Genomic DNA, 55,832 nt, shown 5'->3' with positions numbered 1-55,832 from the left:
CCCCGCGTCGAGGTCGAGCAGTTGGTGGCCACCCTGCCGTGAGCTCGTCGACCACCGGCGACGCCGAACGGTTCGAGGAGATCTACCGCGCCGATCAGACCGCCCGGGGATTGCCGGCCTCCACGCCGTGGGACATCGGCGGACCGCAGCCGGCGGTGCGGCGCCTGGTGGCGCTGGGTGCGATCCGGGGGGCGGTGCTCGACCCGGGGACCGGACCGGGCCATCACGCGATCCACTTCGCCCGGCACGGCTTCGACGCGACCGGCATCGACGTGTCCGAGACGGCCATCGAGCGCGCTCGTGCCAACGCGCAGGCGGCGGGGGTGACGGTTGATTTTCGGGTCGGCGACGCCAAGACTCTAGACGGTTTCACCGATCGTTTCGACACCGTGGTCGACACCGCTTTCTACAACACCTTCGGCGGTGATGCCCAGCACGATTACCTGCGGGCGCTACACCGGGCGACCAGGCCGGGCGCCCGGCTCTACATGGTCGAGGCCGCCGACTACAACATCAACGGGTTCTTCATGCCCCCGGCGATGTCGATCGACGAGCTGCGATCCGGGCTGCCGGCCGGTGGCTGGCGGATCGACTACCTGGGGCCGACCAGCTATCTGGTCAATGTCAGTGCGGCGGGGTTCGCCGCGCAGGTTGAGCGGAATCCGGATGCGCCGCCGCGGATCCGGGCGATCGCGCAACGGCTGGCGGTCATCGAGCCGCTGATGGACGGACAGCTGGCGCACGCTCCGTTCTGGGAAGTCCACGCCGCTCGTATCGACTGACTTCGCCCGATCGGCTCAGCTCAGGACGACGGCACCAGCCGCAGACAGATGCTGTTGATGCAATACCGCTGATCCGTCGGGGTGGGGTAGCCCTCACCTTCGAAAACGTGGCCCAGGTGGCTGTGGCAGGCCGCGCACAGCACCTCGGTGCGACGCATTCCCAGCGAGTCGTCCGGGCGCAGGATCACCGCATCGGAGTCCGCCGGGTCGAAGAACGACGGCCAACCACAGTGCGACGGGAATTTCTCGGTGCTGCGGAACAATTCGGCGCCGCAGGCCCTGCACTCGTAGACACCTTCGGTGGTGGTGTTGGTGTATTCGCCGATGTTCGGCGGCTCGGTACCGCCGCGGCGCAGTACGGCGAATTCCTCGGGGGTCAGTTTGGCGCGCCACTCATCATCGGTGAGCGCCACCTTGGGAGAGGTCATGCCTCCACGGTAGCCCTGTCGGGTTTATCTGCCAGCCACGCCGGGTCGATCCCGTCGTCGAGGCGGCCGGCCTCGCGGGCGTCCAAGTAGCGGTAGCACAGCACGGCGCACACCACGATCAGCAGCAGCGACCAGCCGTAGGTGATCTTGAGGTAGTCCAGCGGTCGCCCGACATTCATCCACCGGAAGATCAGCCATTTGTCCAGTGTCATGAACCCGTAAATACCCAGCCACGCCGGCCAGTTGCGCAGCACCGAGTTCGGCAGCACCACCGTCATCAGGAACGGGACCAGCACGATCGAGTAGTAGCCCTGGCCCAGCGACAGCACCAGAAACGAGGTGGTCAGAAGTACGCCCGAGGAGGTCAGCAGCCAGAACCGCGGGTCGCGGGTGCGGTAGTAGCGGTAGAGCAGCCACACGCTGACGGCCGCGATCGCGGTGAACAACACCCGCAGGAACAGAATCAGCGGAGACGGCAGGCCGAAAAACACGCCATTGCCCAGAATCGAGGAGTTGAAGTAGTCGCGGGTGCCCATGATGTAGGGCACGGTGTGGGTAAAGTAGCTGGTCGGGTCGCTGGCCAGCGGGAACGCCACCAGGTTGAACAGTACCGGCGCCACGACCGCGCCGATGAGCGGCCGCCACTGCCTGTTCAGCACCGGAAGTAGCAGCAGCGGCGCCAGCACCGGTTTGACCACCAGGGTCAGCCCGATGGCGACACCCGCCCACCACTGGCGGCTTTCCCGGCCGTCGAGCACCCAGCGCAAGAACAGCACCTCGGCGAGCAAGACGACGCCGTTGATGTTGGTGAATACCAGTGTGCTGGAGACGCTTTCGGTGAGAAACAGCGCCGCCAGCAGAGCCGGGGCGGCCACCGAGGTCATCGCGAAACCGAACATCCGCAGCAGCAGGTAGGCGGCGAGCAGGATGGCGATCGTATTGGTGGCGATGAAGGTGTACCGCGACAGAGTTTCGGGCAGATACCCGAACGGCGACATCAGCAAGGTGCCGCCGGGCGAGTAGAGGTAGTGCGGGTCGACGTAGTCGAAGTGCTCGTTGTAGATGTCCAGGCCGTGCCGGAAGTTGAGCACCGCGCGGTAGACCGGCTTGAAGTCGTCGGTGATGTTGCCGTTGAGCGGCAGTATCACCGCGCGGTGAATCAACGACATGATGGCCACCGGCCACAGCACCGACCGCAACACGGTCGCGGCGCTCGGCGCGCTGGTCGGCGGGCGGAAGGCGGTCAGCAGACTGCTGCGAAGTGAGTTAACTGCCGTCACCAGCGCACCGTACACCGAACGGGTGCGCCCGCTTCAGCTCAGGCCGGGCAGTAGACGTCGGTGTCGGGCAGCTTGCCGCTGTCGAGATAGCCGATCAGCGGGGGCAGGGTGCACGACGAGTACACGGTGGCCCCGTGACCGGTGCCCTGCCACATCACCCGCTTGCTGGCCGCGCCGGCGTTGATGACGGCCGCGGCGGTGGCCGCCACACCCTCCTCGCCGACGATCGGGTCGTTTTGCACCCCGAACAGCAGCACGTCGATCTTGATCTCCTTCGCCGCCTCCGGGGTGGCGCTGCTGGGCCAGCTCAGGCACTGCGCCATGTCGAGGGCGCCGACGGCGCCGAACTGCGGGTACTCCTTGCCCCAGGCGACCAACAGCTCACGGACCCGGTCGGGGGTGGGCCGGTTGAGCGCGTCGGCGCACGAGTTGATGAAGTGGCCGTCGCTGCCGACGGTGCCCTGGGCCCGGTTGATCAGGTTGTTCAGCAGGTTGGCGTCACCGGCGTGCGCGCTGGCCAGCGCCCTGGCCAATTCGTTAGTGCTGCTGACACGGTCACCGATGGGGTAGCCCAGCGTGGTGACGATGGCATGGGTCACCGCGGCAACCGAGGCGCCGCCCGGACCGTTCCCGGTACGGGCGGAGTCCAGCACCGCGTCCACGACACCCTTGGGGTCGGGCGCCAGGGCGCAGTTCACCGCGACGCACTGGGCGGCGAACGCCTCGAAGGCCGCCTCCTGGCCCTTGATCCGCTGCTCGGCGGCGGCCTCGGCGGCCACGCCGAGCGGGATGGGGGAGTCCAGCGCCAACCGGGCCACCTTGCCGGGATGGGAGCCGGCGTAGGCCAGGGCGACCTGGGCGCCGTTGCCGATCCCGATCAGGGCCAGCGCCGGAACGTCCCAGAGGCTGCGCAGCCGTTCGAGGTCGGTGGCGGCGTGGGTGTTGTCGTAGGAGGACTCCCCGGGCGAGATGGCGTCGGTGCAGTCGGTGGTGGCGTTCATCGCGACGGTGCCCAGGTTGGCCACCGGGTCGTCGCCGGGGGCGAACTGCGCCAGGTTCCACATCTCGTCGCGATCACCGCGGTCGCGGCAGTCCACCGGGCTCGACATCCCGGTGCCGCGCCGGTCCACGGCCACGACGGGGTGGCCGGCGAGCACGTCGGCGCCGCCGCGCGCCAGCCAGGTCGGCAGCTGCAGCGAGGACGGCAGGTCCCAGCCGGTGGTGAACACGACGGGCCCGGCGTCGGCGGGGGTCTGCACCGAGCGGGCCCGCACCACGCCGATGCTGATCGCCGTCGAGCTGCCGCCGAGCGGGTCGACGTCGGCGTCGTAGCTGGCGCAGTCCAGTCGCACCCCGGGGGTGGCGGGCACCGCGGCGTCGTTGAAGACCCGGGCCGTGCAGTCATGCCAGGGCAGGTCGTTCTTGGGGACTTCGACCGGCGGTGGGCCGGCGGTGTCGGGGGTGGACTCGGGTTGGCCCTGCGGGCCGGCCCCGGAGTCGGTGGCGAAGCGCGGGTTCGCGGCCAGCCCGGGCGCACAGCCGGACAGCACGACAACCACCGGCAGGGCGGCGGCGAGCGCGATCCTGGCAAGATTCATGCCTGTCACCTTATAGGCGGACGCCTTTGACGTAGCGGCCGTAGAGGTAGCCGGACTCGTCGGTCAGCAGATGCGCACAGTGCATCGGAATCGCCACCTCGCCGGGGCCGGTGGCGATCCGGCGCGCCAGCCCCCCGACCAGAAAAGGGGCGACGGTCAGACACAGCTCATCGAGCAGATCGCGTTCGATGAACGAACCCAGCAGCATCGGGCCGCCTTCGGTGAGCACCCGATAGTGTCCGCGGGTGCCCAGCGCGGCCAGCACCGCTGCCTCGTCGACCCGGTCTGGGTTGCCGGTCGAGCAGTCCTGGACCTCGGCATGGCCGGCCAGCCGCCGCCGGGTGTCCTCGGCTGCCGCCGTGCTGGTCAACACCAGCGGCGGCAGCTCGGTGTCGGTGAAGATCCGCAGGTCACGGTCCAGCTGCCCGGACGCGGTGACGATCGCGATCCGGGGGACCTCGGACTGTCCGCGGTCGCGGCGGCGCTGGCGCTGTGCGACGCTGAGGCGGGCTCCGCCGTAGTTCTCCACCCGGACCGTGCCCGCGCCGACCAGCACGACGTCGGCCAGTGCCCGCAGCAGCATGAACAGGGCGCGGTCGCCCGGGTTGCCCAGGCCGCCGGACCTGCCGGCCAGCGTTGCGCCGCCATCGATGCTGCCGATGAAGTTGGCGCGCACCCAGAGGCGCGGGTGCTCGGGTTCGGGGTAGGCGTACAGCCGGGCCAGCTCGGCGTCGTCGACGGGTAGTGCCGAGTCCAGCCGGGTGAAACCCGGTTCTGCGCTGAGGTCGGACATGGCCTCGATTGCACCATGTGGCTACAGTTCCTGCGTGCCTAATCCCGCCGTCGAGGGAATCGACCACCTGGTGGACCGGCATCCGGCCGTCTCACCGGAGCGGTTGATCGCGCAGCTCACGCCGCCGCCGACGTTTTCTCGCGCCAGCTTTGCCAGCTATCGTCCCGACCCCGGCGAGCCCACCCAGGCGGCGGCCGTGGCGGCCTGCACCGCGTTCTGTGCGCAGGCGGTTGAGCGGCGGGCCGGGCGGCGCAAGCTGTTCGGCAAGCGCGAAGTGCTGCCGGGCGTCGGGCTCTACCTCGACGGCGGGTTCGGTGTCGGCAAGACCCACCTGCTGGCTTCGGTCTACCGCGAGATCACCGAGACCGGCGATCTCGGGCAGCCGCATCGGACGGCGTTCGCCACCTTCATGGAACTCACCCAGCTGGCCGGGGTGTTCGGGTTCACCGAGTGCATCGAGTTGCTCGGCGGCTACACCATGGTGTGCATCGACGAGTTCGAACTCGACGACCCGGGCAACACCACGCTGGTGTCGCGGCTGCTGTCGGAGCTGGTGGCGCGCGGGGTCTCGGTGGCCGCCACGTCGAACACCCTGCCCGACCAACTCGGTGAGGGGCGGTTCGCCGTGCAGGACTTCCTGCGCGAAATCCAGGCGCTGGCAAGCATTTTCACACCGGTTCGGGTCGATGGCCCGGACTATCGGCATCGAGACCTGCCGCCTGCGCCCGAGCCGCCGTCGGCGCAGCAGGTCGCCGAGCGCGCCGCGGCGCTGCCCGGCTCCACCCTGGACGACTTCGACGCGCTGTGTGCGCACCTGGCCACCATGCACCCGTCGCGCTACCTGAGCCTGATCGAAGGCGTCACCGGAGTCTTTCTCACCGGCGCGCATCCCATCGACGATCAGAATGTGGCGCTGCGCCTGGTGGCACTGACCGACCGGCTCTACGACGCGGGCACTCCGGTGGTGGCGTCGGGGGCCAAGCTGGACGACATCTTCAGCGCCGAGATGCTGGCCGGTGGCTACCGCAAGAAATACTTGCGGGCCACCTCGCGGCTGCTGGCGTTGAGCAGCGGCGGTTAGTGAGGCTCGACGGAGGAGAGCCGAAGCTGGACCGCCGCCGTTAAACCCCGGCGGTTAGTGAGGCTCGACGGAGGAGAGCCGAAGCTGGACCTCCGCCATTAAACCCGGCGGTTAGTGAGGCTCGACGGAGGAGAGCCGAAGCTGGACCGCCGCCATTGAACCCGGCCGTTAGCTCACAGATTCCACTGCGCCAGGCGCAGGCCGGTGTTGCGGGACAGCATCGTGACGTGGGTGACCAGGCCGCGGTAGACGTCCCAGTACACCCCGCCGGTGACGGTGGAGCCCGCTGGCGCGTTGGTGAGCAGCGCGTCCAGGGTGGTCGGGTCGTCGGTGTGCTTGGCCACGTACGCGTCACCGCCGGGAGTGACTCCGTTGAAGGTGGTCGAGGCCGCCATGATGTAGGGGTTGGGCACCGCGATCGGATGGATGGTCACGTTCGCCCGCCAGGGACCGCCCTGCGCGCGCCAGCGCGGAGATCCGTTCTGGCCCCAGCCCGGTGGGATCTCGCTGGGCACCACGTCATGCACGGTCACGTCGGCGACGATCGGGCCGAAGGCCTCGTCCTGGTACTGGATGCGCAGAGTGTCGCCGAGCCGGCCGATCGGGGCTTCCGGCGTGGTCGTGGGCGTGGCGTAGCCGACGGCCGGCGCCGCCAGGGCCAGCAGGGTGACGACGGAAGTGACCAGGGCCAGAATCCAGCGATGCATCATGTCCTTCTTCGGTTGGTTGGAGGAATCTTGGCATATCGCTGTTGCGGGTGCACCAGCCTTGGCCAGGGGGATCAGTCCGTAGCGTCGGCGCCGCCGGCGGCTGCCGTGACGGTGATGGCCTCCAGGGCGGTGGCGAGGTCGGTCTCGAGGCGGTCCCGGTCTACTTTGGCGCGATGCAGCGGTCCGGTGTCGTCTTCGGCGTCGAACAGGGCCAGCAGCAGGTGTTCGGTGCCGATGTAGTTGTGGCCGAGGCGAAGTGCGATGCGGAAGGTCAACTCCAGTGCCTTGCGGGCCGGCCCGCTGAACGGGATCAGCGCGGGCGGTTCGCTGACGCCGGGGGCAAGGGCGACGGCTTCGGCGACGGTGCCCGGGTCGATGCGCTGTGCGGTGAGCAAGGCGCTGGCCAGGGCATCGGGGTCGTGCAGCAGGCCCAGCAGCAGATGGTCGGGGGTGATCTCGGTGTGGCGCGCCCGGTGGGCGGTGTTCTGGGCGGCCACCACCGCGCTGCGCGCTCGCGGCGTGAACCGGGCGAAGCCCTGCTCGGCGTCCAGCGTGGCGGCCTCGGCGCGCGGGACGAACCGCTTCTGCGCCGCCTGTTTGGTGACGCCCATGCACTTGCCGATCTCCGTCCACGACGCGCCGGAGCGGCGTGCCTGATCGACGAAGTGCCCGATCAGGTGATCGGCGACCTCGCTGAGGTGCTCGGCGGCCAGCACGGCGTCGGTCAACTGCTCCAGCGGATCGTCGTGCACGCCGGTGATGGCGTTGATCAGGTCATCGAGCCGGACGCGCGGGGTCGGGGGAATCGGTTCAGCCATGCGTCAACTGTAGGTTGACGATGCTGGCGCGTCAACCGCCGATTGACGAACGTCTGCGGGTCGGCTACGGGAGTGACCATTCCCCGAAGTCGTAAGCGAACCCCGAGGACGGGGCGTACTTGACCTTCGTCGGGGTCACCCCTTGCGGCAGCGCGAACACCACGCAACCGATCGCCGACTCGCCGGGGCTGAGGCGGAAGATGCCGGATTCGAAATTCGTGCACTCGCTGACGTTGTTCAGATCCGGGGTGTAGCGCTGCCCGTCGGAGCCGAACACCGAGACGTTGATGTTGACGTCGCCGTCGATGTCCACCGTTCCCGGGTCGGCAATCTTGAGCCGCGTGGCGATGTAGGTGGCGCCGGGGTCGCCGCCGGCGGGGGTAATCGTCGCGGGGTTGATGACCCCTTCCAGGGTGACCGCGATAGTGCTGCCGTCGGCGCGAGTCAAAGTCAGCGTGTCACCGATGTGCCCGGTGGCTTTCGGTGCGGCACTGGTGGTTTCGGTGGAGACGGGCACGTCGGTCGATGACGGCGCCGGCGGCGATTCGGTGTGGCCCGAACACGCCGCCGAGACGCCGGCGGACAGCAGTGCCACTACCGACAGGGCCACGACCGGTCTCATAGGGTCCACCTTTCGCTACTTTCCCAGCCTACGGGGGCGTTGCTACCGATTGTGCTGCTTAGTTGCCGAGGGGCGCGGAGCGACTCGCGATTCGGCCGGATCCCCGGCGACTGCGGCGCGCAGTTTGATTTACCACCGCCATAGGTACTGGGGGCATTGTCCGGCGACGACGGAGCGAATGTAGACGCGCGCATCGGCGTTGGAGGCGTCCGGGCCGAGCACCTGGTGGACGGTCACCGAGTTTTCCAGTCCCTCGGGTGTGTTGCCGGCGGCGAGCAGCCGACAGATCGCATTGCCGGCGGGATCGGCGTGCGCGGGCGGGGCGGCGAGGAACGCGAGGGCCGCCAGTGCGGCGAAGGTGAGGCGCTTCATGCGGGAACCGTATCGCTGGGCTCTGACAGGTGGCCCATGTCGGGCCGTCGCCGAGGCCGCAAAAATGCTCTGACCTGCATCGATCTTGGTGCGCGGTACTGGGATTGAACCAGCGACCTCTTCCGTGTCAGGGAAGCGCTCTCCCGCTGAGCTAACCGCGCTTAGAGCCAAGGAACGGAGGTGGAGACGGGAATCGAACCCGTGTGCACGGCTTTGCAGGCCGTTGCCTCACCACTCGGCCACTCCACCGCAAGGGCTTGATGCCACTTGACCACCCTCGAGCGGATGACGGGATTCGAACCCGCGACCCTCACCTTGGCAAGGTGATGCGCTACCAACTGCGCTACATCCGCGTGCTACGAGCGAGATCGTCGCCCGTCGCGAAGCTGAACATTAGTCCACTGATGTGAGACAACACAACTTGGCCTGTCAGACCGGCGAGTCGCGCGAAAAGCGTCCTGCGCATTGAAGCTACGGGGACCGGCCGTGCTAGTCTTCGACCTCGTTCATCCGGTCTCGTAGCTCAGGGGGAGAGCGTCCGCCTCACACGCGGAAGGTCGCTGGTTCGATCCCAGCCGGGACCACAAGAAAACCACCTCACGGCAGGTGGTTTTTCTGTTTCAGGCCGGACGGGGCAGTACTGCGCAGGGGTTAGGCGATCATCGGGTCGATCGCAGACCTGGGCACCAGCACGTGTAAAGCCCCGGCCGAGGCGGGCAACAACACGCCTTGGTCGAAAAAGAAAATCACCCCGTCGTTGACCACCGCGAAATTCTGATAGTTCGCGGGGTCATACAGCGCGGCTTGCGCGAACGGCAACGGTGATGGCGCCGTGGTGGACGTGGTCGCCGTCGACTGTTCTAATGGCGGGGGCGGCGGCGCCAGCTGCTGCTGCAGGTCGGCTTGGACGATCGGGGCGACGACCTTCAGCGGATCGTCCACCTGCCACAACGGCGCATGTTCTTTGTCGTCCGGTGCAGCCGCGTAGGTGATCGCCTTGCGGTAGGTCTGGTCCCAATTGAACGCCTTATACGTCGTCTGGGGCTGCCCCCCACCGACGTTCTGGTTCACCGTGAACACCACCGCTTGCGTGCCGCGCGGGGGAATCGACGAGGTGTATTCCGTCGGCTTGATGCTCAACTCATACGGTGTGCTGCGAGGCGCGCCAGGCTTGGCGGAGGTGAGGAACGCGTCGCGTGCCTGGGCGACGTACTCGGCGACCGACTTCTGGTCCGGGTAGTTCAGCGGAAAGCTGATGTCGACTTTGTACCCGGGGTCGGAGAGCTGGATCTCACAGGTGCGGCCGGTATTGCCACCTTTGAGCTCGGCGCAGTAATCCTTGGGGGCCGCAACAGCCACGGCGTCGCAACCGAACATGGCGGCAACCGTCATGACCACGGCCACGCTGAAAGCCCGCATGGGTGATACCTCCTAGCAAGGCGGCAACGCGCCGCGAGCAAAGGTTAACGCGCGGCCACGCCCGCCGCTTTGCCTCGCGTAAGCCGTTGCCACACCCGTGCGCGCCGAAGCGCACCCCAACTGGGGTTTTCGCTAGTACGGCTAGCGGCGCTCAGGCCATCTCGGGCACATTCAAATGCGCGATCGCCAGATCGAACTCGGCGACCTCGAGCACCTCGGCGCCGGCGTCGTTGACGGCCCTGGCCCAGATGGCCTGCTCACCGCTGCGGCTGGCCACCATCGCCGCACGGTCGTCGAAGCTGATCGATGAGACCGCACGCCCCGAGGCCCGGTCCACCAGCAGGGTGGTGCTGCAGAAGCCATCGAGGTCGGCCATTTCGGGCATCAGCGCCAGCTTGTAGGTGTCGATCATCCGCTCGCACCCGGCCGGGTCGGTCCGCAACCAGGTGACCCGCACCCCGGCGTGGCGCCGGGACCGGTAGTCGCGGCGTACCGCGGCGATCTCCCAGCGAGTGATCTCGGCGGTGGCGTGGAAGATCTCCCTGGCGCGGTCGCACAGCTGCTGGGCACTGTCCTCGCTGGCGCGCAGGGTGTCCTCGTCCAGCCAGGACGACGTCACGATGCACCGGCCGGCGTCGCGGTCGACCAGCATCGACATTCCCGCGCAGCCGTCCTCATCGGCCAGGGTCGGCATCACCACGCCGCGAACGTGAGTGATCCCCTCATCGAGGAATGACGGATGGGCGTGAATGGTGGTTGCGCGCGCGAACATATCGGCCTCCGGCTGATCGATCGGTGGCGACGCCCCGGCGGCGCCGCCGGTCTCCCTCCACCATGCTCCGCCGATGCTGCGGCGACAACCCCTATTCGGCGACTTCTTGAACGGAGCCCGTCTCGTGGCGATGTTGGGCTTCCAGTTCGGCGATTCGAGCACCGACGCGTCCCCGCAGCGCGATCGTGCCGATGACACCGCCGAGGATCGCCACCAGCAATGCGACCCAGGAGAACCGGGACAGCCAGTGCTCGGCGGCCATCCCGGCGTAGTAGACCAGGGCGGTGGTGCCGCCGGCCCAGCAGATCGCGCCAGTCACGTTGGCGACCAGGAACTGCGGGTAGCGCATCTTCAATGCCCCGGCCAGCGGCCCGGCCAGGATGCGCAGCAGTGCAATGAACCGACCGAAGAACACTGCGCTGGTGCCCCAGCGGGCGAACAGGTGTTCTGCGTAGGCGATGTGACCGGGACCGAAGTGGTTGGGGAACCGTGCGCCCAGGCGGTCGAAGAGCGGCATGCCGAAGCGCCGCCCGATCGAATAGCCGATCGAATCGCCGATCACCGCGCCGACGATCGCCGCCCCGGCGACCCCGGCCGGCTCGACCGCCAGGTCATGGCGCGACGACAGCAGCGCGGCCCCGACCAGCATCACTTCACCGGGCAAGGGGATGCCGAGGCTCTCGATCCCGATCACCCCGCCGACGAGTAAATAGACCGCCAAGGGCGGAATCGACTGCAGCAGGACATCCACCGACATGCGGCAAGCATGCCTGACGCTGGCCGGACGCGCCCGCCCAGACCATGGTCGGGCCAATAGCGCGTCGCCTTGTAGCGTTAGCGCGGTGCCGACCCTCTGAGTGCGGCTGTCGGCCAGTCCACCGCGTTAATGCTTCTCGGAGCACGTTGCAATACAAGAATTTTCGCGACGGAACGTTGATCGTCGCGGGCACGTGCCGAGGGCGGAAATCTGCCGCCGGCATTTAGGTCCGCCCTTCTAGTTTCTCCAATTTTCCTTGTGTAAACTCTCGCGCATGACCTACGTGATCGGGAAGCCGTGCGTTGACGTGATGGATCGGGCCTGCGTGGAGGAGTGCCCCGTCGACTGCATCTACGAAGGCGGGCGGGCCCTCTACATCCATCCGGATGAATGTGTGGACTGCGGTGCCTGCGAGCCGGTATGCCCGGTCGAGGCCATCTACTACGAGGATGACCTGCCGGACGAGTTGCAGCCCCACCTGGCCGACAACGCGGAGTTCTTCACCGAGGCGCTGCCCGGGCGCGACGAGGCGCTCGGCTCGCCCGGGGGCGCCGCCAAGATCGGCGCGCTCGGCGTCGACACTCCGCTGGTGGCCAGTTACCCGCCCCAGGGGGAGTGAGCGACATCGCCAAACCGGCCGGGCCAGCTGGAGGACGTCGTCTTGACGTACTTCGGCTGGTGCAGGCCGCGGACGAGCCGCTGAGCATCGCCCAGATCGCCGACGAGCTGGGGGTGCACCCCAACACCGTGCGTTTCCACCTGGACACGTTGGTGGAAGAAGGCCGCGTCGAACACACCGCCTCCGACCACAAGGGCCGGGGGCGTCCGGCACTGATGTTCCAGGCGGTCCGGCAGATGGACCGCGGCGGCACGCGCCGGTTCCGGCTCCTCGCCGAGATCCTCACCATCGGCCTAGCCGCCGACCAGGACCCCGGCGCCAAGGCGCTGGCGGCCGGCCGGGCATGGGGGCGGCGACTGCGGCCGCTGCACGGGCCGGCCGAGCCCGTCGACGCCGAGGAGTCGACCGACCATCTCGTCGACATGCTCGACGAGTTGGGATTCCAGCCCGAGCAGCTCGAGCCCGACGCCGTCGGCGACAAGCAGCTCGGCCTGCGCCACTGCCCGTTCCTCGAGCTCGCCGAGACCTCCACCGAGGTGGTCTGCCCGATCCACCTGGGCCTGATGCAGGGTGCGCTGGAGGCCTGGGACGCACCGGTGACGGTCGACCGCCTCGATTCCTTCGCCAAGCCCGATCTGTGTGTGGCGCATCTGAAATCGTTGGACGCCGATGCCTCCGGGCCGGCCCCGAACGGGGCTCGGCTCGAGCAGTCACCCCCGCTACCGGTGCGAGTGGAAGGGCCGACCGGGTGAGCACTGCCTCCGCCGTTGCGGTCGCCGCGACATTTCTGTGGCTGGGCATGGTGGTCGCGATCTCGTTCATGGAAGCACCGCTGAAGTTCCGCGCGCCCAACGCGACGATCCCGGTCTGCCTCGGGATCGGCCGGTTGGTGTTTCGAGCCCTCAATGCCGTCGAGTTCGTACTGGCCGCGGCCATCGCGGTCGCGTTCGCGATCGAGCGCCCGAGCGTCGGCATCGTCGTGGCGTTCGTGGTCGCCGTGGCCGTGTTGTTCGCCCAGATGCTGGCGGTGCGGCCGCGTCTGAGCCGCCGCGCCGACCAGGTGCTGTCCGGGCTGGAGGCGCCCCGTTCCCGTGCCCACTACGCCTACGTCGGCCTGGAGGTGATCAAGGTCGCCGCACTGGTGCCACTGGGCATTCTGTTGCTGTCTCGCTGAGCCGTTCGACCCGCTAACCGACCCGACGAGTGAGTAGGACTACCGATGGAATCGACCTCCCTGACCACCCTGGCCGACGAGAAGCTCGCCGAGGCCAAGCAGCATCACAGCGGGCGCGCGGCCCACACCGTCTACGGCGGCTCGATGCATCACCTGCGCCAGACCCTGGTTGCGCTGGCGGCCGGCCAGTCGCTGGCCGAACACGACAGTCCGGGAGAGTCGACCCTGCAGGTGCTGCGCGGCCGGGTGCGGCTGACCGCCGGCGACGACGCGTGGGAGGGTTCGGCCGGCGAGCTCGTCACCGTTCCGCGGACCCGCCACGCGCTGGAGTCGCTGGAGGACTCGGTGGTGCTGCTGACGGTCGCCAAGAGCGCCGCGCACTGAGCGTGCCGCTGAGCACACCCTGGTCGAAGCGGGCCGGTCTGCGGCTGCCCATCCTCAACGCCCCGATGGGCGGGGTGGCCGGTGGGCGGCTGGCCGCTGCGGTCACCGCCGCGGGCGGGCTGGGCATGATCGGCATGGGCAGCACCGCCACGGCGGAGTCGCTGGCCAGCGAGCTGGCCCTGGCCGGGCCGGCGCGGTTCGGAATCGGCTTGGTGGACTGGGTGATCCGTGATCAGCCGGACCTGCTCGATGCCGCCCTGGCGGCGCGCCCGGCGCTGCTCTCGGTGAGCTTCGGCGACGACCTGTCCTGGGTGCAGCGCGCCCACGCCGCCGGAATACCGGCCGCCACCCAGGTCTACGACGCCGAGACCGCCCGCCGCGCGGCCGACTCCGGGCTGGACCTGGTGGTGGCCCGCGGCGCCGAAGGCGGCGGACACGGCGAGATCCGGCTGGCCACCCTGCCGCTGCTCGATGCCGTGCTGGACGCCGTGCCGGTCCCGGTGCTGGCCGCCGGGGGGATCGCCTCGCCGCGCAGCCTGGCCGCGGTGCTGGCGGCCGGCGCGGCCGGCGCCTGGCTGGGCACCTGCCTGTCGGCTTGCCCCGAGGCGTTGACCGGCGACGGCGCCCGGCGCGCCCTGATCGCGGCCACCGGCACCGACACCGTCAGCACCCGGGTGTTCGACGTCGGCCAGCGGCTGGATTGGCCGACGCGGTTCCCGTCGCGGGTACTGCGCAATGAGTTCGTGGGCCGCTGGGCGGGCCGAGAGGAAGCGCTGGCCGGCGATAGCGAAGCCGCCGCCGAACTCGCTGCCGGGATCGCCGCCGACGATCAGCGCATCGCCCCGGTCGACGCGGGCCAGGGGGTGGGGAAGCTACACGACAGCCGCTCGGTGGCGGTGGTCATCGATGAGTTGTGCGCCGGGGCGCAGCGACTGCTGGCGCGCTGGGCCTAAGCGGGCTCCGGTCCGGCACGCAGCACGACGCAGCAGCGTGACGGGTCCGGGCACAGCCGGGTCTGCGGGCAGTGCGGTTGCAGTGCCTCGCTGACCCCGCTGATCAGCGCGAGGTTCATGGTGCAGGCCAGCTCCGTCTGGGCCTGGGCCAGCGCGTGGAACGGACAGTTGGCCAAGAAGACCTCGCCGTCACCGTCGCGCGGTTCGTAGCCGTGTTCGCCGAGCACGCCGAGGGCCAACTCGAGGGCGGCCCTCGCGTCGGTCGGCGCCTGCCCCGCGGTCGCGGTGCTGCCGAGTTCGCGGCCGTAGTCGCGGGCCAGGGAGCGCAGCACGTCGATCGCCGGTGTGCCGGTGCGGGCGGATTCGGCGATCGCATCGGCCATCAGCCGGCCCGCCAGCTCATATTCCCGCGGCGGCAAGCTGATGGCGATCTGCTCCGGGGAGCGTCGGTAGCGCTTCGAGGGGCGGCCCGCGCCGGGGCCCGAGCGGCCGGTCGGCCGGGCATAGTCGCTCTGCAGCAGGCCGTCGGCTTCCAGCCGGTCCAGATGGAACTTGGCCTGGTGACGGGCGATACCGGTCGCGGCGGCAGCCTCGTCGCGGCTGACCGGGCCGGCTTGGGCGGCGACGAATCGATACAGCTCACGGCGGACCGGATCGGTGAGTGCGCCGATTCCGGTCACGTCGCGGTCGCGGTTGGCCATAGTTCGGTGAAATTCTATCGGATAAAACTCTTGACGTTAGATTCTGCTCGTTCTAACGTACAGAGTATAAGCCGTTAGAGTTGAGGAGGACGTAATGAGTGCCACCGGTCATGCGAGTTCACCTACCGTTTCGGAGCGGTTGAAGGATCCGGTGTTCGAGGCGTTCTTCGTGCTGCGGACCCTGTTCACGGTCGCTCCGATCCTGTTTGGTCTCGACAAATTCTTCAACCTGCTGCCGCACGTGCCCGGCGGCGCAGAGCCGAGTCACTGGGACAAGTACCTTGCCGGCTGGATCAATGACATTCTGCCGGGCAACGGCGACCAGGCGATGTACCTGATCGGTGTCATCGAAATCGTCGCCGGCGTCCTGGTAGCGGTCGCGCCGCGGATCGGCGCCTGGGTGGTGGCGGCCTGGCTGGCGGGCATCATCGTCGACCTGCTCACCTTGTCCGGCTACTACGACGTCGCGCTGCGCGACTTCGGTCTGCTGGTCTCCGCGGTGGTGCTGGCCCGACTGGCTCAGGCGGTGCATACCCGCCAGGTGACCTGACAACGCCGCCGGCACCGACTCGCGACCGCGCCACGACAACCCGATCTGTTCGTGGCGCGGTCGCGCCACGTCCGGCCTCACAGCGCCCGCAGATAGCGTTTGGCGATGACGCGTCGGGCCGCCGATGTCACCGGCCCGCCCGCCCTGATCCACCATTTGCCCGGCCGGAAGAACGATCGCACCTGCGCGTAGACGGTGTCATCGGCCGGGTCGTAGCGCACCGCGAACAACTCTTCGCCGGATCCGGGGTGTCCCGGCAGCGTGCCGTAGGCGAAGCCGCGCCGGTCGTCGTCGGTGACCACGTAGACCACCCGGCACGGTGCGGTCAACAACCCCATTCGCACCACGACAGTGGTTCCCACCTGCGCGACATCGCTGTCGGCCTGCACACCCAAGCCGGTCCCGCGCTGCATCCCCCAGTGCAGCACCGCCGCGCCGGCCTCCTCGAAGCGCTGCCGGCCGCGGCCAATCGGGGCGGCGCGCTCCACGTGCTGGTAGCCCTCGGGGAGTACCCCCGCGGTCGCGCCCACCTCGGCGTAGGTCAGCGGCAGGTCACGGAGCTCGCTCAAGTCCACCGGCCCACCCTCCCAGGCGGTTGAGTCTGCGTCCAGGGCGCCAAAGTGCGAGTGGGATGCGCCCTGGATGCAGGGTCAACGTTAAATAGGACGCGTGCAAGCCCCACATGCCGGCGGCGGGTTCAACCCGCCCGAGCCGACCGACAAAGGCGGGCCGGACTACGGCCGGTTCCTGGAGATGATGCGTGACCTGCAGGACCACGCCCGCGCCGTCGACGCCCCCGCCGAGGTGATCAGCCGGGCCACCGACGCCCTGCACGAGGTGTGCGAACTGCTGGCCCCCTTCGACGCCGACGAATGGTCATCGCCGTCCGGGCGGCGGCTGGACCTGCCGATGCGCGGCAACCTGCTGCCGGTGCCGATGAAGCTGAAGAAGGACGACGATGGGCGGCTGCGCGGCTGGGCCCGATTCCGGCGCTTCCACTTGGGACGCAACGGAGCAGCCCACGGCGGCGCCATAGGGCTGCTGTTCGATTCGGTGCTGGGCACGGCGTCGTGGCTGCTGACCGGCGGGCCTTACCAGCGCACCGCCTACCTGCACGTCAACTACCGCAGCATCGTCCCGATCGACGTGGAGTTGCAGGTCGACGCCTGGATCAGCCGGACCGAGGGCCGCAAGATCTTCGTCGAGACCACCCTGCGCGACGGCGATCGGCTGCTGGCCGACGGCGAGGCGTTGTTCGTGGTGCTCAAACCCGGCCAGCCATAGATGCCCTCAGCGGTGGGCCACCGCAGCCCCGATAGCATGGTCGCGGACGTTTCGACCACCTCGCATCCCCTTGGAGACCACGCCATGAGCGCGCCCGCACAGCCCGCCCCGATCCGGGTTCCTGCCGGCACCACCGCCGCCGACGCGGTGCGCGCGGCAGGCCTGCCCGGCCGCGGGGCGCCGGATGCGATCGTGGTGGTGCGCGATGCGCAGGGCACGCTGCGCGACCTCAGCTGGATTCCCGACGCCGACGCCGAGGCGACCCCGGTACCGGCCGACACCGACGACGGCCGCAGCGTCATCCGGCACTCCTGCGCGCACGTGCTGGCCCAGGCGGTGCAAGACCTGTTCCCGGCCGCCAAACTCGGCATCGGGCCGCCGATCACCGACGGCTTCTACTACGACTTCGACGTGCCCGAGGCCTTCACCCCGGAGGATCTGGCCGCGCTGGAGAAGCGGATGCGGGCCATCATCAAAGACGGCCAGCTGTTTTCCCGGCGGGTCTATGAGTCTCAAGAGGCCGCCCGCGCCGAGCTGGCGACCGAGCCGTACAAGCTGGAACTGGTGGACGACAAGTCCGGCGACAGCGACATCATGGAGGTCGGTGGCGACGAGCTGACCGCCTACGATAACCTGAATCCTCGTACCCGGGAACGGGTTTGGGGCGACCTGTGTCGCGGCCCGCACATCCCGACCACCCGGTTCATCCCGGCGTTCAAACTCACCCGCTCCTCGGCGGCCTACTGGCGCGGTGACCAGAACAACGCCAGCCTGCAACGGGTCTACGGCACCGCGTGGGAGTCCCAGGAGGCATTGGACCGTCACCTGGAACTGATCGAGGAAGCCCTGCGTCGCGACCACCGCAAGCTCGGCGTCGAACTGGACCTGTTCAGCTTCCCCGACGAGATCGGTTCGGGCCTACCGGTTTTCCATCCCAAGGGCGGGATCATCCGCCGCGAGCTGGAGGACTACTCGCGGCGCAAGCACATCGAGGCCGGCTACCAGTTCGTCAACACCCCGCACATCACCAAGTCCGAACTCTACGAGACCTCCGGACATCTGGAGTGGTACCGCGAGGGCATGTACCCGCCGATGCACATCGACGCGGAGTTCGCCGAGGACGGGTCGCTGCGCAAACCCGGCCAGGACTACTACCTCAAGCCGATGAACTGCCCCATGCACCATTTGATCTTTCGGTCGCGCGGGCGCTCATACCGGGAACTTCCGTTGCGGCTCTTCGAGTTCGGCAGTGTGTACCGCTATGAACGCTCCGGGGTGGTGCACGGCCTGACCCGGGTCCGCGGCATGACCCAGGACGACGCGCACATCTATTGCACCCGGGAGACCATGCGCGACGAGCTGGCCTCGCTACTGCGCTTCGTGCTCGACCTGCTCGCCGACTACGGCCTGGACGACTACTACCTGGAGCTGTCCTCCAAGGACCCGGAGAAGTACGTGGGCTCCGACGAGGTGTGGGAGGAGGCCACCGAGACGCTGCGCGAGGTCGCTGAGGCGTCCGGGCTGACCCTGGTGCCCGACCCGGGCGGTGCGGCGTTCTACGGGCCGAAGATCTCGGTGCAGGTCAAAGATGCGCTGGGCCGCAGCTGGCAGATGTCGACCATTCAGCTCGACTTCAACATGCCCGACCGTTTCGAGCTGGAGTACACCGCGGCCGACGGCACCCGGCAGCGCCCGGTGCTCATCCATCGGGCGCTGTTCGGCTCGATCGAGCGTTTCTTCGGGGTGTTGACCGAGCACTACGCCGGGGCGTTCCCGGCCTGGCTGGCGCCGGTGCAGGTGGTCGGCATCCCGGTCGCCGACCAGCACGTGGACTACCTGGAAGAGGTTGCCGCCCAACTCCGCAGCCGCGGGGTGCGGGTCGAGGTGGACGCCAGTGACGACCGGATGCCCAAGAAGATCGTCAACCACACCAATGCCAAGGTGCCGTTCATGCTGCTGGCCGGCGACCGCGACGTCGACGCCGGCGCGGTCAGCTTCCGGTTCGCCGACCGCACCCAGATCAACGGCGTGCCGCGCGACGAGGCGGTCGCCGCGATCGCCGGCTGGATCACCGCCCGCGACAACACCGTGCCGACCGCGCATGCGCTGAAGGTAGGCGGCACCCAGTGACCGGCGACGAGGGTGGCGAGCAGGCAATCGTCGATACCGGCGTCGGTGAAGCCGACCGGCTGGAGCGGCTGTGGACGCCCTATCGCATGACCTACCTGGCCGAGGCGCCCCTCAAGCGCACCGCAGCGGGCTCGGCGCGATCCACCAGGCCGTTCACCGACATCCCCGCGATGTCCGACGAAGACGGACTGGTGGTGGCGCGCGGTGAATACGTCTACGCCGTGCTCAACCTCTACCCCTACAACCCCGGCCACCTGATGGTGGTGCCCTACCGGCGGTTCTCGGAGTTCGAGGACCTCACCGAACCCGAGGGTGCCGAGCTGATGACGTTTATTCAAAAAGCCATCAGGGTGATCAAGGCGGTGTCGCGCCCGCACGGGTTCAACGTCGGGCTGAACCTGGGCGAGTCGGCCGGCGGGTCGCTGGCCGAGCATCTGCACGTGCACGTCGTGCCGCGCTGGGGCGGCGACGCGAACTTCATCACGATCGTCGGTGGCTCCAAAGTGATCCCGCAATTGCTGCGCGACACTCGCCGGCTGCTCGCCGACGAGTGGGCGAAACAGCAATGAGCAGACTGCCTTTCCTGTCCCGGGCGACGTTCGCCGGTATTACCACCCCGGTGGCCCGGGCCTTCCTGCGCGCCGGGCTCACCGCCGACATCGTCACGATCCTGGGCACCGCCGGTGCGGTGCTGGCGGCGCTGACGCTGTTCCCGACCGGTCAGCTGTTCGCCGGCACGCTGGTGGTCTGGTTCTTCGTGCACTTCGACATGCTCGACGGGGCGATGGCGCGCGAAAGCGGCGGCGGTAGTGCGTTCGGCGCGGTACTGGACGCGACCTGCGACCGGATCAGTGACGGAGCGGTGTTCTGCGGGCTGGCATGGTGGGCGGCGTTCGGCCTGGACAGCGCCCCGCTGGTGGTCGCGACGTTGATCTGCCTGGTCACCTCGCAGGTGATCTCCTACATCAAGGCCCGCGCCGAAGCCAGCGGCCTGCGCGGCGACGGCGGTTACATCGAACGCCCGGAACGGCTGATCATTGTGCTGGTGGGCGCGGGACTGTCCGATCTGCCGGTGTACCCGCTGCCGTGGGCGCTGCACGTGGCGATGTGGCTGTTGGCGGTTGCCAGCCTGATCACCTGCGCCCAGCGGCTGCACACCGTGCGCACCTCGCCGGGCGCGGTGGAACCGCTGCCGGACGCCGACGGCGAGGAAACCGCCGGATCGTGACTTTCCTCCCCAGCGGTCTGCGAGTTCCCGGGCTCAGCCGGCTCGACGCCTGGGCCACCGACGCCGGGTTCGCTGCCGGCTGGATGATGGTGCGGGCGATGCCGGAGTTCGTCGCGCGCAACGCGTTCGACGCCGGTGCGTTGGTCGCGGCCCGCGGCGGGGGACCCGAGCAGCTGCGCAAGAACCTGGCCCGGGTGCTGGGGGTGGCGCCCGCCGAGGTGCCCTCGCCGCTGATGCGGGCCTCGCTGGCGTCGTACGCCCGGTACTGGCGCGAGGCATTTCGGCTACCCACCATGGACCATGCGGCGCTGGCAGCACAGTTGCACGATTCGGTGCGCGGAAAAGACAACGTCGTCGCGGCGCTGGCTGCCGGGCGCGGGGCCGTGCTGGCGTTGCCGCACAGCGGCAACTGGGACATGGCCGGCGTCTGGCTGGCTCAGACCCACGGCGGGTTCACCACCGTCGCCGAGCGGCTCAAACCCGAATCGCTGTACCGGCGCTTCGTCGAATTCCGGGAGAGTCTGGGCTTCGAGGTGCTGCCGCTGTCCGGCGGCGAACGCCCCCCGTTCGAGGTGCTGGCCGAGCGACTGAGGGCCAACGGGCTGGTCTGCCTGATGGCCGACCGCGACCTGACCCGAAGCGGGGTCGCGGTCGACTTCTTCGGCGAATCCACCCGGATGCCGGCCGGCCCGGCCAGACTCGCGATCGAAACCGGTGCGGCACTGCTGCCGGCGCACTGCTGGTTCGACGGCGCCGGCTGGGGTGTCCGGATTCACCCGCCGCTGGACTGCGCCGGCGGTGATGTCGAGGTGATCACCCAGGCGATGGCCGACACGTTCACCGAGGGCATCGCCGCCTATCCGGAAGACTGGCACATGATGCAGCCGCAATGGGTCGCCGACCTTCCCGCGTCTCGACGGGCGCGGCTGGGGGAGAGCTGATGCGGATCGGCATGGTCTGCCCCTACTCGTTCGACGTGCCGGGCGGGGTGCAGGCTCACGTGCTGCAGTTAGCCGAGGTGCTGCGCGCCCGTGGGCATGAGGTCAGTGTGCTGGCACCGGCCTCGCCGCACGTGGAGTTGCCCGACTACGTCGTCTCCGCCGGCAAGGCCCTCGGGATCCCCTACAACGGGTCGGTGGCCCGGCTGCAGTTCAGCCCGGCCGCGCACCGCAAGGTCAAGAAATGGCTCATGCAAGGGGATTTCGACGTGCTGCATCTGCACGAGCCGAACGCTCCCAGCCTGTCGATGCTGGCCCTGAATGTGGCCGAGGGCCCGATCGTGGCCACCTTTCACACCTCGACGACCAAATCGTTGACGCTGAGTGTGGCCCAGAGCTTGCTGCGGCCGATGCACGAAAAGATCATCGGCCGCATCGCGGTGTCGGATCTGGCCCGGCGCTGGCAGATGGAGGCGCTGGGATCCGACGCGGTGGAGATCCCCAATGGGGTCGAGGTGGCCGCGTTCGCCACGGCGGAGCCGTTGCCCGGCTACCCGCGCCCCGGCCGCACGGTGTTGTTTCTGGGCCGCTACGACGAACCCCGCAAGGGGATGGCCGTGCTGCTGGGTGCGCTGCCGGCGCTGGTCGAGAGGTTCGCCGACGTGGAGGTATTGATCGTCGGCAGGGGTGATGAAGCGGAATTGCGCAGCGACGCAGGCGTATTGGCCGGGCATCTGCGATTCCTGGGGCAAGTCGACGATGCCGAGAAGGCGTCGGCGCTGCGCAGCGCCGACGTGTACTGTGCACCGAACACCGGCGGTGAGAGCTTCGGCATCGTGCTCGCCGAGGCGATGGCCGCCGGGGCCGCGGTGGTCGCCAGTGACCTGGACGCGTTCCGCCGGGTGCTGCGCGACGGGCAGGCGGGCCGGCTGGTGCCCGTCGATGACCACGAGGCCCTGGCCGCCGCCCTGATCGAGGTGCTCGAGGACGACGCGCTGCGGGCGTCCTATGTGGCGGCGGGCCGCGAGGCGGTACGCCGCTTCGACTGGTCGGTGGTGGCCGAACAGATCATCCGGGTCTACGAGACGGTCGCCGGCGCCGGCCGCAAGGTCTCGGTGGGCGACTGATGGGTCCGACGATCGCCGGCACCGTGCTGGTGCTGATTGCCGTGGCAGTGCTGGCCGCCGCGGTGGGCTGGGCGTATCAGACCGCCAACCGGCTAAACCGGCTGCACGTGCGCTGCGAGCTGTCCTGGCAGGCGCTGGACGGGGCGCTGGCGCGCCGTGCGGTGGTGGCCCGGGCCGTCGCGATCGAGGCCTACGGCGGCGCGGTGGCCGGGCGCCGGCTGGCGGCCCTGGCCGATGTCGCCGAGCGGTCCACGCGAGACGCTCGCGAGACCGCGGAGAACGCGTTGTCGGCCGAACTGGCGATGGTCGAACCCGCCTCGTTGCCGCCGGCGATGGTGGCCGAGCTGGCCGACGCCGAAGCCCGGGTGCTGCTGGCCCGCCGGTTCCACAACGACGCGGTCCGCGACACGGTGGCACTGCGTGAGCGGCCGCTGGTGCGGGCCTTGCATCTGGGCGGAACCGCGCCGATGCCAACATATTTCGAGATCCTCGAACGAGCGGGCATGCAGGGGAACGGCGTTCAGGGCGTGCTGGATCCGCGGGTTTCGGCGCGGGTGGTGCTGCTCGACGAGACGGGGGCGGTGCTGCTGCTGCGCGGCCGCGACCCGGCCCTGCCGGATGACGACGCAAACCCGGCGCCGCGCTGGTGGTTCACCATCGGCGGGCAGGTGTTGCCCGATGAGCCGCTGGCCGAGGCGGCGGCCCGCGAACTGGCCGAGGAGACCGGTCTGAAGGTCGACCCCGGCGAGCTGGTCGGACCGATCTGGCGCCGCGACGCGGTCTTCGAGTTCAACGGCGAACGGCTCGACAGCCAGGAGTTCTTCTTCACCTACCGCACCGGCCGGTTCGAGCCGTCCGCGGCCGCTCGGACTGGGCTGGAGCAGCGCTACCTGCAAGGCCACCGCTGGTGCGACGCCGCGGCGATCGCCGAGTTGGCCGCTGCGGGCGAGAAGGTCTATCCGCTGCAGCTGGGCGAGCGGCTCGCCGAGGCGGGCCGGCTGGCCGACGCTGCCGACTCGGCTCCGGTCGTCCGCCGGATCACCTGACCGCAGCTGGTCAACCACTTAGCCTGGACAGGTGAATCCCGAGGCATCCCATCGCGCCGTTCAGGTACCGTCCGTCGGCGCGGCACTGACCCTGGTCGACGTCGAGACTCCCGAACCCGGGCCCGATCAGGTCCGGATCGCCGTCGCTGCCTGCGGTGTCTGCGGTACCGATCACGCCTTCGTCAACGGGGGCTTCCCGGGGATGACGTGGCCGGTGACCCTCGGGCACGAAATCGCCGGCACTATCGCCGAAGTCGGTGCGGGCGTGGCGGGCTGGGAGGTGGGTGACCGGGTCGCGGTGGGCTGGTTCGGCGGTCACTGCAACCGCTGCATCCCTTGTCGCAAAGGCGATTTCATCCATTGCGCCAACGTGCAGGTGCCCAGCTGGCACTACCCCGGCGGCTACGCCGAATCGGTGACTGTCCCGGCCAACGCACTTGCGCGGATCCCCGATGAGCTGTCTTTCGCCGAGGCGGCCCCGATGGGGTGTGCCGGGGTGACCACGTATCACGCGCTGCGGTCGACCCAGGCGCAGCCGGGGGACCGGGTCGCGGTGCTGGGTCTGGGCGGTCTGGGCCACCTGGGCGTGCAGTTCGCCGCCGCGATGGGATTCGAGACGATCGCGATCGCGCGCGGAGCCGCCCGGGCCGAGGACGCTCGGGATCTCGGCGCCCAGCACTACATCGACTCGACCGCCGGGGATGTCAGCCAGGCGATGCAGACGCTCGGGGGCGCGGCGGTGGTGCTGGCCACCGCGGCCAACTCGCCGGCGATGGCCGCCACCCTCGGCGGGCTGCAGCCGCGCGGGGAGCTCGTCATCATCGGGGTCAGCGCCGAACCGCTCCCGATCGCCCCGGTGCAGTTGATCGGGCCGGGGCTCAGCGTCGTCGGTCACCCGTCGGGCACCGCGCGCGACGTCGAGGAGACCATGGCCTTCGCGGTGCTGTCGGGTGTTCGGGCCCGTATCGAAGAACGGCCGCTGGCCCAGGCGGCCGAGGCGTACGCCGCCATGGAGGACGGCCGGGCCCGCTACCGCATGGTCTTGACGATGTGATCTTTCGCCGGTGAGCCCCGTTGTCGCGCCGCTGGACCAGCGAGGGCAAAAATCGGCTGGCGGGCGCCCACTACACTTGATCGGATATCACGAGCGAGGAGAAGTATTCAGTGGACAGCGCGGCGCAGAACGGCTCGGCGGCAGCCGGTGGGCAGACCGGGACGGCGCGGGTCAAGCGCGGCATGGCCGAGATGCTCAAGGGCGGCGTCATCATGGACGTCGTCACCCCGGAGCAGGCCCGCATCGCCGAGGGGGCCGGCGCCGTCGCGGTGATGGCGCTGGAGCGGGTGCCCGCCGACATCCGCGCCCAGGGCGGGGTGTCGCGGATGAGCGACCCGGACATGATCGAGAGCATCATCGCCGCGGTCACCATCCCGGTGATGGCCAAGGTGCGCATCGGGCACTTCGTCGAAGCGCAGATCCTGCAGAGCCTGGGGGTGGACTACATCGACGAGTCGGAGGTGCTCACCCCTGCCGACTACGCCCACCACATCGACAAGTGGCAGTACACCGTGCCGTTCGTGTGCGGGGCGACCAACCTGGGCGAGGCGCTGCGCCGCATCACCGAGGGTGCGGCCATGATCCGCTCCAAAGGTGAGGCGGGAACCGGGGATGTCTCCAACGCCACCACCCATATGCGTGCCATTGGCGGCGAGATCCGCCGGCTCACGTCGCTGTCGCAAGACGAATTGTTCGTCGCGGCAAAGGAACTGCAGGCGCCCTACGAACTGGTCGCCGAAGTCGCCAAGGCCGGGAAACTTCCAGTGACGCTGTTCACTGCCGGGGGCATCGCCACGCCCGCCGACGCGGCGATGATGATGCAGCTCGGCGCCGAGGGCGTGTTCGTCGGCTCCGGCATCTTCAAGTCCGGTGATCCGGCGGCGCGCGCAGCAGCCATCGTCAAGGCCACCACCTTCTACGACGACCCCGCCGTGCTGGCCCGGGTGTCGCGCGGGCTGGGCGAGGCGATGGTCGGCATCAACGTGGAGGACATCGCGCAGCCGCACCGGCTGGCCGAGCGCGGCTGGTAGACAATCTCCGTGGCGATCGAAGAGATCCTCGATCTCGAACAACTCGAGGTCAACATCTACCGCGGCAGCGTGTTCAGCCCGCTCTCCGCTGACCATCAGCGCACCTTCGGCGGGCACGTCGCCGGTCAGGCACTGGTGTCGGCGGTGCGCACCGTGGACCCGCGCTTCCGGGTCCACTCGCTGCACGGTTACTTCCTGCGGCCCGGAGATGCCCGGGCGCCCACGGTGTTCACCGTCGAGCGGGTGCGCGACGGCGGTTCGTTCTGTACCCGGCGGGTCAACGCGGTGCAGCACGGCGAGACCATCTTCAACATGTCGGCGTCGTTCCAGACCGAGCAACGCGGCATCGGGCACCAGGATGTGATGCCCGACGCGCCCGACCCCAAGGACCTGCCCGACATCGCCAGCATGAAAGCGTTCGACGACGCGGGCTTCAAAGCCTTCGCCGAGTGGGACCTGCGCAAAGTACCGCGCGAGGCCTTGCCGCACATTCCGGGCAAGGTGGCCGAGCAGCAGGTCTGGTTCCGGCACCGTGACCGGTTGCCCGACGACCCGGTGCTGCACATCTGCGCGCTGGCCTACATGAGCGACCTGACCCTGCTGGGCACCTCCTGGTCGATTCACCCCACCGAACGCGATCTGCTGCAGGTGGCCTCGCTCGACCATGCGATGTGGTTCATGCGCCCCTTCCGGGCCGACGAATGGCTGCTCTATGACCAGTCGTCGCCGTCGGCGGGGGCCGGCCGGGCGCTGACCCAGGGCAAGATCTACAACCGATCCGGCGACATGGTGGCCGCCGTCATGCAGGAGGGGCTGACCCGCTACCCGTCCGGGTACCACCCGACCGGCCAGTGAGCAGCCCGCGCATCGGAGTGCTCGCCTTGCAGGGCGATGTCCGCGAGCACCTCGGGGCACTGCGGGCCGTCGGCGCCGACCCGGTGCCGGTACGCCGACGCCCGGAACTCGACGCCGTCGACGCCCTGCTGATTCCCGGTGGCGAGTCGACCACGATGAGTCATCTGCTACGCGAGCTGGAGTTGACCGATCCGCTGCGGGCCCGGCTGGCCGACGGCATGCCGGCCTACGGGTCGTGCGCGGGAATGATTCTGCTGGCGACCGAAATCGTCGACGCCGGCGCCGAGGGACGCGCCGCAATCCCGCTGGGCGGAGTCGATATGACGGTGCGGCGCAACGCTTTCGGCCGGCAGGTCGACTCCTTCGAGGGCGACGTGGCGTTCGCCGGCCTGGACGATCCGGTGCATGCGGTATTCATCCGGGCGCCCTGGGTGGAGCGGGTCGGACCCGGGGTTCAGGTACTGGCGGAGGCCGCCGGACACCCCGTGGCGGTGCGCCACGGCGCGGTGCTGGCCACGTCGTTTCACCCCGAGGTGACCGGCGACCGCCGGATTCACCGGCTGTTCGTCGACATCGTCACCCGCAAGGCCTGACCGGCACGGCCGCTGCCTGGCGCCTATCGGCTGACACGGATACCGACGCCGGCACCGACCAGGCATGATGTGCGCATGGCAGATCTTGCGCGAGGAGGATTTCGCCGCGCGGTGAAACTGGCGAGCCTTCCGGCCGGGGTCGCGGGACGCGCAGCGTTGGGTGTGGGCAAGCGGATGACCGGCAAGTCCAGGGACGAGGTCAACGCCGAGCTCCTGGAGAGGGCCGCCGACGAGATGTTCAAGGTGCTCGGCGAGCTCAAGGGCGGCGCGATGAAGGTCGGCCAGGCGCTGTCGGTGATGGAGGCCGCGATTCCGCCGCAGTTCGCCGAACCGTTCCGCGAGGCGTTAGTCAAGCTCCAAAGCGAGGCCCCACCGCTGCCGGCCGCCAAGGTGCATCGGGTGCTCGACGCCCAGCTCGGCACCAAATGGCGGGAGCGTTTCACGTCCTTCGACGACACCCCGGCCGCGTCGGCAAGCATCGGGCAGGTGCACCGGGCGGTCTGGAAGGACGGACGCGCAGTCGCCGTCAAAATTCAATACCCCGGCGCTGACGAGGCGCTGCGCGCCGACCTCAAACTGATTCAGCGGTTCAACTGGGTCGCCAAGCAAGTCGTACCCGGCGCGGACGTGGACCGGCTGATCTCGGAGATCAACGACACCTTGGAGGCCGAACTCGAATACCGCCGGGAAGCCGACAACCAGCGGGCCTTCGCCAAGGCCTTCGCCGGGGACCCGAAGTTCGCTGTGCCGGCGGTGATCGCCAGCGCGCCGAAGGTCATCGTCTCGGAGTGGATCGAAGGCCGGCGTCTGTCGGCGATCATCAGCAGCGGCACCAAGCAGGAGCGGGACTCCGCGTGCGCGCTGCTGCTGGAGTTCACCTTCAGCTCACCGGCGCGGGTGGGCCTGGTGCATGCCGACCCGCACCCGGGCAACTTCATGCTGTTGCCCGACGGGCGCCTGGGCGTCATCGACTTCGGCGCGGTGGCCGAACATCCCGGCGGCATCCCCCCGGAGTTCGCCGAACTGCTGTGCTGGGCGCGTGACGAGCAGTGGGACGAGGTGATCCGGCTGCTCAAGCAGCTCGGATTCATGCCGGCCGACTATGAGCTGAGTGCTGAGCAACTGGTGGAGTACATCCAGCCGCTGTGGCCCTACATCGACCCGCTGCGCTCGGGGGAGTTCCATTTCACCCGCAAGTGGTTCCAGAAATCGGCACTGGTCACCACGGATCCGCTGGCGGAAGGCTTTGCCGACCGATTCAAGATGGCGCGCCAGCTGACCATTCCGGCGGGTTATGTCATGTTGCTGCGTACGCTGGGGGGCCTGCTGGGGGTAGCGGTGCAATTGGACGCGCACGTCGACTACGCCGCGCTGATCGAGCGATGGGTGCCTGGGTTCTTCCCGCCCCACCAGCCCCCGGCGCGTGAGCAGGACTGACACGTAGACTCGTCGCGCAAAGTTTTTGATGCGACAGTGAGGTAGGCAACTGATGAGCGGCCATTCCAAGTGGGCCACCACCAAGCACAAGAAGGCCGTCATCGACGCCCGCCGCGGCAAGAACTTCGCCCGGTTGATCAAGAACATCGAGGTCGCGGCCCGCGTTGGCGGCGGTGACCCGTCGGGCAACCCCACGTTGTATGACGCCATTCAGAAGGCCAAGAAGAACTCGGTGCCCAACGACAACATCGAACGGGCCCGCAAGCGTGGTGCCGGTGAGGAAGCCGGTGGCGCCGACTACCAGACCATCACCTATGAGGGCTATGGGCCCAACGGGGTGGCCGTGCTCATCGAGTGCCTGACCGACAACCGCAACCGCGCTGCCAGCGAGGTGCGGGTGGCGATGACCCGTAATGGTGGCCAGATGGCCGATCCGGGCTCGGTCGCCTACCTGTTCAGCCGCAAGGGGACGGTCACCTTGGACAAGAACGGGCTGACCGAGGATGACGTGCTGGTGGCGGTGCTGGACGCCGGCGCTGAGGACGTCAACGACCTGGGGGAGAGCTTCGAGGTGATCTCCGAGCCGGGCGATCTGGTGGCGGTGCGCACCGCGCTGGTCGACGCCGGCATCGACTACGACTCGGCCGAGGCCAGCTTCCAGCCGTCGGTCAGCGTCCCGGTGGACGTCGAGGGCGCGCGCAAGGTGTTCAAGCTGGTCGAGGCGCTCGAAGACAGCGATGACGTGCAGAACGTGTGGACCAACGTCGATCTGTCCGACGAGGTGCTGGCCGCGCTCGAGGCCGAGTAGCGAGCGGCGCCGGTGTCGGCGGTTCATTTCATCTCGGGTCTGCCGCGGTCGGGCTCGACCCTGCTGGCCGCGCTGCTGCGGCAGAACCCGCGTTTTCACGCCGGGATGTCGGGCCCGCTGGCCGGGTTGTTCGGGGCCCTGCTCGGTGAGATGAGTGCACGCAACGAGTTTTCGGTGTTCATCGATGACGCGAAGCGAGAGCGCATCCTGCACGGGCTGTTTGACAACTTCTACGCCGACTGCCCCGCCGAGGTGATCTTCGATACCAACCGGGCCTGGTGCGGCTGGATGCCGGCGGTGTCGCGGCTGTTCCCGGAGGCCAAGATGCTGGCCTGCGTACGCGATTTGCAGTGGGTAGTCGACAGCATCGAGCGGTTGATCCAGCGCAACGTGTTCACGCCGTCGTCGATCTTCGGTTTCAACCCCGGTGGCACCGTCTACACCCGCGCCAATGGCGTCGTGGCACAAGACGGAATGGTCGGCGCGTCCTACGACATGCTCAAACAAGCCTGCTACGGCGCGCAGCGGGACCGGCTGCTGGTGGTGCAGTACGAGTCGCTGACCACCGACCCGGGGCGCACGATGCGCGCCATCTACGACTTCATCGACGAGCCGATGTTCGAGCACAGCTTCGACAACATCGACTACGACGTCACCGAATTCGACGAGCGGGCCGGCACGCCGGGGCTGCACACCGTGCACGCAGAGGTCAGGGCACAGCCGCGCGAGACGGTCCTGCCACCGGACCTGTTCAATCGTTTCCTCCGGGACGCGTTCTGGCGCGATCCAGCGAGTATTCCCGCCGGCCTTCAGGTGGTGTGACAACGGCGGAATCCGCTACCACCTCCGCGTGTCCTGCCGGGGCGCGTCGGCCCCAACCGCTACTGTTCGAACAGATGTTCACTACAGTAGGGAGTGTGCGGTGCGGGTGATGGGCGTCGACCCCGGGCTGACCCGCTGCGGGTTGTCGGTGGTCGAGGGCGGCCGGGGGCGCCAGGTGACCGCTTTGGACGTCGATGTGGTGCGCACGCCGGCCGGTCAGCCCCTGCCGCAGCGGTTGCTGACGATCAGTGACACCGCCGAGCACTGGCTCGATACCCACCGCCCCGATGTCCTCGCCGTCGAGCGGGTGTTCTCCCAGCAGAACGTCTCCACTGTGATGGGCACCGCCCAGGCCGGCGGGGTGATCGCGCTGGCCGCCGCCCGCCGGGGCATCGATGTGCATTTCCACACGCCCAGCGAGGTCAAGGCCGCGGTGACCGGCAACGGGTCGGCCGACAAGGCGCAGGTCACCGCGATGGTCACCAGAATCCTTGGGCTGCAGCAGAAGCCGACGCCCGCCGACGCGGCGGACGCGCTGGCGTTGGCGATCTGCCACTGCTGGCGCGCCCCGATGATTGCCCGGATGGCGGCCGCCGAGGCGCTGGCCGCCGAAGCGCGGCGCCGCTACACCGCCAAACTCAAGGCGGCGCGGGCATGATCTCTTCGGTGCGCGGTGAGGTCATCGACATCGCACTCGATCATGTGGTGGTCGAGGCGGCCGGGGTCGGCTACAAGGTGATGGCCACCCCGGCGACGCTGTCGACGGTGCGCCGCGGCAGCGAATCGCGGTTGATCACCGCGATGATCGTGCGTGAGGATTCGATGACGCTGTACGGCTTCCCCGACGCCGATGCGCGTGATCTGTTCCTGACGTTGATCGGGGTGTCGGGAATCGGGCCCAAGATCGCACTGGCCGCGCTGGCGGTCTATGACGCGGCCGCGCTGCGCCGGGTGCTGGCCGAGTCCGACGTCACGGCGCTGACCCGGGTGCCCGGCATCGGTAAGCGTGGGGCCGAGCGCCTGGTGCTGGAACTGCGCGACAAGATCGGGCCGGTGGCAGCAGCCGAGGGTGCCGTGTTCAACGGTCACGCGGTGCGCGCCCCGGTCATCGAAGCCCTTGTCGGCCTAGGTTTTGCCGCCAAGCAGGCCGAGGAGACCACCGACAAAGTGCTCGCCGAGAATCCCGACGCCAACACCTCTGATGTACTGCGGACCGCGCTGAGCCGGCTGGGGAAGACCAAGTGAGCGAACCCGACGACGCAGATGCCCGCGAGGTGTCCCCGGCACTGACGGTCGGCGAGGGCGACATCGACGCCGGCCTGCGTCCACGCAGCCTGGCGGAGTTCATCGGCCAGCCCCGGGTGCGCGAGCAGTTGCAACTGGTGATCGAGGGCGCCAAGAATCGCGGCGGCACACCGGATCACATCCTGCTGTCCGGCCCGCCCGGTCTGGGCAAGACGTCGCTGGCGATGATCATCGCCAGCGAACTGGGCAGCGCCTTACGGGTGACCTCGGGGCCCGCGCTGGAGCGGGCCGGGGATCTCGCGGCGATGCTGTCGAATCTGGTCGAGCACGATGTGCTGTTCATCGACGAGATCCACCGCATCGCCCGGCCCGCCGAAGAGATGCTGTACCTGGCCATGGAGGACTTCCGGGTCGACGTCGTGGTCGGCAAAGGCCCTGGGGCGACATCGATTCCGCTGGAAGTCGCACCGTTCACCCTGGTCGGGGCGACCACTCGCTCCGGTGCGCTGACCGGCCCGCTGCGGGACCGGTTCGGCTTCACCGCGCACATGGATTTCTACGAGCCGGCCGAACTGCAGCGGGTGCTGACGCGCTCGGCGGCGATCTTGGGCATCGAGCTCGGGGCTGAAGCGGCCGCCGAGGTCGCACGCCGATCCCGTGGCACCCCGCGGATCGCCAACCGATTGCTGCGCCGGGTACGCGACTACGCCGAGGTGCGCGCCGACGGGGTGATCACCCGCGATGTGGCCAAGGCAGCGCTGGCCGTTTATGACGTCGACGAGCTGGGTCTGGACCGCCTCGACCGGGCGGTGCTGTCGGCGTTGACGCGGAGTTTCGGCGGCGGTCCGGTCGGCGTTTCCACCCTGGCGGTGGCGGTGGGGGAGGAGGCGGCCACCGTCGAGGAGGTCTGCGAGCCGTTCCTGGTGCGCGCCGGGATGATCGCCCGCACCCCACGGGGCCGCGTCGCCACCCCGGCGGCCTGGACGCACCTGGGCATGGTGCCGCCGGCCGGCGCGGCGGGACTGGGGCAACAAGGGCTGTTCGAGTAGGCCCTACAGCTTGGCGAGTTCGCCGGCCAGCACGTCCAGGCCCTCGGTGAGCAGGTCGTCGCTGATGGTCAACGGCGGCAGCAGCCGCAGCACGTTGCCGAAGGTGCCGCAGGTCAACACGATCACGCCGGCTTGATGGCACGCGGTGGCCAGCGCTTTGGTCAGCGCCGGGTCCGGTTCGGTGCTGCCGGGTCGCACCAATTCGACGGCGATCATGGCGCCGCGGCCGCGGACGTCGCCAATGCGGTCGTCGTCGGCCTGCAGCCGGCCCAGGCGCTCGAAGACCACCCGCTCGATCTGCCGCGCCCGCCCGACCAGGTCGTCGGCCTCGACGGTGGCCAATGCTCCCAGTGCTGCCGCGCATGCCACCGGGTTGCCCCCGAACGTCCCGCCCAGGCCGCTGACCTGCGGGGCGTCCATGATCTCGGCGCGGCCGGTGACGGCCGACAGCGGGAGCCCCCCGCCGATGCCTTTGGCGGTGCAGATCAGGTCGGGCACCAAGCCGTCCGGGCCCTCATGCTCACAGGCGAACATCGCGCCGGTGCGCGCGAAGCCGGTCTGCACCTCGTCGGCGATGAACACCACGTCGTTGTCGCGGCACCAGGCCAGCACCGCGGGCAGGAAACCCGGTGCCGGAACGATGAATCCGCCCTCGCCCTGGATTGGTTCGATGACCAGCGCGGCCAGGTTGTGGGCGCCGATCTGGTTCTCCAGGACACCGATGGTGCGCTCGGCGGCCCGCTCGCCGTCGCTGCCCAGCTCCTTGTCGATCAGGCCGTCCCGGTAGGGGTAGGACGTCGGCGCGCGGTAGACGTCGGGTGCGAACGGCCCGAAGCCGCTCTTATAGGGCATCGACTTGGCCGTCAGCGCCATGGTCAGGTTGGTCCGGCCGTGGTAGCCGTGGTCGAACGCCACCACCGCGGACTTACGGGTGTAGGACCGAGCGATCTTGACGGCGTTCTCCAAAGCTTCCGCGCCGGAGTTCAGCAGCACCGAGCGCTTCTCGAACCTGCCCGGGGTGAGCCGGTTGAGTGCTTCGGCGACGGCCACATACCCCTCGTAGGGCGTCACCATGAAGCAGGTGTGGGTGAACTCGCCGACCTGTTGGCGTACCCCGTCCACCACGCGCGGTGCGGCATTGCCGACGGTCGTCACCGCGATACCCGAGCCCAGATCGATCAGCCGGTTGCCGTCGACGTCCTCGACGATGCCCCCTGCGGCGCGCGCCGCGTAGACCGGCAACGTGCTGGCCACCCCGCGTGCCACGGCCGCCGCGCGGCGCCCGGCCATCCGCACCGAGCCGGGGCCCGGGATCTCGGTGGCCAGGTGACGGCTCTGCGGCAGTGACGGCACAGACATGGCGGGTCTCCTCAGCGGCCGCGGTTCAGACTTGGCCGAGCGGGCGGCAGGCGTTGCCGAACGGGTTCCACCATTCCCCGGCCGGGCAGTCCAGCGGTGTCGGGCCCTGACCGAGGGGCATGCAGGTGTTGGTGCTGGGCTCCCAATACTGGCCGCCGGGGCAGTCCAGCGGTGTCGGGCCCTGACCGAGGGGCATGCAGGTGTTGGTGCTGGGCTCCCAGTACTGACCGCCCGGGCAGTCCAGTGGTGCCGCCGACCCGATGGCGGGCGCTGCGATCGCTCCTAGCGCCAGGGGAGCCGCCGCCAACGCCACCGCGGTAGCCAGACCGCACGCAAAGCTTCTCATCGGCCAACCTTCCCTCAAGAATCCTGACCCCCGATTTCCCCCACAGCCTAAGGGGCCAACTGCGGTCCCGGCGTCGAGTCGCGCCACACAATGGCAGACTGTTGTCATCACAGCGGCCCGTCAGTGGTCGGGTGCCCAAATCCAGTACGAACAAGTTGAAAGATCGGTTGTCGTCATGAACAGCATGGTTGCCTTCCTGCCGCTATTCATCGTCATGGGCGCGTTCATGTTCTTCGCCTCGCGGCGGCAGAAGCGCGCGATGCAAGCCACCATCGACCTGCACGAGTCGCTGCGGGTGGGGGACCGGGTCCACACCACCTCCGGGATGGAGGCCTCAATCACCGGTATCACCGACGACACCGTGGATCTGGAGATCTCGCCCGGTGTGGTGACCACCTGGATGAAGCTGGCGATCCGGGACAAGATCGAGCCCGAAGAGCTCACCGCTGACGCCGTGGTCGAACAGGCCACCGAAGACGCCTAGCGGCGATCGCGAGCACGACGCGCGGAACGCCCGCCCAACGACCGAGCCCGCCAGCCGGGCACGTACCCTTTTGCGGGTGCAGTCGCACTGATCGTCGCGAGCTGGCCCCCCGCGGAGCAGCCCCGACGATCGCGAGAGCGCATCGTGCAATGAGCGAAGGAGACTCAACAACGTGGCATCGCCTTCGGCACCGGTGCACCCTGCCCGCAACATGGCGGTGTTCCTGGCAATGCTCATCGGCGTCTTCCTGCTGGTGTTCCTGACCGGAGACAAGCTCGCCGAGCCCAAGCTCGGCATCGACCTGCAGGGCGGCACCCGCGTGACGCTCACCGCCCGCACACCCGACGGCTCCGCCCCGACCCGCGACGCGCTCATCCAGGCTCAACAGATCATCAGCGCGCGGGTCGACGGCCTGGGAGTATCCGGGTCCGAGGTCATCATCGACGGCAACAACCTGGTCATCACGGTGCCGGGCAGCGACGGCAACGAAGCGCGCACCCTCGGGCAGACGGCCCGGCTCTACATCCGGCCGGTGATCAGCGGGGTCTCGGTGGAGGAAGCCAAGCAGGCCGGCGGCGGCCAGATGCCCGGACTTCCCGGCGGACCCGGGCGGCCCGGCCTGCCGCCGGGCGTTCCCGGCGTCCCCGGTGGCGTTCCCGGTGTCCCGGGTGGCGTTCCCGGTGTCCCGGGTGGAATTCCGGGTATGCCCGGCGGCATCCCCGGTGCCCCGGGCGGAGTTCCCAGCATCCCGGGCTTGCCGGGCTCGCCGGTCACCGGCGGTCAGTCCGGTTCGGGTGAGCAGGGCCTGCCGGGCGGTGGCGGTGCCGGCGGCGAAGGCGCGTTCGGCGGCGGCGCGTTCGGCGGCGGAGATGGTTCGCTTCCCCAGCAGCCTCTGCTGCCACCGGCGCAGCCGCGGCCCTACCCTCAGGAGCCGGCCCCATCGCCGAGCACCACCGCGGAGAGCCCCGGGCCGGAGAACACCACCGAGGTTCCGGGCGGCACCGGATCCCCGGGCATCCCGCAGCCGGGTACGCCCGGTGAGGCGCCGATCCCCGGAGCGCAACTGCCGGGCATGCCGCCTGTTCCCGGCCAACCGGGCCAGCCGCAGGGCCTGGCGGCCCGCATCGCCGCCGAGAAGCGGCTGCGCCAAAGCGACAACAAGGTGGTGCAGGCCCTGGCCCTGCAGATCCAGGCCAGCCGGTGCGACAAGGAAGACATCCTGGCCGGCAACGACGACCCGGACCTGCCGCTGGTGACCTGCTCGCAGGACCACCAGACCGCCTACCTGCTGGCACCGTCGATCATCAGCGGTGACCAGATCGCCGACGCCAGCTCCGGAATGGATCAGCGCAGCGGCTCCAACATCGTCCAGGTGCAGTTCAAGAGCGCCGCCGCCGACACCTGGGCCGACTACACCGCGGCCCACATCGGCACCCAGACCGCGTTCACCCTGGACTCTCAGGTGGTCAGCGCGCCGCAGATCCAAGAGGCGATCCCCGGCGGCCGCACCCAGATCACCGGTGGCTCACCGGGATTCACCCAGGACGAGGCACGTCAGTTGGCCAACGTATTGAAGTACGGGTCGCTGCCGCTGTCGTTCGAGGCCTCGGAGGCCGAAACCGTCTCGGCCACACTGGGAATGACCTCGCTGCGGGCGGGCCTGATCGCCGGCGCGATCGGCCTGGCGTTGGTGCTGGTCTACTCGCTGCTCTACTACCGGGTGCTCGGGGTGCTGACCGCGCTGTCGCTGGTGCTTGCCGGCGCCATGGTGTACGCGATCCTGGTGCTGTTGGGCAGATACATCAACTACACGCTCGACCTGGCCGGCATCGCCGGTCTGATCATCGGTATCGGCACCACCGCCGACTCGTTCGTGGTGTTCTTCGAGCGCATCAAAGATGAGATCCGTGAAGGCCGCTCGTTCCGCTCGGCGGTGCCGCGCGGCTGGACGCGGGCCCGCAAGACGATCGTGTCCGGCAACGCGGTGACCTTCCTGGCCGCGGCGGTGCTGTACTTCCTGGCGGTCGGCCAGGTGAAGGGCTTCGCGTTCACCCTGGGGCTGACCACGATCCTGGACCTGGTCGTGGTGTTCCTGGTGACCTGGCCGCTGGTGTACCTGGCGTCCAAGTCGCCGACGCTGGCCAAGCCGACTTACAACGGCCTCGGCGCGGTTCAGCAGGTGGCACGCGAGCGGCGGGCGGTAGCCAGGGCGGGCGGCAGACCGGGTGGCAGACCCGGAGCCAAAACGGGCGCGCGGGTGACCGCCCAGTCGACGGGACAGGGATAGCCAGATGGCCAAACCGAGCACCAAGGGCGGCACGAAGCGCGCCACGAAGAACACCGAGGCAGTCGAACTGACCGACACCAGCACCGCCGTCGAGGAGACGGCCCGCAAGACCACCGGCACGCCGCGGCCGCCGAAGCACAGCTTCTTGTCGCGGCTCTACACCGGTACCGGTGCGTTCGAGGTCATCGGCAAGCGCCGGCTGTGGTACGCGGTCAGCGGCGCAATGGTCGCGATCGCCATCTTGAGCATCCTGATCCGCGGCTTCACCTTCGGTATCGACTTCGCCGGCGGCACGAAGGTCTCGTTCCCGCGGGGAGAGACCTCGGTCACCCAGGTCGAAGAGGTCTTCCGCAGCAGCGTCGGCAGCAGCCCCGAATCGGTGGTGGTGGTCGGCAACGGCTCGTCGGCGACCGTGCAGATCCGCGCCGAGACGCTCACCAACGAGCAGACCGAGAAGCTGCGCGACGCCCTGTTCGACGCGTTCCAGCCCGTCGGGCCCGATGGGCAGCCCAGCAAGCAGGCGATCAGCGACTCGGCGGTGTCGGAGACCTGGGGCGCGCAGATCACCCAGAAGGCGGTGATCGCGCTGGTGGTGTTCCTGCTGCTGGCGTCGCTCTACATCACGGTCCGCTACGAGTGGTATATGACGCTGGCGGCGATGATCTCCATGGTCTTCGACGTCCTGGTCACCGCCGGGGTCTATTCGCTGGTCGGCTTCGAGGTCACCCCGGCCACCGTGATCGGATTGCTGACGATTCTCGGGTTCTCCATCTATGACACCGTCATCGTGTTCGACAAGGTCGAGGAGAACACCCACGGCTTCGAGCACAAGACCCGGCGCACCTACGCCGAAGAGGCCAACCTGGCGGTCAACCAGACCTTCATGCGGTCGATCAACACCAGCCTGATCTCGGCGCTGCCGATCATGTCGCTGATGGTGGTTGCGGTGTGGCTGCTGGGGGTGGGAACGCTGCAGGACCTCGCGCTGGTGCAGTTGGTCGGGGTCGTCGTCGGCACCTACTCGTCGATCTACCTGGCCACGCCGCTGCTGGTCACCCTGCGGGAGCGCACCGAGCTGGTGCAGAACCACAACCGCAAGGTGATGCGGCGCCGCAAAGCCGCTACCGGTACCACGTCCGCGCCGGCCGCCTTGGAAGGCGCGGATGACGCCGACGACACCGCCGAAGACGACGACGAGGCGACCGTGGCCGCGGGTGCCTCCGCCCCGTCACCGGCCGCCCCGGCACCGGGCGCCAAGCCGGTGCGCCCCACCAGCCGGCGCAGCCAGCGTCCGACCGGCAAGCCGGACGCCGGACGGTAACGGAAGATGGTGGCCCGCTGTCGGCCTGCGGCGGCGTGGGTGGTGGCGCTCGCCACCGCGGTGGGCGCCTGGTCGGCGTCGGCGTGCACCAGCGGCACCGTCGATCAGATCGACTACGCCGTCGACGGCGGCCTGAACACTTACAACACCACCTCGGTGGCCGGCGCCGCTTCGGCGGCACCGCAAGCGTTCTCGCGCAGCCTGACCGGCTTCGGCTACCACGGCCCCGACGGCCAGATCGTCACCGACCACGATTTCGGCAGCATCTCGGTGGTGGGACGCTCCCCACTGGTGCTGGACTACCAGATCGCTGAAGCGGCGGTCTATTCCGACGGCCACTCGATCGCCTGCGACGATCTGGTGCTGGCCTGGGCGGCTCAATCCGGGCGGTTCGGCGGCTTCGACGCCGCCAGCCGAGCCGGCTACCTCGACATCGAGCACATCGACTGCGAGCCCGGCGCCAAGAAGGCCCGGGTGTCGTTCTTCCCGGACCGCAACATCGTCGACTACGAGGAGCTGTTCGCCGCGACCTCGATGATGCCGTCGCACATCCTCAGCGCCAAGCTCGGACTGAACGTCGCCGAGGCGGCGCTGGGCAGACTCGGTCCGGTCGAGGAGGTCATGCCCAAGATCGCCGAGGCCTGGAACACCACCTGGCACCTCGACCACAACGCCGACCTGCGGAACTTCCCGTCCTCGGGTCCCTATAAGATCGACACGGTGCTCGACGGGGGTGCGGTGGTGCTGGTGGCCAACGACCTGTGGTGGGGCGCCAAGCCGGTCACCAGGCGAATCACGGTGTGGCCGCAGGGCGCCGACATCGCCGATCGGGTCAACAAGCGCGTCGTGGAGGTCGTCGACGTGGCGACCGGGTCGGCCGGGTCCCTGATCACCCCGGACGACTACCAGAGCAGCGACACCCCGTCGGGCGGTATCGAACAGCTGATCTTCGCCCCGTCCGGGCCGCTGTCGGAGACCCCGGCGCGCCGGGCGGTGGCGCTGTGCACCCCGCGCGACGTGATCGCCCGCGACGCCGGTGTGCCGATGGTCAACTCGCGCCTGAACACCGCCATGGACGACGCATTCGACCAGGCCGAGAACGTGCCCGAGGCCGAGCAGTTCGTTCACGCCGACGCGGGCGCCGCCCGCGACACGCTGGGCGGCAAACCTTTGACGGTGCGGATCGGCTACCGCGGGCCCAACACCCGGCTGGCCGCGGTGGTCGGGGCGATCAGCGGATCGTGCGCCCCGGCCGGCATCACCGTCACCGAGCTGGCCTCGGACAGCATCGGGCCGCAGGCGCTGCGCGACGGGCAGATCGACGTGCTACTGGCGAGCACCGGCGGATCCACCGGCAGCGGCTCGACCGGGTCGTCGGCGATGGACGCCTACGAACTGTTCAGCGGCAACGGCAACAACCTGTCCGGCTACCACAACGACCAGATCGACGGCATCATCTCCGCACTGGCGGTCACCGCCGACCCCGCCGAGCTGGTGCGGCTGCTGGCCGAGAGCGCTCCGGTGCTGTGGGCCGACATGCCGACCCTGCCGCTGTACCGCCAGCAGCGCACCCTGCTGTCGTCGAAGAAGACCTACGGCGTGGCCGCCAACCCCACCCGCTGGGGTGCCGGCTGGAACATGGACCGCTGGGCACTGCAACAGTGAGATCAGCCGGAACGGCAGGCGATGGCGCCGCCGAGATCATCGCGTCGTTGACCCGCGAAGTGGCCGACTTCCCGAGGCCGGGCATCGCGTTCAAAGACCTCTCCCCGGTGTTCGCCGACGCTGCCGGGCTGGCCGCGGTCACGGACGCGCTGGCCCGAATCGCCGCGGGCGCCGACCTGGTGGCCGGTATCGACGCCCGGGGATTTCTGCTGGCCGGGGCGGTCGCCGGCCGGCTCGGGGTGGGCGCGCTGGCGGTCCGCAAGGGCGGCAAACTGCCGCCGCCGGTGCTCACGGAGGCCTATCAGCTCGAATACGGCCAGGCGGTGCTGGAAATCCCCGCCGACGGAATCGCGTTGGCCGGCCGCCGGGTGGTGATCCTCGACGACGTTCTGGCCACCGGTGGCACACTGGCTGCCACACAGCGGCTGTTGTGCCGCGCCGGAGCCGACGTCGTCGCGGCGGCGGTGGTGCTGGAGTTGGCCGATATGGGCGGACGCGCCGCGGTGGCGCCGTTGCCGCTGCACAGCCTGCGCCGGATTTAGCCGATATTCTCGTGGTCGGAGGTGAGCTACGTGAGCTCTGACGAGGGCTTCGAGGCCGAGCGGCGCGAGAAGGAGGGCGGCCAGCCGGTGGCGGTCTTCCAGCCGCCTGAGCAGGACTCGCCCACCGAGCGCACCGATTTACTCAAGGTGCCCACCAGCGCCTCGCGGCGGGTGCGGGCCCGGATCGCCCGCCGGATCACCGCCCAGCGCGGCGCGCTGAGCCCGGTGCTCGAGCCGCTGGTCGCGGTGCACCGGCAGTTCTACCCGAAGGCGAACCTGGCGCTGCTGCAGCGCGCCTACGAGGTCGCCGAACAGCGCCACGCCACCCAGCTGCGGCACTCCGGGGACCCCTACATCACGCATCCGGTGGCGGTGGCGACCATCCTGGCGGAACTGGGCATGGACACCACCACGCTGGTGGCCGCGCTGCTGCACGACACCGTCGAAGACACCGGCTACACCGTGGAGGCACTCGCCGGGGAGTTCGGCGACGAGGTCGCCCACCTGGTCGACGGGGTGACCAAGCTGGACAAGGTGGTGCTGGGCACCGCGGCCGAAGCCGAGACGATCCGCAAGATGGTCATCGCGATGGCGCGTGACCCGCGGGTGCTGGTGATCAAGGTCGCCGACCGGCTGCACAATATGCGCACCATCCGCTTCCTGCCGCCGGAGAAGCAGGCCCGCAAAGCCCGTGAGACGCTGGAAGTCATTGCGCCCCTGGCGCATCGGCTGGGTATGGCCACCGTCAAATGGGAGCTCGAGGACCTGTCGTTCGCGATCATGCACCCGAAGAAGTATGAGGAGATCGTGCGGCTGGTGGCCGACCGGGCGCCGTCGCGCGACACCTACCTGGCCAAGGTGCGCACCGAGATCATCAACACGCTGGCGAAGTCCAAGATCGGCGCGACCGTCGAGGGCCGGCCCAAGCACTACTGGTCGATCTACCAGAAGATGATCGTGCGGGGCCGCGACTTCGACGACATCTACGACCTGGTGGGGCTGCGGATCCTGTGCGACGAGATCCGGGACTGTTACGCCGCGGTCGGCGTCGTGCACTCGCTGTGGCAGCCGATGGCCGGCCGCTTCAAGGACTACATCGCGCAGCCGCGCTACGGCGTCTACCAGTCGCTGCACACCACGGTGATCGGCCCGGAGGGCAAGCCGCTGGAGATTCAGATCCGCACCCGGGAGATGCACCGCACCGCCGAATACGGCATCGCCGCGCATTGGCGCTACAAGGAAGCCAAGGGCCGCAACGGGGTTCCGCATCCCAATGCCGCCGCCGAGATCGACGACATGGCCTGGATGCGTCAGCTGCTGGACTGGCAGCGAGAGGCCGCCGACCCCGGCGAATTCCTCGAGTCGCTGCGCTACGACCTGGCCGTCAAGGAGATCTTCGTCTTCACCCCCAAGGGCGATGTGATCACCCTGCCCAACGGTTCGACCCCCGTGGACTTCGCCTACGCCGTGCACACCGAAGTCGGCCACCGCTGCATCGGTGCCCGCGTCAACGGCCGGCTGGTGGCCCTGGAACGCAAACTCGAAAACGGGGAAGTGGTCGAGGTTTTCACCTCCAAGGCCCAGAACGCCGGGCCGTCCCGGGACTGGCAGCAGTTCGTGGTGTCGCCGCGGGCCAAGGCCAAGATCCGGCAGTGGTTCGCCAAGGAGCGCCGCGAGGAGGCGCTGGAATCCGGCAAGGACGGGATCGCCCGCGAGGTGCGCCGGGTCGGCTTGCCGCTGCAGCGGTTGGTCAACGGCGAATCGATGGCCGCGGTGGCCCGCGAACTGCACTACAGCGACGTGTCGGCGCTCTACACCGCGGTCGGTGAGAATCACATCTCGGCGCACCACGTGGTGCAGCGGCTGGTGGCCCAGCTTGGTGGGGTGGATCAGGCCCAGGATGATCTGGCTGAGCTGGCGACTCCGCTGACCATGCCGCGCCGGCAGCGCTCCGACGACGTCGGCGTCGCGGTGCCCGGCGCGCCCGGCGTGCTGACCAAGCTGGCCAAGTGCTGCACCCCGGTACCCGGCGACGAGATCATGGGTTTCGTCACCCGTGGCGGCGGGGTGAGCGTGCACCGCACCGACTGCACCAACGCCGATTCACTGCGCCAGGAGTCCGAGCGGATCATCGAGGTCAAGTGGGCGCCGTCGCCGTCGTCGTTGTTCCTGGTGGCCATTCAGGTCGAGGCGCTGGATCGGCACCGCCTGCTGTCGGACGTGACCAAGGTGCTCGCCGACGAGAAGGTCAACATCTTGTCGGCGTCGGTCACCACGTCACGTGACCGGGTGGCGATCAGCCGGTTCACCTTCGAGATGGGCGACCCGAAGCATCTCGGGCACCTGCTCAACGTGGTCCGCAACGTCGAGGGTGTCTATGACGTCTACCGGGTGACGTCCGCGGCCTGAGCCCTCACTTGGCAGCCCCCACTTGGTAGCCCCCACTTGGCGCGAGGGTGCGTGTCTGGCCACGACACGCCGCGGGTGGGCGTACGTCTACGCACGCTCGTGGACGAGCAGGGGAACCGATTAGTCGGCGCGGATGGACTTGACGGTCACCTTGGTGACGGGCGGGCCGTCGGTGCCGCCGCCCTGGACGCCGGCCGCGGCGATCTTGTCCAGCGTGTCCAGCCCGTCCTGCTGAATCGTGCCGAACACCGTGTACTGCGGCGGCAGCATCGAGTCCTGATACACCAGGAAGAACTGACTGCCGTTGGTGCCGGGCCCGGCGTTGGCCATCGCCAGGGTGCCGCGCGGGTAGCGCACCGGCTGCTGTGCGGCCGGGTCGTTCGCCGCGTACTGGTCGGTGGGGTATTCGTTGGCGAACTCGTATCCCGGGCCACCGGTGCCGTCACCGGCCGGATCACCGCACTGCAGCACGCTGAGCATCGGTGACGTGGTCAACCGGTGGCACTGGGTGCCGGAGAAGAAGTCCTTGGCGCCCAGACTGATGAAACTGTTGACCGTGCAAGGCGATTGGGCGTTGTTGAGCATCAACCCGATGGGACCCTGATCCGTCATCATCGACACGCTGACCTCGGCTGGCTCGGTTGGGACCTTGCCGGAGCGCGGCGGATCCACCGGCTTGCTGGCCGGGCGCGCCTTCGGGTACTGGCAATCGGCGCCCAGGGTGGGCGACGCGGTGAACTTCGGCAGCTGCCCGGGCTCGGCTGGCGAGGCCGAAGCGGAGTCGGCCGGCTCGGCGGTCTCCGACGTCGAAGAGGCGTTGACGCTGCCGGTATCGCCGTCGCCGCGCAGCACCACGAACACCACACCGGCCACCAGCAGCACGGCCACCACCGCGCCGGCGATCATCAGGATCCGGCGCTGCTTGCGGGCCGCCTCGGCGCGCTCCTGCATCTGCTGGTCCAGCTTGCGCTTGGCTTGGGCGCGCCGTTCTTCATTCGTGGACACCGCCGGATTACCTCCCTGGCTCGCGGGTGAGTCGGCTCTACAGTCTGCCAAAGTCTGCCAGCACCGCCCACGTCCACGCCGCAACGGCGCGCAATGGGAAACTGGTGCACGTGTTGGTCACCGGATTCCCCGCCGGAATGCTGGCGTGCAATTGTTACGTGGTGGCGCAGCGGCAAGGCGCCGACGCGATCGTCGTCGACCCCGGCCAGCGCGCGATGCCCCGGCTGCGTCACATCCTCGACGAGAATCGGCTGACGCCGTCGGCGGTGCTGCTCACCCACGGCCACATCGACCACATCTGGTCGGCGCAGAAGGTCTCCGACACCTATGGCTGCCCGACCTACATCCACCCCGAGGACCGCTTCATGCTCACCGACCCACTGCGGTCGCTGGGCACGCTGCCGGGCCAGGCGCTGTTCGGCGTCTTGAGCAAGGTGATGTTCTCCGAGCCCAAACAGCTGGTCGAACTGGACCGCGACGGGGACAAGATCGGCCTGGGCGACACCACCGTCACCGTCGATTTCACCCCCGGGCACACCCGCGGTTCGGTGGTCTTCCGGGTCGAAGGCGACGCCGACGAGATGGTGTTCAGCGGAGACACCCTGTTCCAGAACTCGGTCGGTCGCACCGACCTGCCCGGCGGTAGCGGTCGCGATCTGCTGACCTCAATCGTCGACAAGCTGCTGTGTCTCGACGATGCGACCGTGGTGCTGCCCGGCCACGGACCCGCGACCACCATCGGCGCTGAGCGCCGGTTCAACCCGTTCCTAGAAGGGCTCAGTGCGTGAGCACGTTGAAAGGGTTGAGTGGGTGAGCACCTTTGCCGCCCCCAAAGGGGTGCCCGATTACGTTCCGCCCGCGTCGTCCGGCTTCGTCGCGGTGCGCGACGGGCTGCTGGCGGCGGCGCGGCGCGCCGGCTACGGCGACATCGAGCTGCCGATCTTCGAGGACACCGCGCTGTTCGCCCGCGGGGTGGGGGAGTCCACCGATGTGGTGTCCAAGGAGATGTACACCTTCGCCGACCGCGGGGACCGGTCGGTGACGCTGCGCCCCGAGGGCACCGCCGGGGTGGTGCGCGCGGTGATCGAGCACGGACTGGACCGGGGGCAGTTGCCGGTCAAGCTCTGTTACGCCGGGCCGTTCTTCCGCTACGAGCGTCCGCAGGCCGGCCGGTACCGGCAGCTGCAGCAGGTCGGGGTGGAGGCGATCGGCGTGGACGATCCGGCGCTGGACGCCGAGGTGATCGCGGTGGCCGACGCCGGGTTCCGCTCCCTGGGCCTGAACGGCTTCCGGCTGGAGATCACCTCACTGGGCGATGACACCTGCCGGCCGGCCTATCGAGAGTTGTTGCAGCAGTTCCTGTTCGGTCTCGACCTCGACGAGGAGACCCGCCGCCGCGCCCAGATCAACCCGCTGCGGGTGCTCGACGACAAACGCCCGCAGGTGCGTGAGATGACCGCCGCCGCACCGCTGATGCTCGATCACCTCTCCGATGCCGCCAAACAGCATTTCGACATTGTGTTGGCACATCTGGATGCTCTGGGAGTGCCGTATGTGATCAACCCGCGGATGGTTCGCGGCCTGGACTACTACACCAAGACCACCTTCGAATTCGTGCACGACGGGCTCGGCGCGCAGTCCGGCATCGGCGGGGGCGGGCGCTACGACGGGCTGATGAGTCAGCTCGGTGGGCAAGACCTGTCCGGGATCGGCTTCGGGCTCGGGGTCGACCGCACCTTGCTGGCGCTGGCCGCCGAGGGCAAGACGGTGGGGGCGAGCACCCGCTGCGACGTCTTCGGGGTGGGACTGTCCGAGGCGGCCAAACTGCGCTTGGCGGTGCTGGCCGGCCAGTTGCGGGCCGCCGGTGTGCGGGTGGATCTGGCCTATGGCGATCGCGGGATGAAGGGCGCGATGCGCGCCGCGGACCGCTCCGGCGCCGTGATCGCCCTGGTCGCCGGTGACCGCGACCTGGAGGCCGGCACCGTCGGCGTCAAGGACCTGACCACCGGCGAGCAGGTCGAGGTGCCGATCGACAGCGTCGTCGCCGAGGTCGTGGGCCGGCTACCGCGAGATTGCAACGGTGCCGGAGAATCCGGGGAAACGCCTGCATGAGCGCATTTTCGGGCCCCGCATGCGACGCGATTCAGAGCGTCCGGTGCTGACCCTCCGGTACCGTGACGCGGTATGACGACCATGCGGAAGGTGACAGCCAGGTTCGGGACGGTGCTGCTGATGGCCGCCGCCGGAGTGGCCGCCAGCCAAGCGACCTCCCTCGCGGACCCCGAGCCCACGACGCCGCCGACGGCCGAAACCCCGGCCGAAGCCCCGGCGGCAGCCCCGGCCGAGAACTCAACGGCGCCCTCGGGTGAAGCGCCCCCGAAGAAAAGCGCGGCCAACGGTCACGAGGTCACCTACACCATCACCGCTACCAGCGACCTGAACACCAACATCTCCTACATCAAGACCGACCCGCCGAGCATGGCGGCCTACAACGCCAACGCCTCGGAGTACCTGGAGACCGTCAGGGCGCCGATCGCCGGCGGGCAGCCGCTGGTTTACACCGCCACGCTGGCCGACCCGGGCCAGTGGGCGCTGGTCACCGCCAGCGGAGGCTTGCGGGTCAACCCCGAATTCCACTGTGAGATCGCCGTCGACGGTGAGGTGGTGGTCTCCCAGCAGGGCGGCAGCGGCGTGTCGTGCTCGACGCGCCCCTGGTAGCCGCGGCTCACTGCGCGGCCACGACGACGACCTCCGCGGGCTCACTGCCCACCGTGCGGAGGCGGTGGCTGATCGAGGCGTCGAAGTAGGCGCTGTCGCCGGCGGTCAGCGTCCATGTCGCATCGCCGTACTCCAACTCGACGGTCCCGGTGTGGACGAAGACGAACTCCTGGCCCTGATGGAGCGGATGGGCGTCGCGCGCGGTGCGCCCGGTGGGCCGTACCACAAACGGGGACATCGACTTTCCCAGCATGCCCGACGCCATCGCCCGGTAGCGTTGCCGGTCCGCGCTGCGGTCGGCGGCCCGGTCGACAGCGATTTTGTCCTCGGCGCCGCGTTCGGAGAACAGTTGGGCCACATCGGCATCCAAGGCCTGGGCGACTTTGATGGCCGTCGCGATCGATGGTGTGCTGTGACTGCGTTCGATCTTGGACAGATAGCTCTTGGTCAGGCCGGTCCGCTCGGCGAGGGCTTCGAGGGTGAGCCCGCGTTGCTTGCGGACCGCGCGCAACAGGTCGGTCATCGCCCCATGATGACACAAAGTGTCCTATCGAATATCATGTTGTCATGGCCGAGACATTCACCGACTCCAAATCCGAGCTGATGCAGCGCGCGGAGCGCCGATTCGCGGAGAACTTCGGGCAAGACATCTGGTCGACCCGCCAGAAACTGGCGCTGACCTGTCGCGCGCTGTCCGACCGCGGCCACGACTCGGGGCTGGTCGGTCAGATCACCGCCCGGGCCGAGACGCCCGGCACCTACTACACCCAGCGGCTCGGCCTCGGGTTCGACGAGATCACCGAAGACAACCTGCTGCTGGTCGACGAAGACTTGAACGTCCTCGAGGGCGAGGGGATGGCCAACCCGGCCAACCGGTTTCACAGCTGGATCTACCGGGCGCGTCCCGATGTGCAGTGCATCGTGCACACCCATCCGTTCCACGTGGCCGCGTTGTCGATGCTGGAGACTCCGCTGGTCATCTCGCACATGGACACCACACCGCTCTATGACGACTGCGCGTTCCTGCCGAACTGGCCCGGAGTGCCGGTCGGCAACGAGGAAGGCGAAATCATCTCGCACGCCATCGGCGACAAGAAGGCGATCCTGCTGGCGCACCACGGCCAGATCGTGGCCGGCGCCAGCGTGGAGGAGGCATGCTCGCTGGCCGTACTGATCGAACGTGCCGCCGCGCTGCAACTGGCCGCCATGGCTGCCGGCACCATCAAAGAACTCCCGGAGAAACTCGCCCGCGAAGCCCACGACTGGACCCTGCTGCCCAACCGCAGCCAGGCCAATTTCGCCTACTACGCCCGTCGCGCACTGGCCGGCCACCCCGACGCGATCACCGCATAACTAAGGAGTCCTCGTGGCAGCACAATTACGCGGTGTCATCGGCTACCCGGTGACACCGTTCAGCGACGGCGGTATCGACACCGCGGTCCTGACCACCGTCATCGACCACCTCGTCGACGCCGGAGTACACGCCATCGCCCCGTTGGGCAGCACCGGTGAACTGGCCTACCTCAGCGAACCCGAATTCGACGCCTGCGTCGACGCGTCGATCGCGGCGGTCGCCGGACGGCTGCCGGTACTGGTCGGCGTCTCGGATCTGACCACCGCGACCACGGTGCGGCGCGCCCGTTATGCCGCGCAGGCCGGCGCCGACGCGGTGATGGTGGCGCCGGTGTCGTACTGGAAACTCTCCGAGCGCGAGATCACCACCCACTATCAGGCCGTCTCCGATGCCGTCGACGTCGACATCGTCGCCTACAACAACCCGGCCACCTCCGGGGTGGACATGAGCCCCGAGCTGCTCGTCAACATGTTCGAAAGCATCGAGCACGTCACCATGGTCAAGGAGTCCACCGGGGATCTGACCCGGATGCTGCGGATCACGAAGCTGTCCGACGGGCGCCTGCCGTTCTTCAACGGCAGCAACCCGCTGGTGCTCGACGCGCTGCGCGCCGGCGCCGCCGGCTGGTGCACGGCGGCGCCCAATCTGCGCGCACAACCGTGCCTGGACCTCTACGCCGCGGTCAGCGCAGGCGAGCTGGACACCGCGCAGGCGCTCTACGACGACCTCAAGCCGCTGCTGGAGTTCATCGTGGCCGGCGGGCTGGCCACTACGGTCAAAGCCGGCCTGGAATTGCTCGGAGTACCGGCCGGAGCGCCGCGGCGCCCGCTGCTGCCGCTCGACGACGCCGGCCGCGCCGAGCTGCGCGGGCTACTCGGCGAGCTCTAACCCAGGTCGGCTGCGGCGAAGGTGTCGCACTGGTCCGGGTCGCCGGTCTGGTAGCCGACGGTGAACCAGTGCTGGCGCTGCGTCGAAGCGCCATGGGTCCAGGACTCCGGGTTGACGTGGCCGGTGGCGGCCTGCTGGATGCGGTCGTCACCCACCGAGGAAGCCGCGGACAGCGCGTCGCGGATGTCCTCGTCGGTCAGCGGCTTCAAGAACGGCACGCCGGTGCTCTTCTGTTTGGTCACCGACGCATAGTGCGCCCACACGCCGGCGTAGCAGTCGGCCTGCAATTCGGTGCGCACCCCGGCGCCGGTCGCGCCCTGCGCGCCGTGCTGGGCTCGGCCGAGCACGCCGCGCAAGTTCTGCACGTGGTGGCCGAACTCATGGGCCACCACATACTCCTGGGCCAGCGGCCCGCTGCTGGAGCCGAACTGGTCGACGAGCACCTGGAAGAAGTCGGTGTCGAAGTAGGCGGTCTGGTCGGCGGGACAGTAGAACGGCCCGACCGCGCTGCTGGCGACCCCGCATCCGGTGCTGGTCTGCCCGCTGAAGAGCTGCACCTGGGGGCGGCTGTAGCCGCGCAACAGCTCCGACCACACCGCGTCGACCGAGTTGGCGGTGGCCACCACCCGGCACTGTACGTATTTATTGGCGTCCGCCCCGGTGCGGCATTTGCTGAGGTCGAATCCCGGCGCCGTGTACTGCCCGCGATCCACCGGCTGCTGGCTGAGCACATCGCCGGGATCGGCCCCCAGCAGCAGCGCCACCACCATGATCACCAGCCCGGCGACACCACCGCCGATGGCGATCCCACGACCGCCGCCGCCGGATGAGGTGGTGCTGGTATCGATCTGCATGCCTTCGTTGAAGGTCATCGCACGCTCCGTCGGATTGTCGTAGGTTCAAGGTGGCCGGCTGACCTGCTTGTGGGGCTCCTTAGCTTTGCACATGCGCGCCGGCGACCCGGGCGGGTTGACGGCGGCTGACGGGGCCTAATACCGGCACTTCGCTAAGTGAAGACAACGTTGTCTGACCAGTTCCCAAACCTTTACTGAATGTTTGTCGCCGTGCTGTACGGGGCGCTGACGCCGGTGTTACGTTCTGCTTCCGGCTGCAGTGGGAGATCACTCCTGCAACGGCCGCCACAGCTATCCGGAGAGGTGGTTTGCTCGGTGGACACGTCAGCTCATCCCGTTACGCGCCTTAAGTGGCGCCGCGGCCCGAGCTGCCGGTCGCATCGGCAACCAAAGCTTTATCAGACCGTTATTACACGAGTCCGCTAGAGTGACGCGCGTCAACTACTGACACAGACTTCGTTCGCGTAACACCACATCGCTGCAGGTTCCAGGAGGAAAGATGTCATTCGTAACCGCCCAGCCGGAGGTTTTGACGGCGGCTGCGGGCAGCCTGTCCGGAATTGGTGATTCTATGACCGCGGGCATGGCCGCCGCGGCTGCCCCCACCATGGGTGTGGTGCCCCCTGCCGCCGACATGGTGTCGGCGATGACTGCTGCCCAGTTCGCTACCCACGCGCAGCTTTTTCAGCAGGTCAGCGCCCAGGCTGCGGCGGTTCACCAGCAGATCGTGGCCACCTTGAGCGGGAACTCGAACGCCTACGCCCTCACTGAGGCTGCCAACGCCGCATCGGCCGGCTGAGTCAGGGCGCGTCAATGAGCTTCAGTGTGTTTCCGCCGGAGATCAACTCCGGCTTGATCTATACCGGGCCGGGTTCGGCGCCTCTGCTGGAGGCGGCAGCGGCCTGGACCAACCTGGCAGCCGAACTGTCGACGTCAGCGACGGCGACGCACTCGGTGGTCACCAACCTCGCTTCGACCTGGACCGGGATGGGATCCGCGGCGGCGACGTCTTCGGTGGCGCCGTATGTTGCCTGGCTGCAGCAGGCGTCGGCCAACGCCACCCAGAACGCGGCACTGGCCACGCAGGCGGCCGCCCTGTTCGAGGCGGCCCGGGCAGGGTCGGTGCCGCCGCCGGTGATCGCGGCGAACCGGGCAATGCTGCTGGCGTTGATCTCGACCAACTTCTTCGGGCAGAACACCCCGGCGATCGCCGCGACCGAGGCCCAGTACGAGGCGATGTGGGCGCAGGACGGCGCCGCGATGGACACCTACCACGGCTCGGCCCAGGCCAACAACAACCTGATGCAGGTCCAGTCGTCGCCGCCGAACTCTGCACAGGCGACGCAGGCGGGACAGCCGGCGCCGGCCGAAGGCGGTCCTGTACCCGGCACCCCCGGCGGCGAGGTCGTCAACCCGGGCTACAACCTGTCGACCGTCGGCGGGATCATGGAAACGCTCGGCATCGATCCGAGCGCGCTCGGCATCACCGACGCGACTCTCCTTGCCACCCCGATCAACTCGCTGACCTCGCCCATGACGATGGGTACCTCGTTCGGCATGATGGCGATGCGCATGCTGATGATGCTCCCGCAGCTCGCCCGCATGGGCGCGATGGGCGGCACGGCGGGCGCGCTGGCGGGCCAGACCGCCGGCGCCGGCGGCGCCGGAACCCTGATGACCCAGATCGGCGACTTCGTCAACGACAAGCTGCAGGGCGCGGTCGGCGTGCTGGCCGGCCACTTCAGCTCAGCCACCAACGCCATCTCCGCCAAGCTCGGCCAAGCCGCCTCGATGGGGGCGCTGAAGGTGCCGCAAGCGTGGTCGATGGCAGCCGACGGCATGGTTCGTGCCGCTCCGGTGCTGCCGTCGACCACGGTCAGTGCCCCCATTCAGACCATGTCGGCGTCATCGGGGCTGCCCGGTGGCCCGTTCGGAAATGCGCTCATGGGTGCCATGGCCGGACGCGGACTGGGAGCGGTCGCCGCCAAGGCCCCCAAAGTTATGCCCCGTTCGCCGGCCGGCGGGTAACGGAAGGGGCCTGAACACACGTGTCCGCCGGGCCGCCGCCCGGCACCACAACTAATTCCGAGCAAGAAGGAGAAATTTTCATGGCAACACGTTTTATGACCGACCCGGACGCGATGCGGGCGATGGCGGGGCGTTTCGACGTTCACGCGCAGACGGTGGAGGATGAGGCCCGCCGGATGTGGGCGTCGTCGACCAACATCTCCGGTGCGGGGTGGGGTGGTCTGGCCGAGCGGACCTCGATGGACACCATGGGTCAGATGCAGACGGCGTTTCGCAACATCGTGAACATGCTGCACGGGGTGCGCGATGGGTTGATCCGTGACGCCAACCACTACGAGCAGCAGGAAGCTGCTTCCCAGCAGATCCTGTCGAGCTAGAAGGAGAACCACAGATGAGCATCAACTACCAGTTCGGTGATGTGAATGCCCACGGTGCGTTGATCCGTGCTCAGGCTGCCTCGTTGGAGGCCGAGCACCAGGCGATCGTGCATGACGTGCTGGCTGCCGGAGACTTCTGGGGTGGCGCCGGTTCGGTGGCCTGCCAGGAGTTCGTGGCCCAGTTGGGCCGCAACTTCGCGGTCATCTACGAGCAGGCCAACGCCCACGGTCAGAAGGTGCAGACCGCCGGCAACAACATGGCCAACACCGACGCCTCGGTCGGCTCCAGCTGGGCCTGACCGACCCGCAGTACGCAGCGCGGCAGCACACCACCCACCGGTGTGCTGCCGCGTGCTGCAATGGGTGGGGTAGTGGCAGACATTGCCGTGCCGCTGCGTGATCCAATAGCCAAGTACCGGCAAGGTAGAGGAGGGTAGTGATGGATCCGAGCACCCGCACCGACATCACCGTCAACGTCGAGGGTTTCTGGATGCTGCAGGCGCTGCTGGACATCCGCCACGTCGCGCCCGAATTGCGTTGCCGACCTTATGTTTCCACCGATTCGAACGACTGGCTCTCGGAGCATCCCGGCATGGCGGTGATGCGTGAGCAGGGCATCGTCGTCGAGGACGAGGTCAACGAGGTGGTGGCGGCCCGGATGCGGGTGCTGGCCGCGCCCGACCTCGAGGTGGTCGCCCTGCTGTCGCTGGGCAAGTTGCGCTACGGGGTCATCGACGACGATGACCAGCCGCCCGGCACCCGTGACATTCCGGACAACGAGTTCCGGGTGCTGCTGGCGCGGCGCGGCGAACACTGGGTGTCGGCGGTGCGGGTCGGCACCGACATCACCGTCGACGATGTCTCGGTCACCGATGCCGCCTCGATCGCCGCTCTGGTGATCGACGGCATGGAGTCCATCCACCACGCCGATCCGGCGCAGATCACTGCGGTCAACGTGCCGATGGAGGAGATGCTGGAGGCGACCCAGAGCTGGCAGGACTCCGGCTTCAACATCTTCACCGGGGGAGACCTGCGCCGGATGGGCATCAGTCCCGCCACCGTCGCCGCGCTGGGCCAGGCGCTGTCGGAGCCGGCCGCAGAGGCCGCGGTTTATGCGCGGCAATACCGCGACGACGCCAAGGGCCCCAGTGCCTCGGTGTTGTCGCTCAAAGACGGCTCGGGCGGCCGAATCGCGCTGTATCAGCAGGCGCGCACCGCTGGTTCAGGCGAAGCGTGGCTGGCGATCTGCCCGGCCACCCCGCAGCTGGTCCAGGTGGGCGTCAAAACCGTCCTGGACACCCTGCCCTACGGTGCCTGGAAAACGCATCGGAGGGTCTAGCGGCCCCACCGGAGTTGACGCGCACCGAAATGACGTGTGACAGAAATGACGTGTGACGCACCGGAAAATTTGCCGGAAAACGCGAATCGTGCGAATAACATGCATTGCCTTTAGAATTGGACAGACTTTGAAATGACAAATTGCGAGGCGGCAGCTATGGGTTCAATGCGGTCAATATTCGTCGAGGTGGTGCGATCATGACGACGGCGATCGAGTCGGCGCAGCCGGGCGGGGAAGTCGCACCGTCGGCGCCCCGGTCCGTGGTGGTCGGAGTCATGGCCGGTGAGGGCGTCCAGATCGGGACGCTGCTGGACGCCGACGCGCCGGTGTCGGTGATGCTCGACCCGTTGCTGAAGGTGATCAACGGCCGGCTTGCCGAGCTCGGTGAGCCGACCCTGCAGGCCGAGGGACGCGGCCGCTGGGTGCTGTGCCTGGTCGACGGCAGCGCGCTGCGGCCGAACCAGTCGCTGACCGACCAGGACGTGTACGACGGTGACCGGCTGTGGCTGCGGTTCATCGAGGACCGGGAGCGGCGTTCGCCGGTTATCGAACACATCTCCACCGCGGTCGCGGTGAACCTCGCCAAGCAGTTCGCCCCGGTCGATGCGGCGACCGCCGTGCGGGTCGGGGTCTCGACCCTGTCGGCCGGTGTCCTGCTGGCGACCGCACTGCTCGCCGCCTGGCGCTACCAGCACGAGGACTGGCTGGCAGCCGGGTTCGGCGCGGGGATGGCGCTGCTGGTGCTGATCGCCGCCGCGCTGGTACTGATCCAGGCCCGCAATGACGCCGACCGGCGGGTCGGCGACATCTTGCTGGCCAGCGGGCTGGTACCGCTGACGGTGGCTGCAGCGGCCGCGGTGCCGGGCGAGGTGGGCGCCGCGCACGCGGCATTGGGCTTCGGCGTCGCCGGCATCGGTGCGCTGGCGGTCATCCGGCTCACCGGACGGCAGTTGGCGGCCTACAGCGCCGTCGCCGTCATCAGCGCGGCGGTGACATTCGCCGGCGTACTGCGGATGGTGTTCCTGACCGGCGCGGTGACCTTGATGGCCTGCGTCTACCTGGCCTGTGTGCTGGCCTATCAGTGGTCGCCGTCATTGTCGCGGTGGCTGGCCGGCCTCCGGTTGCCGGTGTTTCCGTCGGCGACGAGCCGGTGGGTGTTCGAGGCGCGCCCCGACCTGCCCACCACGGTGGTGACCACACCCGGCGCCCCGGCCTCCCTGGAGGGGCCGGAGTCGGTACGCGAGGTGGTGCTGCGTGCCGAGCGCGCCCGATCGTTTTTGACCGGGCTGTTGACCGGGCTGGGCGTGCTGATCGCGGTGTGCGTCACCGGTCTGGCCGACCCACACTCGGACCGGTCGTGGCTGCCGGTGCTGCTGGCCGGACTGACGGCCGGGTTCCTGGTTCTGCGCGGCCGTTCCTTCCGGGATCGCTGGCAGGCACTCACGGTCACATTGACCGGTCTGGTGATCGTCGCCGCGGTGGTGGTGCGTTTCGTCGTGGTGCAGTGGACGCCCACGACGCTGGTGGTCGGCGCGGCGTTGCTGGCACTGATCCCGATGTTCGGGCTGTTGTCCGCGGTGATCGTGCCCAACACCATCTACAGCCCGCTGTTCCGCAAGTTCGTCGAGTGGATCGAATACCTGTGCCTGATGCCGTTGTTCCCGCTGGCGCTGTGGTTGATGAATACCTATGAAGCAATCCGGTACCGGTAGCGGCGGGCGTCGGCTGCAGCGCACCGCGCCCCGCCGCGCCGCCATGGTCATGATGGCGAGTGGCTCGCTGGCCGGTATGCCGGTCGCCGGCGCAATCGATCCCCCGGTAGTCGACCCGGGCGCACTGCCGCCCGACGGCACGCCCGGGCCGCCGCAGGCGATGCGACAGACCTCGTACTGCACCGAGGTGGGCGTCCTGCCGAACACCGACTTCCGGGTGCAGCCGGCCTACATGGACATGCTCAACTTGTCCGAGGCGTGGAAATTCAGTCGGGGGGCCGGTGTGAGCGTCGCGGTCATCGACACCGGCGTGACCCCGCACCCGCGGATGCCGAATCTGATCGGCGGCGGCGACTACGTGATGGCCGGCGGCGACGGGCTGTCGGACTGCGACGCGCACGGAACCCTGGTGGCATCGCTGATCGCCGCGGTCCCTGACAACGGTGTGACTCCGCTGCCGCCGCCGCGCCAGACCCGCCGGCCCCCGTCGGTTCCCACCAACGAACCTCCGCCGCCGACGCCGGCGCCGCAGACGACCATCGTGGTGATGCCGCCGCCGCCGGCGCCGCCTCCACCGCCGCCAGTCGACGGCGCGGAACCGTCCAACGGTTCGAACAACGGCCCGGCCGCCCCGACCGCCCCGGCGCCGGACCGGGAGCCGGGGCGGCGGCCAGCGCGGGGGCC

Annotated in this window: 62 protein-coding genes and 4 tRNA genes (1 of these 66 running past the window's edge); 45 read left to right on the top strand and 21 right to left on the bottom strand. The window is 68.8% G+C overall.

Annotated elements, in window-relative coordinates; translation table 11 throughout:
* Positions 1-42, top strand: partial view of a hydrogen peroxide-dependent heme synthase gene (gene hemQ, locus A5771_RS02530; RefSeq protein WP_064853633.1) — the 3' portion only. Its footprint begins 660 nt before the window's first position; only the last 42 of its 702 coding nucleotides appear in the window; its start codon lies off the left edge, out of view; it ends in the stop codon at positions 40-42.
* Positions 39-782 carry a class I SAM-dependent methyltransferase gene (locus tag A5771_RS02525; RefSeq protein WP_109400994.1) on the top strand — a complete coding sequence of 248 codons (744 nt, stop codon included), beginning with the start codon at positions 39-41 and terminating at the stop codon, positions 780-782. The genes hemQ and A5771_RS02525 overlap by 4 nt, the downstream gene beginning before the upstream one ends.
* Before the next feature lie 20 nt (positions 783-802).
* Here A5771_RS02525 and msrB read toward each other — a convergent pair whose 3' ends face one another.
* From msrB to A5771_RS02505, 4 genes are read right to left on the bottom strand one after another with little or no spacing between them, the layout of a single operon-like run.
* Positions 803-1,210 (bottom strand): peptide-methionine (R)-S-oxide reductase MsrB, encoded by a 408-nt coding sequence (msrB, locus tag A5771_RS02520; RefSeq protein WP_064853620.1) that lies wholly within the window; start codon positions 1,208-1,210, stop codon positions 803-805.
* Entirely contained in the window at positions 1,207-2,505 is a 1,299-nt protein-coding gene (aftC, locus tag A5771_RS02515; RefSeq protein WP_064853619.1) for an arabinofuranan 3-O-arabinosyltransferase, read from the bottom strand. Before aftC ends, msrB begins: the two co-directional genes overlap by 4 nt.
* Before the next feature lie 23 nt (positions 2,506-2,528).
* Entirely contained in the window at positions 2,529-4,088 is a 1,560-nt protein-coding gene (locus A5771_RS02510; RefSeq protein WP_064853618.1) for an alpha/beta hydrolase, read from the bottom strand.
* A 10-nt stretch (positions 4,089-4,098) separates the two neighbouring features.
* Positions 4,099-4,881: a pyrimidine reductase family protein gene (locus tag A5771_RS02505; RefSeq protein WP_064853617.1), complete on the bottom strand. Its 783-nt coding sequence runs from the start codon at positions 4,879-4,881 to the stop codon at positions 4,099-4,101.
* Here A5771_RS02505 and zapE point away from each other — a divergent pair.
* Positions 4,880-5,962 carry a cell division protein ZapE gene (zapE, locus tag A5771_RS02500; RefSeq protein WP_064853616.1) on the top strand — a complete coding sequence of 361 codons (1,083 nt, stop codon included), beginning with the start codon at positions 4,880-4,882 and terminating at the stop codon, positions 5,960-5,962. The two genes, A5771_RS02505 and zapE, sit on opposite strands and share 2 nt — an antisense overlap.
* A 173-nt stretch (positions 5,963-6,135) precedes the next feature.
* On the opposite strand, the gene A5771_RS02495 is transcribed toward zapE, so the two are convergent.
* The 7 genes from A5771_RS02495 to A5771_RS02465 form a co-directional block, all read right to left on the bottom strand.
* The gene (locus tag A5771_RS02495; RefSeq protein ID WP_064853632.1) at positions 6,136-6,669 is read right to left on the bottom strand and encodes a hypothetical protein; all 534 of its coding nucleotides are present in this window, start codon (positions 6,667-6,669) and stop codon (positions 6,136-6,138) included.
* A 74-nt stretch (positions 6,670-6,743) separates the two neighbouring features.
* Positions 6,744-7,490 carry a Clp protease N-terminal domain-containing protein gene (locus tag A5771_RS02490; RefSeq protein ID WP_064853615.1) on the bottom strand — a complete coding sequence of 249 codons (747 nt, stop codon included), beginning with the start codon at positions 7,488-7,490 and terminating at the stop codon, positions 6,744-6,746.
* Between the two features lie 64 nt (positions 7,491-7,554).
* Positions 7,555-8,112, bottom strand: coding sequence for a DUF4352 domain-containing protein (locus A5771_RS02485; RefSeq protein ID WP_234782914.1), 558 nt, complete (start codon positions 8,110-8,112; stop codon positions 7,555-7,557).
* Between the two features lie 129 nt (positions 8,113-8,241).
* Positions 8,242-8,484: a DUF732 domain-containing protein gene (locus tag A5771_RS02480; protein ID WP_064853613.1), complete on the bottom strand. Its 243-nt coding sequence runs from the start codon at positions 8,482-8,484 to the stop codon at positions 8,242-8,244.
* An 86-nt stretch (positions 8,485-8,570) separates the two neighbouring features.
* A tRNA-Val gene (locus A5771_RS02475) sits at positions 8,571-8,645 on the bottom strand.
* 17 nt (positions 8,646-8,662) lie between these two features.
* Positions 8,663-8,733: transfer RNA gene (locus A5771_RS02470), tRNA-Cys, on the bottom strand.
* 31 nt (positions 8,734-8,764) lie between these two features.
* A tRNA-Gly gene (locus A5771_RS02465) sits at positions 8,765-8,837 on the bottom strand.
* Positions 8,838-8,996: 159 nt separating this feature from the next.
* Between A5771_RS02465 and A5771_RS02460 the strand changes: the two genes are divergently transcribed.
* A tRNA-Val gene (locus A5771_RS02460) sits at positions 8,997-9,068 on the top strand.
* Between the two features lie 67 nt (positions 9,069-9,135).
* Here the strand turns inward: A5771_RS02460 and A5771_RS02455 are convergent.
* From A5771_RS02455 to A5771_RS02445, 3 genes are all read right to left on the bottom strand, one after another.
* The gene (locus tag A5771_RS02455) at positions 9,136-9,903 is read right to left on the bottom strand and encodes an esterase (RefSeq protein ID WP_082947014.1); all 768 of its coding nucleotides are present in this window, start codon (positions 9,901-9,903) and stop codon (positions 9,136-9,138) included.
* A gap of 151 nt (positions 9,904-10,054) precedes the next feature.
* Positions 10,055-10,675, bottom strand: a complete 621-nt coding sequence (locus A5771_RS02450) for an antibiotic biosynthesis monooxygenase (protein WP_064853612.1) — start codon at positions 10,673-10,675, stop codon at positions 10,055-10,057.
* Positions 10,676-10,766: 91 nt separating this feature from the next.
* The gene (locus tag A5771_RS02445; RefSeq protein WP_064853611.1) at positions 10,767-11,432 is read right to left on the bottom strand and encodes a DedA family protein; all 666 of its coding nucleotides are present in this window, start codon (positions 11,430-11,432) and stop codon (positions 10,767-10,769) included.
* A gap of 274 nt (positions 11,433-11,706) precedes the next feature.
* Here A5771_RS02445 and fdxA point away from each other — a divergent pair, with 274 nt between their 5' ends.
* The 5 genes from fdxA to A5771_RS02420 all read left to right on the top strand — a co-directional run bounded on the left by fdxA (position 11,707) and on the right by A5771_RS02420 (position 14,562).
* Entirely contained in the window at positions 11,707-12,051 is a 345-nt protein-coding gene (gene fdxA, locus A5771_RS02440) for a ferredoxin (RefSeq protein ID WP_064853610.1), read from the top strand.
* Entirely contained in the window at positions 12,048-12,803 is a 756-nt protein-coding gene (locus A5771_RS02435) for a helix-turn-helix transcriptional regulator (protein ID WP_064853609.1), read from the top strand. Before fdxA ends, A5771_RS02435 begins: the two co-directional genes overlap by 4 nt.
* Positions 12,800-13,225, top strand: coding sequence for a hypothetical protein (locus tag A5771_RS02430; protein WP_064853608.1), 426 nt, complete (start codon positions 12,800-12,802; stop codon positions 13,223-13,225). The genes A5771_RS02435 and A5771_RS02430 overlap by 4 nt, the downstream gene beginning before the upstream one ends.
* A 45-nt stretch (positions 13,226-13,270) precedes the next feature.
* Positions 13,271-13,609 carry a cupin domain-containing protein gene (locus A5771_RS02425; protein WP_064853607.1) on the top strand — a complete coding sequence of 113 codons (339 nt, stop codon included), beginning with the start codon at positions 13,271-13,273 and terminating at the stop codon, positions 13,607-13,609.
* Positions 13,610-13,674: 65 nt separating this feature from the next.
* Complete coding sequence (locus A5771_RS02420) at positions 13,675-14,562, top strand: NAD(P)H-dependent flavin oxidoreductase (protein ID WP_064853630.1); 888 nt, start codon at positions 13,675-13,677, stop codon at positions 14,560-14,562.
* Here the strand turns inward: A5771_RS02420 and A5771_RS02415 are convergent.
* The gene (locus A5771_RS02415) at positions 14,559-15,263 is read right to left on the bottom strand and encodes a helix-turn-helix transcriptional regulator (protein ID WP_064853606.1); all 705 of its coding nucleotides are present in this window, start codon (positions 15,261-15,263) and stop codon (positions 14,559-14,561) included. The two genes, A5771_RS02420 and A5771_RS02415, sit on opposite strands and share 4 nt — an antisense overlap.
* A gap of 94 nt (positions 15,264-15,357) precedes the next feature.
* Between A5771_RS02415 and A5771_RS02410 the strand changes: the two genes are divergently transcribed.
* The gene (locus tag A5771_RS02410; RefSeq protein ID WP_064853605.1) at positions 15,358-15,813 is read left to right on the top strand and encodes a DoxX family membrane protein; all 456 of its coding nucleotides are present in this window, start codon (positions 15,358-15,360) and stop codon (positions 15,811-15,813) included.
* A 77-nt stretch (positions 15,814-15,890) separates the two neighbouring features.
* On the opposite strand, the gene A5771_RS02405 is transcribed toward A5771_RS02410, so the two are convergent.
* Positions 15,891-16,388: a DUF1990 family protein gene (locus tag A5771_RS02405; protein WP_064853604.1), complete on the bottom strand. Its 498-nt coding sequence runs from the start codon at positions 16,386-16,388 to the stop codon at positions 15,891-15,893.
* 85 nt (positions 16,389-16,473) lie between these two features.
* Between A5771_RS02405 and A5771_RS02400 the strand changes: the two genes are divergently transcribed.
* From A5771_RS02400 to ruvB, 17 genes are all read left to right on the top strand, one after another.
* The gene (locus A5771_RS02400) at positions 16,474-17,097 is read left to right on the top strand and encodes a PaaI family thioesterase (RefSeq protein ID WP_207545373.1); all 624 of its coding nucleotides are present in this window, start codon (positions 16,474-16,476) and stop codon (positions 17,095-17,097) included.
* An 84-nt stretch (positions 17,098-17,181) separates the two neighbouring features.
* A complete protein-coding gene (thrS, locus tag A5771_RS02395; protein ID WP_064853602.1) occupies positions 17,182-19,227 on the top strand; it encodes a threonine--tRNA ligase in 2,046 nt (681 codons plus the stop codon).
* Positions 19,224-19,796, top strand: a complete 573-nt coding sequence (locus tag A5771_RS02390) for an HIT family protein (RefSeq protein WP_064853601.1) — start codon at positions 19,224-19,226, stop codon at positions 19,794-19,796. Before thrS ends, A5771_RS02390 begins: the two co-directional genes overlap by 4 nt.
* Positions 19,793-20,455, top strand: coding sequence for a phosphatidylinositol phosphate synthase (gene pgsA / locus A5771_RS02385; RefSeq protein ID WP_064853600.1), 663 nt, complete (start codon positions 19,793-19,795; stop codon positions 20,453-20,455). The genes A5771_RS02390 and pgsA overlap by 4 nt, the downstream gene beginning before the upstream one ends.
* 17 nt (positions 20,456-20,472) lie before the next feature.
* Positions 20,473-21,396, top strand: a complete 924-nt coding sequence (locus A5771_RS02380; protein WP_234782916.1) for a phosphatidylinositol mannoside acyltransferase — start codon at positions 20,473-20,475, stop codon at positions 21,394-21,396.
* Positions 21,396-22,520 carry a glycosyltransferase family 4 protein gene (locus tag A5771_RS02375; RefSeq protein ID WP_064853598.1) on the top strand — a complete coding sequence of 375 codons (1,125 nt, stop codon included), beginning with the start codon at positions 21,396-21,398 and terminating at the stop codon, positions 22,518-22,520. Before A5771_RS02380 ends, A5771_RS02375 begins: the two co-directional genes overlap by 1 nt.
* Positions 22,520-23,566: an NUDIX hydrolase gene (locus tag A5771_RS02370; RefSeq protein WP_064853597.1), complete on the top strand. Its 1,047-nt coding sequence runs from the start codon at positions 22,520-22,522 to the stop codon at positions 23,564-23,566. Before A5771_RS02375 ends, A5771_RS02370 begins: the two co-directional genes overlap by 1 nt.
* Before the next feature lie 31 nt (positions 23,567-23,597).
* Positions 23,598-24,620: an alcohol dehydrogenase catalytic domain-containing protein gene (locus A5771_RS02365; protein WP_064853596.1), complete on the top strand. Its 1,023-nt coding sequence runs from the start codon at positions 23,598-23,600 to the stop codon at positions 24,618-24,620.
* A 110-nt stretch (positions 24,621-24,730) separates the two neighbouring features.
* Positions 24,731-25,651 (top strand): pyridoxal 5'-phosphate synthase lyase subunit PdxS, encoded by a 921-nt coding sequence (gene pdxS, locus A5771_RS02360; RefSeq protein ID WP_064853595.1) that lies wholly within the window; start codon positions 24,731-24,733, stop codon positions 25,649-25,651.
* A 9-nt stretch (positions 25,652-25,660) separates the two neighbouring features.
* Positions 25,661-26,506, top strand: a complete 846-nt coding sequence (gene tesB / locus A5771_RS02355; protein WP_064853594.1) for an acyl-CoA thioesterase II — start codon at positions 25,661-25,663, stop codon at positions 26,504-26,506.
* Positions 26,503-27,099, top strand: a complete 597-nt coding sequence (gene pdxT / locus A5771_RS02350; protein ID WP_064853593.1) for a pyridoxal 5'-phosphate synthase glutaminase subunit PdxT — start codon at positions 26,503-26,505, stop codon at positions 27,097-27,099. The genes tesB and pdxT overlap by 4 nt, the downstream gene beginning before the upstream one ends.
* Before the next feature lie 75 nt (positions 27,100-27,174).
* Positions 27,175-28,536 carry an ABC1 kinase family protein gene (locus A5771_RS02345; protein WP_064853592.1) on the top strand — a complete coding sequence of 454 codons (1,362 nt, stop codon included), beginning with the start codon at positions 27,175-27,177 and terminating at the stop codon, positions 28,534-28,536.
* A gap of 52 nt (positions 28,537-28,588) precedes the next feature.
* Entirely contained in the window at positions 28,589-29,344 is a 756-nt protein-coding gene (locus A5771_RS02340; protein ID WP_064853591.1) for a YebC/PmpR family DNA-binding transcriptional regulator, read from the top strand.
* A 12-nt stretch (positions 29,345-29,356) separates the two neighbouring features.
* Positions 29,357-30,166, top strand: coding sequence for a sulfotransferase family protein (locus tag A5771_RS02335; protein ID WP_064853590.1), 810 nt, complete (start codon positions 29,357-29,359; stop codon positions 30,164-30,166).
* Positions 30,167-30,266: 100 nt separating this feature from the next.
* Complete coding sequence (ruvC, locus tag A5771_RS02330; RefSeq protein WP_082947013.1) at positions 30,267-30,824, top strand: crossover junction endodeoxyribonuclease RuvC; 558 nt, start codon at positions 30,267-30,269, stop codon at positions 30,822-30,824.
* Positions 30,821-31,411 (top strand): Holliday junction branch migration protein RuvA, encoded by a 591-nt coding sequence (gene ruvA, locus A5771_RS02325; RefSeq protein ID WP_064853589.1) that lies wholly within the window; start codon positions 30,821-30,823, stop codon positions 31,409-31,411. Before ruvC ends, ruvA begins: the two co-directional genes overlap by 4 nt.
* On the top strand, positions 31,408-32,460 hold the full coding sequence (gene ruvB, locus A5771_RS02320; RefSeq protein ID WP_064853588.1) for a Holliday junction branch migration DNA helicase RuvB: 1,053 nt from the start codon (positions 31,408-31,410) through the stop codon (positions 32,458-32,460). The genes ruvA and ruvB overlap by 4 nt, the downstream gene beginning before the upstream one ends.
* 3 nt (positions 32,461-32,463) lie before the next feature.
* Here ruvB and gabT read toward each other — a convergent pair whose 3' ends face one another.
* Together gabT and A5771_RS21560 are read right to left on the bottom strand one after the other, a co-directional pair.
* Positions 32,464-33,813 (bottom strand): 4-aminobutyrate--2-oxoglutarate transaminase, encoded by a 1,350-nt coding sequence (gene gabT / locus A5771_RS02315; protein WP_064853628.1) that lies wholly within the window; start codon positions 33,811-33,813, stop codon positions 32,464-32,466.
* A 31-nt stretch (positions 33,814-33,844) separates the two neighbouring features.
* Complete coding sequence (locus A5771_RS21560) at positions 33,845-34,165, bottom strand: hypothetical protein (RefSeq protein WP_082947012.1); 321 nt, start codon at positions 34,163-34,165, stop codon at positions 33,845-33,847.
* Between the two features lie 175 nt (positions 34,166-34,340).
* Here A5771_RS21560 and yajC point away from each other — a divergent pair, with 175 nt between their 5' ends.
* The 6 genes from yajC (at position 34,341) to A5771_RS02285 (ending at position 42,873) form a co-directional block, all read left to right on the top strand.
* Positions 34,341-34,649 (top strand): preprotein translocase subunit YajC, encoded by a 309-nt coding sequence (gene yajC, locus A5771_RS02310; protein ID WP_064853587.1) that lies wholly within the window; start codon positions 34,341-34,343, stop codon positions 34,647-34,649.
* Positions 34,650-34,821: 172 nt separating this feature from the next.
* Positions 34,822-36,936, top strand: coding sequence for a protein translocase subunit SecD (secD, locus tag A5771_RS02305; protein WP_064853586.1), 2,115 nt, complete (start codon positions 34,822-34,824; stop codon positions 36,934-36,936).
* 4 nt (positions 36,937-36,940) lie between these two features.
* Positions 36,941-38,257, top strand: coding sequence for a protein translocase subunit SecF (gene secF / locus A5771_RS02300; protein WP_064853585.1), 1,317 nt, complete (start codon positions 36,941-36,943; stop codon positions 38,255-38,257).
* Between the two features lie 6 nt (positions 38,258-38,263).
* Positions 38,264-39,922 (top strand): ABC transporter substrate-binding protein, encoded by a 1,659-nt coding sequence (locus A5771_RS02295; protein WP_064853584.1) that lies wholly within the window; start codon positions 38,264-38,266, stop codon positions 39,920-39,922.
* Complete coding sequence (locus tag A5771_RS02290; RefSeq protein WP_064853583.1) at positions 39,919-40,464, top strand: adenine phosphoribosyltransferase; 546 nt, start codon at positions 39,919-39,921, stop codon at positions 40,462-40,464. Before A5771_RS02295 ends, A5771_RS02290 begins: the two co-directional genes overlap by 4 nt.
* A gap of 87 nt (positions 40,465-40,551) precedes the next feature.
* Positions 40,552-42,873, top strand: coding sequence for a RelA/SpoT family protein (locus A5771_RS02285; protein WP_064853627.1), 2,322 nt, complete (start codon positions 40,552-40,554; stop codon positions 42,871-42,873).
* 120 nt (positions 42,874-42,993) lie between these two features.
* On the opposite strand, the gene A5771_RS02280 is transcribed toward A5771_RS02285, so the two are convergent.
* A complete protein-coding gene (locus A5771_RS02280) occupies positions 42,994-43,878 on the bottom strand; it encodes a peptidylprolyl isomerase (protein WP_064853582.1) in 885 nt (294 codons plus the stop codon).
* A gap of 110 nt (positions 43,879-43,988) precedes the next feature.
* Between A5771_RS02280 and A5771_RS02275 the strand changes: the two genes are divergently transcribed.
* From A5771_RS02275 to A5771_RS02265, 3 genes are all read left to right on the top strand, one after another.
* A complete protein-coding gene (locus tag A5771_RS02275; protein WP_064853626.1) occupies positions 43,989-44,666 on the top strand; it encodes an MBL fold metallo-hydrolase in 678 nt (225 codons plus the stop codon).
* A 22-nt stretch (positions 44,667-44,688) separates the two neighbouring features.
* Positions 44,689-45,990 (top strand): histidine--tRNA ligase, encoded by a 1,302-nt coding sequence (gene hisS / locus A5771_RS02270; protein ID WP_064853581.1) that lies wholly within the window; start codon positions 44,689-44,691, stop codon positions 45,988-45,990.
* Positions 45,991-46,071: 81 nt separating this feature from the next.
* Positions 46,072-46,596 (top strand): hypothetical protein, encoded by a 525-nt coding sequence (locus A5771_RS02265; RefSeq protein WP_428844377.1) that lies wholly within the window; start codon positions 46,072-46,074, stop codon positions 46,594-46,596.
* Positions 46,597-46,603: 7 nt separating this feature from the next.
* Here the strand turns inward: A5771_RS02265 and A5771_RS02260 are convergent, their stop codons facing one another.
* Positions 46,604-47,119, bottom strand: a complete 516-nt coding sequence (locus A5771_RS02260; RefSeq protein WP_064853579.1) for a helix-turn-helix domain-containing protein — start codon at positions 47,117-47,119, stop codon at positions 46,604-46,606.
* A gap of 44 nt (positions 47,120-47,163) precedes the next feature.
* Here A5771_RS02260 and A5771_RS02255 point away from each other — a divergent pair, with 44 nt between their 5' ends.
* On the top strand, positions 47,164-47,949 hold the full coding sequence (locus A5771_RS02255) for an aldolase (RefSeq protein WP_064853578.1): 786 nt from the start codon (positions 47,164-47,166) through the stop codon (positions 47,947-47,949).
* A 13-nt stretch (positions 47,950-47,962) separates the two neighbouring features.
* Positions 47,963-48,838, top strand: coding sequence for a dihydrodipicolinate synthase family protein (locus A5771_RS02250; protein ID WP_064853577.1), 876 nt, complete (start codon positions 47,963-47,965; stop codon positions 48,836-48,838).
* Here A5771_RS02250 and ypfJ read toward each other — a convergent pair.
* Positions 48,835-49,710: a KPN_02809 family neutral zinc metallopeptidase gene (gene ypfJ, locus A5771_RS02245; protein ID WP_064853576.1), complete on the bottom strand. Its 876-nt coding sequence runs from the start codon at positions 49,708-49,710 to the stop codon at positions 48,835-48,837. The genes A5771_RS02250 and ypfJ overlap by 4 nt on opposite strands.
* Positions 49,711-50,191: 481 nt before the next feature.
* Between ypfJ and A5771_RS02240 the strand changes: the two genes are divergently transcribed.
* The 7 genes from A5771_RS02240 to A5771_RS02210 all read left to right on the top strand — a co-directional run.
* Complete coding sequence (locus tag A5771_RS02240; RefSeq protein ID WP_064853575.1) at positions 50,192-50,491, top strand: PE family protein; 300 nt, start codon at positions 50,192-50,194, stop codon at positions 50,489-50,491.
* A 14-nt stretch (positions 50,492-50,505) separates the two neighbouring features.
* Positions 50,506-51,720 (top strand): PPE family protein, encoded by a 1,215-nt coding sequence (locus A5771_RS02235; protein WP_064853574.1) that lies wholly within the window; start codon positions 50,506-50,508, stop codon positions 51,718-51,720.
* Positions 51,721-51,800: 80 nt separating this feature from the next.
* A complete protein-coding gene (locus tag A5771_RS02230; RefSeq protein WP_013827942.1) occupies positions 51,801-52,097 on the top strand; it encodes a WXG100 family type VII secretion target in 297 nt (98 codons plus the stop codon).
* A 14-nt stretch (positions 52,098-52,111) separates the two neighbouring features.
* Positions 52,112-52,396, top strand: coding sequence for a WXG100 family type VII secretion target (locus tag A5771_RS02225; RefSeq protein ID WP_013827941.1), 285 nt, complete (start codon positions 52,112-52,114; stop codon positions 52,394-52,396).
* A gap of 140 nt (positions 52,397-52,536) precedes the next feature.
* The gene (locus A5771_RS02220) at positions 52,537-53,436 is read left to right on the top strand and encodes an ESX secretion-associated protein EspG (protein ID WP_064853573.1); all 900 of its coding nucleotides are present in this window, start codon (positions 52,537-52,539) and stop codon (positions 53,434-53,436) included.
* 197 nt (positions 53,437-53,633) lie between these two features.
* On the top strand, positions 53,634-55,148 hold the full coding sequence (gene eccD, locus A5771_RS02215) for a type VII secretion integral membrane protein EccD (protein WP_064853572.1): 1,515 nt from the start codon (positions 53,634-53,636) through the stop codon (positions 55,146-55,148).
* Positions 55,126-55,832, top strand: a 707-nt coding sequence (locus A5771_RS02210; RefSeq protein ID WP_234782913.1) for a S8 family serine peptidase, incomplete at its 3' end; no start/stop codon positions are given. The genes eccD and A5771_RS02210, both read left to right, overlap by 23 nt.

Origin of the sequence: Mycolicibacter sinensis, from assembly GCF_001667375.1 — a bacterium.
In the GTDB taxonomy this organism is placed as follows: domain Bacteria; phylum Actinomycetota; class Actinomycetes; order Mycobacteriales; family Mycobacteriaceae; genus Mycobacterium; species Mycobacterium sinense_A.
Note: the sequence above shows the minus strand (reverse complement) of the source record. Positions and strands in the feature narration are given on the sequence as shown.

Bases quoted from the DNA above. Each gene is read 5' to 3' on its own strand.
- msrB (WP_064853620.1), bottom strand. From the start codon at position 1,210: ATGACCTCTCCCAAGGTGGCGCTCACCGATGATGAGTGGCGCGCCAAA.
- A5771_RS02510 (WP_064853618.1), bottom strand. From the start codon at position 4,088: ATGAATCTTGCCAGGATCGCGCTCGCCGCCGCCCTGCCGGTGGTTGTC.
- zapE (WP_064853616.1), top strand. From the start codon at position 4,880: ATGGCCTCGATTGCACCATGTGGCTACAGTTCCTGCGTGCCTAATCCC.
- A5771_RS02505 (WP_064853617.1), bottom strand. From the start codon at position 4,881: ATGTCCGACCTCAGCGCAGAACCGGGTTTCACCCGGCTGGACTCGGCA.
- A5771_RS02495 (WP_064853632.1), bottom strand. From the start codon at position 6,669: ATGCATCGCTGGATTCTGGCCCTGGTCACTTCCGTCGTCACCCTGCTG.
- A5771_RS02490 (WP_064853615.1), bottom strand. From the start codon at position 7,490: ATGGCTGAACCGATTCCCCCGACCCCGCGCGTCCGGCTCGATGACCTG.
- A5771_RS02485 (WP_234782914.1), bottom strand. From the start codon at position 8,112: ATGAGACCGGTCGTGGCCCTGTCGGTAGTGGCACTGCTGTCCGCCGGC.
- A5771_RS02480 (WP_064853613.1), bottom strand. From the start codon at position 8,484: ATGAAGCGCCTCACCTTCGCCGCACTGGCGGCCCTCGCGTTCCTCGCC.
- A5771_RS02455 (WP_082947014.1), bottom strand. From the start codon at position 9,903: ATGCGGGCTTTCAGCGTGGCCGTGGTCATGACGGTTGCCGCCATGTTC.
- A5771_RS02450 (WP_064853612.1), bottom strand. From the start codon at position 10,675: ATGTTCGCGCGCGCAACCACCATTCACGCCCATCCGTCATTCCTCGAT.
- A5771_RS02445 (WP_064853611.1), bottom strand. From the start codon at position 11,432: ATGTCGGTGGATGTCCTGCTGCAGTCGATTCCGCCCTTGGCGGTCTAT.
- fdxA (WP_064853610.1), top strand. From the start codon at position 11,707: ATGACCTACGTGATCGGGAAGCCGTGCGTTGACGTGATGGATCGGGCC.
- A5771_RS02425 (WP_064853607.1), top strand. From the start codon at position 13,271: ATGGAATCGACCTCCCTGACCACCCTGGCCGACGAGAAGCTCGCCGAG.
- A5771_RS02420 (WP_064853630.1), top strand. From the start codon at position 13,675: ATGGGCGGGGTGGCCGGTGGGCGGCTGGCCGCTGCGGTCACCGCCGCG.
- A5771_RS02415 (WP_064853606.1), bottom strand. From the start codon at position 15,263: ATGGCCAACCGCGACCGCGACGTGACCGGAATCGGCGCACTCACCGAT.
- A5771_RS02410 (WP_064853605.1), top strand. From the start codon at position 15,358: ATGAGTGCCACCGGTCATGCGAGTTCACCTACCGTTTCGGAGCGGTTG.
- thrS (WP_064853602.1), top strand. From the start codon at position 17,182: ATGAGCGCGCCCGCACAGCCCGCCCCGATCCGGGTTCCTGCCGGCACC.
- pgsA (WP_064853600.1), top strand. From the start codon at position 19,793: ATGAGCAGACTGCCTTTCCTGTCCCGGGCGACGTTCGCCGGTATTACC.
- A5771_RS02375 (WP_064853598.1), top strand. From the start codon at position 21,396: ATGCGGATCGGCATGGTCTGCCCCTACTCGTTCGACGTGCCGGGCGGG.
- A5771_RS02370 (WP_064853597.1), top strand. From the start codon at position 22,520: ATGGGTCCGACGATCGCCGGCACCGTGCTGGTGCTGATTGCCGTGGCA.
- A5771_RS02345 (WP_064853592.1), top strand. From the start codon at position 27,175: ATGGCAGATCTTGCGCGAGGAGGATTTCGCCGCGCGGTGAAACTGGCG.
- A5771_RS02340 (WP_064853591.1), top strand. From the start codon at position 28,589: ATGAGCGGCCATTCCAAGTGGGCCACCACCAAGCACAAGAAGGCCGTC.
- ruvA (WP_064853589.1), top strand. From the start codon at position 30,821: ATGATCTCTTCGGTGCGCGGTGAGGTCATCGACATCGCACTCGATCAT.
- A5771_RS21560 (WP_082947012.1), bottom strand. From the start codon at position 34,165: ATGAGAAGCTTTGCGTGCGGTCTGGCTACCGCGGTGGCGTTGGCGGCG.
- yajC (WP_064853587.1), top strand. From the start codon at position 34,341: ATGAACAGCATGGTTGCCTTCCTGCCGCTATTCATCGTCATGGGCGCG.
- secF (WP_064853585.1), top strand. From the start codon at position 36,941: ATGGCCAAACCGAGCACCAAGGGCGGCACGAAGCGCGCCACGAAGAAC.
- A5771_RS02295 (WP_064853584.1), top strand. From the start codon at position 38,264: ATGGTGGCCCGCTGTCGGCCTGCGGCGGCGTGGGTGGTGGCGCTCGCC.
- A5771_RS02265 (WP_428844377.1), top strand. From the start codon at position 46,072: ATGCGGAAGGTGACAGCCAGGTTCGGGACGGTGCTGCTGATGGCCGCC.
- A5771_RS02260 (WP_064853579.1), bottom strand. From the start codon at position 47,119: ATGACCGACCTGTTGCGCGCGGTCCGCAAGCAACGCGGGCTCACCCTC.
- A5771_RS02255 (WP_064853578.1), top strand. From the start codon at position 47,164: ATGGCCGAGACATTCACCGACTCCAAATCCGAGCTGATGCAGCGCGCG.
- ypfJ (WP_064853576.1), bottom strand. From the start codon at position 49,710: ATGACCTTCAACGAAGGCATGCAGATCGATACCAGCACCACCTCATCC.
- A5771_RS02240 (WP_064853575.1), top strand. From the start codon at position 50,192: ATGTCATTCGTAACCGCCCAGCCGGAGGTTTTGACGGCGGCTGCGGGC.
- A5771_RS02235 (WP_064853574.1), top strand. From the start codon at position 50,506: ATGAGCTTCAGTGTGTTTCCGCCGGAGATCAACTCCGGCTTGATCTAT.
- A5771_RS02230 (WP_013827942.1), top strand. From the start codon at position 51,801: ATGGCAACACGTTTTATGACCGACCCGGACGCGATGCGGGCGATGGCG.
- A5771_RS02225 (WP_013827941.1), top strand. From the start codon at position 52,112: ATGAGCATCAACTACCAGTTCGGTGATGTGAATGCCCACGGTGCGTTG.
- A5771_RS02220 (WP_064853573.1), top strand. From the start codon at position 52,537: ATGGATCCGAGCACCCGCACCGACATCACCGTCAACGTCGAGGGTTTC.
- eccD (WP_064853572.1), top strand. From the start codon at position 53,634: ATGACGACGGCGATCGAGTCGGCGCAGCCGGGCGGGGAAGTCGCACCG.